This is a genomic window from Pseudomonadota bacterium, assembly GCA_026388315.1.
Lineage (GTDB): Bacteria > Desulfobacterota > Syntrophorhabdia > Syntrophorhabdales > Syntrophorhabdaceae > MWEV01.
The window spans coordinates 1-45,922 of the sequence record JAPLKA010000015.1; the positions used below are offsets into that span (position 1 = coordinate 1).

At 47.1% G+C, this 45,922-nt stretch carries 55 protein-coding genes and 1 pseudogene; 10 read left to right on the forward strand and 46 right to left on the reverse strand.

Going from position 1 to position 45,922, the window contains the following annotated elements; translation table 11 throughout:
* Positions 1 to 93: 93 nt before the first annotated feature.
* The 7 genes from NTX75_00710 to NTX75_00740 form a co-directional block, all read right to left on the reverse strand.
* The gene (locus tag NTX75_00710) at positions 94 to 1,632 is read right to left on the reverse strand and encodes a PAS domain-containing protein (GenBank protein ID MCX5814749.1); all 1,539 of its coding nucleotides are present in this window, start codon (positions 1,630 to 1,632) and stop codon (positions 94 to 96) included.
* A gap of 258 nt (positions 1,633 to 1,890) precedes the next feature.
* Positions 1,891 to 2,175: a hypothetical protein gene (locus NTX75_00715; protein MCX5814750.1), complete on the reverse strand. Its 285-nt coding sequence runs from the start codon at positions 2,173 to 2,175 to the stop codon at positions 1,891 to 1,893.
* Positions 2,176 to 2,400: 225 nt separating this feature from the next.
* Positions 2,401 to 3,027 carry a site-specific integrase gene (locus NTX75_00720; GenBank protein ID MCX5814751.1) on the reverse strand — a complete coding sequence of 209 codons (627 nt, stop codon included), beginning with the start codon at positions 3,025 to 3,027 and terminating at the stop codon, positions 2,401 to 2,403.
* A 43-nt stretch (positions 3,028 to 3,070) separates the two neighbouring features.
* Positions 3,071 to 4,090, reverse strand: a complete 1,020-nt coding sequence (locus NTX75_00725) for a tyrosine-type recombinase/integrase (GenBank protein ID MCX5814752.1) — start codon at positions 4,088 to 4,090, stop codon at positions 3,071 to 3,073.
* Positions 4,087 to 4,983: a tyrosine-type recombinase/integrase gene (locus tag NTX75_00730; protein ID MCX5814753.1), complete on the reverse strand. Its 897-nt coding sequence runs from the start codon at positions 4,981 to 4,983 to the stop codon at positions 4,087 to 4,089. Before NTX75_00730 ends, NTX75_00725 begins: the two co-directional genes overlap by 4 nt.
* Entirely contained in the window at positions 4,977 to 6,170 is a 1,194-nt protein-coding gene (locus NTX75_00735) for a site-specific integrase (protein MCX5814754.1), read from the reverse strand. The genes NTX75_00730 and NTX75_00735 overlap by 7 nt, the downstream gene beginning before the upstream one ends.
* A 104-nt stretch (positions 6,171 to 6,274) precedes the next feature.
* Positions 6,275 to 6,604, reverse strand: a complete 330-nt coding sequence (locus tag NTX75_00740; GenBank protein MCX5814755.1) for a site-specific integrase — start codon at positions 6,602 to 6,604, stop codon at positions 6,275 to 6,277.
* A 144-nt stretch (positions 6,605 to 6,748) separates the two neighbouring features.
* Here NTX75_00740 and NTX75_00745 point away from each other — a divergent pair, with 144 nt between their 5' ends.
* Both NTX75_00745 and NTX75_00750 read left to right on the forward strand, forming a co-directional pair.
* Positions 6,749 to 7,066, forward strand: coding sequence for a type II toxin-antitoxin system MqsR family toxin (locus NTX75_00745; protein MCX5814756.1), 318 nt, complete (start codon positions 6,749 to 6,751; stop codon positions 7,064 to 7,066).
* Positions 7,059 to 7,508: a type II toxin-antitoxin system MqsA family antitoxin gene (locus NTX75_00750; GenBank protein ID MCX5814757.1), complete on the forward strand. Its 450-nt coding sequence runs from the start codon at positions 7,059 to 7,061 to the stop codon at positions 7,506 to 7,508. The genes NTX75_00745 and NTX75_00750 overlap by 8 nt, the downstream gene beginning before the upstream one ends.
* Positions 7,509 to 7,638: 130 nt before the next feature.
* Here NTX75_00750 and NTX75_00755 read toward each other — a convergent pair whose 3' ends face one another.
* The 20 genes and pseudogenes from NTX75_00755 to NTX75_00850 all read right to left on the reverse strand — a co-directional run bounded on the left by NTX75_00755 (position 7,639) and on the right by NTX75_00850 (position 23,659).
* A complete protein-coding gene (locus NTX75_00755) occupies positions 7,639 to 8,244 on the reverse strand; it encodes a hypothetical protein (protein ID MCX5814758.1) in 606 nt (201 codons plus the stop codon).
* Positions 8,245 to 8,306: 62 nt separating this feature from the next.
* A complete protein-coding gene (locus NTX75_00760; protein MCX5814759.1) occupies positions 8,307 to 9,857 on the reverse strand; it encodes a (Fe-S)-binding protein in 1,551 nt (516 codons plus the stop codon).
* Between the two features lie 22 nt (positions 9,858 to 9,879).
* Positions 9,880 to 10,827, reverse strand: coding sequence for a hypothetical protein (locus NTX75_00765; protein MCX5814760.1), 948 nt, complete (start codon positions 10,825 to 10,827; stop codon positions 9,880 to 9,882).
* A gap of 67 nt (positions 10,828 to 10,894) precedes the next feature.
* The gene (locus tag NTX75_00770; protein MCX5814761.1) at positions 10,895 to 11,230 is read right to left on the reverse strand and encodes a TusE/DsrC/DsvC family sulfur relay protein; all 336 of its coding nucleotides are present in this window, start codon (positions 11,228 to 11,230) and stop codon (positions 10,895 to 10,897) included.
* A 248-nt stretch (positions 11,231 to 11,478) separates the two neighbouring features.
* Positions 11,479 to 12,147 (reverse strand): transglutaminase family protein, encoded by a 669-nt coding sequence (locus NTX75_00775; protein ID MCX5814762.1) that lies wholly within the window; start codon positions 12,145 to 12,147, stop codon positions 11,479 to 11,481.
* Position 12,148: 1 nt separating this feature from the next.
* On the reverse strand, positions 12,149 to 12,613 hold the full coding sequence (locus NTX75_00780; protein ID MCX5814763.1) for a (2Fe-2S)-binding protein: 465 nt from the start codon (positions 12,611 to 12,613) through the stop codon (positions 12,149 to 12,151).
* On the reverse strand, positions 12,610 to 13,557 hold the full coding sequence (locus tag NTX75_00785; GenBank protein ID MCX5814764.1) for an FAD binding domain-containing protein: 948 nt from the start codon (positions 13,555 to 13,557) through the stop codon (positions 12,610 to 12,612). The genes NTX75_00780 and NTX75_00785 overlap by 4 nt, the downstream gene beginning before the upstream one ends.
* Entirely contained in the window at positions 13,554 to 15,833 is a 2,280-nt protein-coding gene (locus NTX75_00790; GenBank protein MCX5814765.1) for a xanthine dehydrogenase family protein molybdopterin-binding subunit, read from the reverse strand. The genes NTX75_00785 and NTX75_00790 overlap by 4 nt, the downstream gene beginning before the upstream one ends.
* Before the next feature lie 306 nt (positions 15,834 to 16,139).
* Positions 16,140 to 16,994: a molybdate ABC transporter substrate-binding protein gene (modA, locus tag NTX75_00795; protein ID MCX5814766.1), complete on the reverse strand. Its 855-nt coding sequence runs from the start codon at positions 16,992 to 16,994 to the stop codon at positions 16,140 to 16,142.
* 124 nt (positions 16,995 to 17,118) lie between these two features.
* Complete coding sequence (locus tag NTX75_00800; GenBank protein ID MCX5814767.1) at positions 17,119 to 17,838, reverse strand: ZIP family metal transporter; 720 nt, start codon at positions 17,836 to 17,838, stop codon at positions 17,119 to 17,121.
* Between the two features lie 60 nt (positions 17,839 to 17,898).
* Positions 17,899 to 19,203, reverse strand: a complete 1,305-nt coding sequence (locus NTX75_00805; GenBank protein ID MCX5814768.1) for a cation diffusion facilitator family transporter — start codon at positions 19,201 to 19,203, stop codon at positions 17,899 to 17,901.
* Positions 19,204 to 19,232: 29 nt separating this feature from the next.
* Positions 19,233 to 19,400, reverse strand: a complete 168-nt coding sequence (locus tag NTX75_00810; GenBank protein ID MCX5814769.1) for a hypothetical protein — start codon at positions 19,398 to 19,400, stop codon at positions 19,233 to 19,235.
* A 75-nt stretch (positions 19,401 to 19,475) separates the two neighbouring features.
* Positions 19,476 to 20,186, reverse strand: coding sequence for an MBL fold metallo-hydrolase (locus NTX75_00815; GenBank protein ID MCX5814770.1), 711 nt, complete (start codon positions 20,184 to 20,186; stop codon positions 19,476 to 19,478).
* 21 nt (positions 20,187 to 20,207) lie between these two features.
* Positions 20,208 to 20,963 (reverse strand): radical SAM protein, encoded by a 756-nt coding sequence (locus NTX75_00820; protein ID MCX5814771.1) that lies wholly within the window; start codon positions 20,961 to 20,963, stop codon positions 20,208 to 20,210.
* 71 nt (positions 20,964 to 21,034) lie between these two features.
* The gene (locus tag NTX75_00825) at positions 21,035 to 21,481 is read right to left on the reverse strand and encodes a CGGC domain-containing protein (GenBank protein ID MCX5814772.1); all 447 of its coding nucleotides are present in this window, start codon (positions 21,479 to 21,481) and stop codon (positions 21,035 to 21,037) included.
* Between the two features lie 10 nt (positions 21,482 to 21,491).
* Positions 21,492 to 22,250 carry a DUF364 domain-containing protein gene (locus tag NTX75_00830; protein MCX5814773.1) on the reverse strand — a complete coding sequence of 253 codons (759 nt, stop codon included), beginning with the start codon at positions 22,248 to 22,250 and terminating at the stop codon, positions 21,492 to 21,494.
* A 151-nt stretch (positions 22,251 to 22,401) separates the two neighbouring features.
* Complete coding sequence (locus NTX75_00835; GenBank protein ID MCX5814774.1) at positions 22,402 to 22,776, reverse strand: DUF5320 domain-containing protein; 375 nt, start codon at positions 22,774 to 22,776, stop codon at positions 22,402 to 22,404.
* Between the two features lie 64 nt (positions 22,777 to 22,840).
* The gene (locus NTX75_00840; GenBank protein MCX5814775.1) at positions 22,841 to 23,116 is read right to left on the reverse strand and encodes a hypothetical protein; all 276 of its coding nucleotides are present in this window, start codon (positions 23,114 to 23,116) and stop codon (positions 22,841 to 22,843) included.
* Positions 23,117 to 23,138: 22 nt separating this feature from the next.
* Positions 23,139 to 23,237: pseudogene (locus tag NTX75_00845) on the reverse strand (DUF5320 domain-containing protein).
* Between the two features lie 41 nt (positions 23,238 to 23,278).
* On the reverse strand, positions 23,279 to 23,659 hold the full coding sequence (locus tag NTX75_00850) for a dinitrogenase iron-molybdenum cofactor biosynthesis protein (GenBank protein MCX5814776.1): 381 nt from the start codon (positions 23,657 to 23,659) through the stop codon (positions 23,279 to 23,281).
* 165 nt (positions 23,660 to 23,824) lie between these two features.
* Between NTX75_00850 and NTX75_00855 the strand changes: the two genes are divergently transcribed.
* The 4 genes from NTX75_00855 (at position 23,825) to NTX75_00870 (ending at position 27,238) form a co-directional block, all read left to right on the forward strand.
* Positions 23,825 to 25,207: a sigma 54-interacting transcriptional regulator gene (locus tag NTX75_00855; GenBank protein MCX5814777.1), complete on the forward strand. Its 1,383-nt coding sequence runs from the start codon at positions 23,825 to 23,827 to the stop codon at positions 25,205 to 25,207.
* Positions 25,208 to 25,370: 163 nt separating this feature from the next.
* On the forward strand, positions 25,371 to 26,261 hold the full coding sequence (locus NTX75_00860) for an ARMT1-like domain-containing protein (protein MCX5814778.1): 891 nt from the start codon (positions 25,371 to 25,373) through the stop codon (positions 26,259 to 26,261).
* A 20-nt stretch (positions 26,262 to 26,281) separates the two neighbouring features.
* Complete coding sequence (locus tag NTX75_00865; GenBank protein MCX5814779.1) at positions 26,282 to 26,713, forward strand: iron-sulfur cluster assembly scaffold protein; 432 nt, start codon at positions 26,282 to 26,284, stop codon at positions 26,711 to 26,713.
* Positions 26,714 to 26,803: 90 nt separating this feature from the next.
* Positions 26,804 to 27,238, forward strand: a complete 435-nt coding sequence (locus NTX75_00870; protein MCX5814780.1) for a hypothetical protein — start codon at positions 26,804 to 26,806, stop codon at positions 27,236 to 27,238.
* Between the two features lie 415 nt (positions 27,239 to 27,653).
* Here the strand turns inward: NTX75_00870 and tsaA are convergent, their stop codons facing one another.
* Positions 27,654 to 28,121 carry a tRNA (N6-threonylcarbamoyladenosine(37)-N6)-methyltransferase TrmO gene (gene tsaA / locus NTX75_00875; GenBank protein ID MCX5814781.1) on the reverse strand — a complete coding sequence of 156 codons (468 nt, stop codon included), beginning with the start codon at positions 28,119 to 28,121 and terminating at the stop codon, positions 27,654 to 27,656.
* Between the two features lie 321 nt (positions 28,122 to 28,442).
* Here tsaA and NTX75_00880 point away from each other — a divergent pair, with 321 nt between their 5' ends.
* The 4 genes from NTX75_00880 (at position 28,443) to NTX75_00895 (ending at position 31,170) form a co-directional block, all read left to right on the forward strand.
* Positions 28,443 to 29,168 (forward strand): DUF5714 domain-containing protein, encoded by a 726-nt coding sequence (locus tag NTX75_00880; GenBank protein MCX5814782.1) that lies wholly within the window; start codon positions 28,443 to 28,445, stop codon positions 29,166 to 29,168.
* The gene (locus NTX75_00885; GenBank protein MCX5814783.1) at positions 29,144 to 29,548 is read left to right on the forward strand and encodes a PaaI family thioesterase; all 405 of its coding nucleotides are present in this window, start codon (positions 29,144 to 29,146) and stop codon (positions 29,546 to 29,548) included. The genes NTX75_00880 and NTX75_00885 overlap by 25 nt, the downstream gene beginning before the upstream one ends.
* Positions 29,549 to 29,929: 381 nt before the next feature.
* On the forward strand, positions 29,930 to 30,847 hold the full coding sequence (locus NTX75_00890) for a M14 family zinc carboxypeptidase (GenBank protein MCX5814784.1): 918 nt from the start codon (positions 29,930 to 29,932) through the stop codon (positions 30,845 to 30,847).
* Positions 30,848 to 31,026: 179 nt separating this feature from the next.
* A complete protein-coding gene (locus NTX75_00895) occupies positions 31,027 to 31,170 on the forward strand; it encodes a hypothetical protein (protein MCX5814785.1) in 144 nt (47 codons plus the stop codon).
* A gap of 134 nt (positions 31,171 to 31,304) precedes the next feature.
* On the opposite strand, the gene NTX75_00900 is transcribed toward NTX75_00895, so the two are convergent.
* The 18 genes from NTX75_00900 to NTX75_00985 all read right to left on the reverse strand — a co-directional run bounded on the left by NTX75_00900 (position 31,305) and on the right by NTX75_00985 (position 45,717).
* Positions 31,305 to 31,769 (reverse strand): hypothetical protein, encoded by a 465-nt coding sequence (locus NTX75_00900; GenBank protein MCX5814786.1) that lies wholly within the window; start codon positions 31,767 to 31,769, stop codon positions 31,305 to 31,307.
* Positions 31,770 to 31,932: 163 nt separating this feature from the next.
* Positions 31,933 to 32,640 carry a thioredoxin-dependent peroxiredoxin gene (gene prxU, locus NTX75_00905; protein ID MCX5814787.1) on the reverse strand — a complete coding sequence of 236 codons (708 nt, stop codon included), beginning with the start codon at positions 32,638 to 32,640 and terminating at the stop codon, positions 31,933 to 31,935.
* A gap of 18 nt (positions 32,641 to 32,658) precedes the next feature.
* On the reverse strand, positions 32,659 to 33,006 hold the full coding sequence (locus NTX75_00910) for a cytoplasmic protein (protein MCX5814788.1): 348 nt from the start codon (positions 33,004 to 33,006) through the stop codon (positions 32,659 to 32,661).
* Positions 33,007 to 33,019: 13 nt separating this feature from the next.
* On the reverse strand, positions 33,020 to 34,069 hold the full coding sequence (locus NTX75_00915) for an MBL fold metallo-hydrolase (protein MCX5814789.1): 1,050 nt from the start codon (positions 34,067 to 34,069) through the stop codon (positions 33,020 to 33,022).
* Between the two features lie 39 nt (positions 34,070 to 34,108).
* Positions 34,109 to 35,008 (reverse strand): rhodanese-like domain-containing protein, encoded by a 900-nt coding sequence (locus NTX75_00920; protein ID MCX5814790.1) that lies wholly within the window; start codon positions 35,006 to 35,008, stop codon positions 34,109 to 34,111.
* A 29-nt stretch (positions 35,009 to 35,037) separates the two neighbouring features.
* On the reverse strand, positions 35,038 to 35,298 hold the full coding sequence (locus NTX75_00925) for a hypothetical protein (protein ID MCX5814791.1): 261 nt from the start codon (positions 35,296 to 35,298) through the stop codon (positions 35,038 to 35,040).
* A 149-nt stretch (positions 35,299 to 35,447) separates the two neighbouring features.
* Positions 35,448 to 35,990, reverse strand: coding sequence for a gamma carbonic anhydrase family protein (locus NTX75_00930; protein MCX5814792.1), 543 nt, complete (start codon positions 35,988 to 35,990; stop codon positions 35,448 to 35,450).
* A gap of 54 nt (positions 35,991 to 36,044) precedes the next feature.
* Positions 36,045 to 36,431 carry an iron-sulfur cluster assembly scaffold protein gene (locus NTX75_00935; GenBank protein MCX5814793.1) on the reverse strand — a complete coding sequence of 129 codons (387 nt, stop codon included), beginning with the start codon at positions 36,429 to 36,431 and terminating at the stop codon, positions 36,045 to 36,047.
* Between the two features lie 27 nt (positions 36,432 to 36,458).
* Positions 36,459 to 37,529: an XdhC family protein gene (locus tag NTX75_00940; protein MCX5814794.1), complete on the reverse strand. Its 1,071-nt coding sequence runs from the start codon at positions 37,527 to 37,529 to the stop codon at positions 36,459 to 36,461.
* Between the two features lie 9 nt (positions 37,530 to 37,538).
* Positions 37,539 to 38,330 carry a selenium-dependent molybdenum cofactor biosynthesis protein YqeB gene (gene yqeB / locus NTX75_00945; protein MCX5814795.1) on the reverse strand — a complete coding sequence of 264 codons (792 nt, stop codon included), beginning with the start codon at positions 38,328 to 38,330 and terminating at the stop codon, positions 37,539 to 37,541.
* A 49-nt stretch (positions 38,331 to 38,379) separates the two neighbouring features.
* Positions 38,380 to 39,150 (reverse strand): DUF364 domain-containing protein, encoded by a 771-nt coding sequence (locus NTX75_00950; protein ID MCX5814796.1) that lies wholly within the window; start codon positions 39,148 to 39,150, stop codon positions 38,380 to 38,382.
* A 64-nt stretch (positions 39,151 to 39,214) separates the two neighbouring features.
* Complete coding sequence (locus NTX75_00955; protein ID MCX5814797.1) at positions 39,215 to 40,258, reverse strand: MBL fold metallo-hydrolase; 1,044 nt, start codon at positions 40,256 to 40,258, stop codon at positions 39,215 to 39,217.
* Between the two features lie 6 nt (positions 40,259 to 40,264).
* Positions 40,265 to 41,551: a phosphomethylpyrimidine synthase ThiC gene (gene thiC / locus NTX75_00960; protein MCX5814798.1), complete on the reverse strand. Its 1,287-nt coding sequence runs from the start codon at positions 41,549 to 41,551 to the stop codon at positions 40,265 to 40,267.
* Between the two features lie 127 nt (positions 41,552 to 41,678).
* The gene (locus NTX75_00965) at positions 41,679 to 42,932 is read right to left on the reverse strand and encodes an iron-sulfur cluster carrier protein MrpORP (GenBank protein MCX5814799.1); all 1,254 of its coding nucleotides are present in this window, start codon (positions 42,930 to 42,932) and stop codon (positions 41,679 to 41,681) included.
* Positions 42,929 to 43,813 (reverse strand): ATP-binding protein, encoded by an 885-nt coding sequence (locus tag NTX75_00970; protein MCX5814800.1) that lies wholly within the window; start codon positions 43,811 to 43,813, stop codon positions 42,929 to 42,931. The genes NTX75_00965 and NTX75_00970 overlap by 4 nt, the downstream gene beginning before the upstream one ends.
* A gap of 1 nt (position 43,814) precedes the next feature.
* Positions 43,815 to 44,723 carry an ATP-binding protein gene (locus tag NTX75_00975; GenBank protein MCX5814801.1) on the reverse strand — a complete coding sequence of 303 codons (909 nt, stop codon included), beginning with the start codon at positions 44,721 to 44,723 and terminating at the stop codon, positions 43,815 to 43,817.
* A complete protein-coding gene (locus tag NTX75_00980) occupies positions 44,696 to 44,941 on the reverse strand; it encodes a hypothetical protein (GenBank protein MCX5814802.1) in 246 nt (81 codons plus the stop codon). Before NTX75_00980 ends, NTX75_00975 begins: the two co-directional genes overlap by 28 nt.
* A gap of 17 nt (positions 44,942 to 44,958) precedes the next feature.
* Entirely contained in the window at positions 44,959 to 45,717 is a 759-nt protein-coding gene (locus NTX75_00985) for a DUF134 domain-containing protein (protein ID MCX5814803.1), read from the reverse strand.
* Positions 45,718 to 45,922 lie beyond the last annotated feature (205 nt).

Sequence of the window (45,922 nt, forward strand, 5' to 3'; positions counted from 1 at the left end):
ACAATGAGAAAAATCACTCAATCCATCAGATTTGCCAAATGATGGGCATCTCCAAGCCCACGCTCTATAAATATATTGAAGCTGAACGGGAAGTTACAGCGAAACCGTAAATTTCTGCGCGTTCGCCCCCGCTGGTCCAAATGGAGAAATAACATCATTAAGGTTTGTTTCAATTATATTCAAATAAGTTATATGGTTAGGACTTAATCGGCTTTTCTTTAATTTGTCAATATATGGAAACACCAGCCTGCTGAGGTTTGTTACTATTTTTTCTTCAAGTTTGGCCTTGTCGTCACCTATTTTTTTAAGTAACACGTTAAGGGTAATATTCATTTCTTCAAGATTGTTTGACTTAATCAAAAGTTCCGCTTCCCTGTTCTCCAACACCTCTTCGGCCCTTATCCGTTCGATGATTCGGCCCACTCGCTCGGCAATTGCTTTTAGCAAGTGCTGTTCCTCTATAAGAAACGGCCCTTCATTACTTGCCTCCAACTCTTTCAGATAACATGCCTTCACATCTCCAGCTAACCCTCCATTTACAACAATTTCTTGGGATAGCATCCAGGGCGTTTCCCGGAAACATGCTGTTTGAAAAGTTTGTCCTTCCAGTATAATGCATGCAGCACTGATTTCTGGAAACTGTAAGGAAGGAGGGATAAGCATAGCGGTTCTCTTCAATATCTCCTCCAGAGAAATGCCTGGCAATTCCATCAAGGTTGAAATACCATAAAGACAATTCAGTTCCTTATACCGTTTTTTGAGCGCCTCCTCCGCACGCTTACGCTCGGTAATGTCGTATCCTTGCGCAATAGTTGCAAGGGGGATATTGCTATTGTAGGTAAATATAGTAGCTGAATTCCAGAGGAGTGTTCTGATAGCTCCGTCCACGTTGAGAATATCGATTTCAACTGTTTCCCACCGTTCTCCTGTCAGGGTCTTGCGGATCAATTCCATATATCTTTCGATCCGGTCCGGCGGAAAAAGAATCTCAATAGATTTTCCGAGCACTTCTTCCGCTTTCCTCCCGGTGATTGACTCAAAGGCATGATTGAAACGGGTGATTTTTAGCTGTGGGTCCCAGGTAATAATGGGGGCGTTGGCATAATTGAACAAGTTATTCAGAAATTCATTGGTTTCCTGAAGATCTTCCTTCGATCGCTTACTTTCGGTAATGTCGCGAATAGTTCCTTGAAAACCAATAATCTTTTCGGTGGAGTCTGTCCGTATATTTGATGTGATAAGCGTATAGGCAAGCGTGCCATCTTTCTTCCTTAATGTAACCGGATATTCCCGGGTACCTCCCGTCTCTTTGATGCATTTGATGTGGCGTTCCCGCTCTTCAGGGTCTGCGTAAAGATCGCTTATCTTAACTCTAAAGAGTTCCTCTCTGCTTTCATAACCGAAAAATTCCACGGCTACGTCATTTGCGTCAACGAATGTCCCTTCATTTGTCGTGATGAAAATGCAGTCACGGGATGTGGCAAAGAATCGCCGGTATTTTTCTTCGCTTTCTTTCAGTTGGTCTGCCACCTGCTTGTTTTTTAATTCTGATTGTTCCAGTTCTTTGATTCTCTTTTTTAAGGCAGATATTTCTTTAGCCTCTGCTGGATTTGCCCTGGGTGCGTTTTTCATCTGGTCTCCATATTGATCAAATAGTGCCGAGATGGATCAACGTTAGTATTTCATTATCATTATCACATAACATTCTCATAAGGGTATGAAAAAATCTCCGTTTCTGTTTATTCGTTACCACGTGAAAGGTACTATGGTGTTTAAAATGCTGTCTTTGTAGACTTCAGGAAGGCTTTACTCCTGCCGCCAAATGACTATAATTAAATAAAATTCTGAGAATTGCGATCGGTAATCAAGCATTAAAAAAACTAACCTGAATCAACCTTTGTGTATAAGCGGCTTTTCATCGGTCTTGTTTGTCTTTACTTTTAAAAGCAGCAAGTTTGGATTTTGACAATATTTCTTGAGAATATTTCCGGCCAAGACAGCTTCTTCCCATGTTTTGAAAGACCAGTGATAATCTTTGCGTCCTTGGTATTCTGTAGATTCGTCAAGTTCATACGATTTAGTCTCCAAGAGAATCTGATCCTCAAGTTTTTTGCCAAAGCTATCATATTGTATATGGATTATGACTTCGTAGTCGGGAAGACGCATTTCAATCATGATTATGTATACCCTCGGTTTACATTATGTTCCAATTTCATTTAGATTTCAAGCTAAAATCAGGTATTGATTACGAGATGAAAGCGGGCATATTCATGAGCAACAACACATGCTCTCTTTCAGGGCATAACATATAAAACAACACATCCCGGCAGTCGTAGAATCTGTTTCTGAAGAAAAAGGCGGCTCCCCAAAGACCTTTATGTTTCTACACGTAATCAATGGTTATTTGCCGTGGAGAATATCCATCCAGCGTATCGCTTCATGCTCACTTACCTTGCCCAGGTAGATCTGTGTTGTCTTCAAGTCCTGATGGCGGAGTATCACCTTTGACACGATTTCTAACGGTACTCCATTACGGCTTGCATAGGTTGCCGAGTATCTTCTGAGGTCGTGTGGAGATAGGGTAATCTGTAATTTACTTCCCAGCTTTTTGATGAATGTCCTTGCAGTTGAGTAGCAGATGGAAAATACACGGGTATCAGGGGACAGCCCTTTATGGGTTATATATTCGCTGAGACGCTTTGCCACCTGTTCCGGCATGAAGGCTACCTCCGACTCATTCCCGGACTTCGGGGTCTTGATGGTAAGCCTTCTTTCTGAGATATCGGATGCCTTTAAGCCAAGTAATTCTCCTATCCTTAACCCGCAGCGTGCCATAAGTTCCAGCATTAACCTGTTCCTCTGGTTCTTTGTGTTGTAAATCATCTCATCGACAATTTCTTTTTCAAGGATTGTCTTCGGTGTCTGCCTCGGCATCCTGAATGTCTTGAAAAGCAGAGGGGCATTGCATGGGTTCTTGAGATCTGGCAGACATTTTTCGATGATGAAATTGAAAAATAATGCAGACACTATTGTTATGCGGAGCCCGCTGCTCGCGAGCCCCGCTAATACGTTATTCCGACCTCTTTTTACTCCGTGTAAAAGTGCCGGCCTGCAGTGAGGCAATCAGTTCATCGGTTGCCTTGAAGCGTCCGGATCGCAGTTTCGGGGCGACGATGGACTCTAACGTCTCGAGTTTGACCGAAGGATCGGCACGCGTGTACATTTCGGTTGTTTGCATACTCGCGTGGCCGAGCCAGAGCGAGACTTTTCTCAGATCGTTCGTGGCCTGCAGCACCGTGAGAGCGCAGGTGTGCCTCAGTACGTGGGGCGAAATCCGCTTTGTAGCAAGAGAAGGGCAGCGTTTCGCGGCAGTGCGAGCGTGTTTGTCCAGAATGTATTCGAAGCCGGATCGGGTCATCGGCTGGCCCCTTGCATTGAGAAAGAGTTCGGGCAGCAAAGCCGCACCCCTCACGGCCAACCACGCCTTAAGCGCTGCTGCCGTTTCTTTCCACAAGGGGAGGCACCGCTCTTTCCGCCCCTTGCCGTGAACACGCATACTCGCCTGCCCGTGAAGGGTCAGCTGATCCATGCGCAGCTCGACGAGTTCGGAGACACGCAATCCTCCGGCAAAGCAGAGGTATAGCATGGCGCGGTCCCGGATGCCGTCCCGCGTGGTTGGTTCGGGAGCATCAAGGAGGGCCTTGATCTCCTCGACAGTAAGATGCCGGACAAGGCGGGTATCGGCTCTCTTGGCCGGAATCGCGAGAATGCGCCGTATCTGCTCTAATGCCTCCGGCACACGGTATTCCAAGAAGTGCATGAACGACTTGATGGCAGCGAGCCGGCTATTCCTGGAACCCGGTCCATTGCCCCGCTCCGTTTCCAAGTAATCGAGGAACGCCGTCACGAGCCGTGCATCGAGCTGCTCGAGACAGAGTGCCGACGGGGGAATCTTGAACCTTTTACTCGCATAGACAAAAAGGAGTTTGAAAGCGTACGCATAGGACGCACAGGTGTTGTCGCTCGCGGCCCGCTCCAAGGGCAAGCGTTCCCTGAGGTACGCGGTGATGTGCGGTGCGATCAGGGTCATGGTTGCCCTCCCGTGACGAAGGACTCAACACGCCGAGCGATACCTTCCATGAGCTCCGGCGTTGCTTCCAGATACCAGTAGGTATAAGAGACGCAGCTGTGGCCGAGGTAGGTCGAGAGTGCCACCATATGCTCCGCAATGCGGTCGCGACCATCAGGCGAGGTCTCCAGCGCCCTGACTGCAAAGGTGTGACGCAGTGAGTGCGGCGTGGGGCGAGGCCTCCGCTGTAGGCCGATTCTGTCCGCGGCTGACCTGAACACTTTCTCGACATCACCAATGAGCAGCGGCTTTCCTCGCAGCGACACGAACACGTGGTCATCGAAGGGGGCGTGGGGAAGGCGGTATTCAAGATACCGCTCCAGTCCGGCACGAGCGGTTTGGTGCAAGGGCACGAGGCGACTCTTCCGGAACTTGGAGTTCCAGATGAGCATGCCGTCGGGAGTGACATCCTCGAGGCGCAGGCGGATGGCTTCAGACACGCGCAGTCCCGTGCAGGCGAGCAAGGCGAAGAGCGTGCGGTAGGTCTGCCGCCGGAAAGGATGACTGGACTCGGCCGCCGCCTGGAGGAGCCGGACGATATCGAACGGAGAAAATATGTAGGGCCTGGACCTCGTGTAATGCTCGCTGCCAAAGACCGCCGGCGGTACCTGATGGGATGGATCCTCGGTATGAACATACCGGGCAAAACGAATCACGTGGCTGAGACGGCGTGCACGCTGGTGTACGGAGCGCGCCAATCCCGCCCACGCGATCGCGGTTTGCGAGCACACACAGTGTTTTCCTCTCGCCTCGGAGAAAACTGCAAAACTGCGTAAGAGGTTGCCTTGGGACTTGAGATCGAATCCGCACGCATTGCGTAGGGAGAGATATGACTCCACAGCATGGGTTAACATGGTTGCACCTCCGGCCACGCTTGAGCGATCCGTTTAAGGGCGGTTACATCTACTTTGGCGTAGATCTCTGTCGCCACGATGGAGCGGTGCCGGAGAACGTTCGCAATGTCCTGAAGTGACGCTCCATGCCGGAGCATGGCAGTTGCCGCAGAATGGCGGAGCACATGAGCCGCACCGCCCGAACAAGAGACTCCTGCCCTGTACATCGCCCGAGTAACAATAGTCGAGACGGCAGCGGAGGACGCGAAGGGGTGAAAAGGTGCGCGAAGGCATGGGAACATCACATCGGTGTTGGCTTTAGGACGGCTTGTTTTCAGATAATTCACGATTGCATCGCCAACCTCCTGGGTCAGCGGCAGTTGCGTCTCGCGGCCACCCTTTCCGGACACCCGTACGGCAGCTTCTTTCCAGTCGATATCGGCCAGACGAAGGTGAACGATATCTCCCGCCCGAAGTCCCAGACGGGCGAGGAGAAGCAGAATCGCGCGATCCCGCCTGCCAACGGGCGTAGACCGGTCACAGGAATATATGATCCGTTCCACGTCTTCCGGCGGGAGGTACCGCGGAAGAGAAGAAAGGCGCCAATGGGCCAGGGTGGGAATGGCTGCTTCAAGGCTGGCGGCACATTTTCCTTCAGAGATGAGAAAGCGAAGGAACATGCGAAGAGCCGTTGTGTGCTTCTTTGTTCTCGCCCATCCCGATTGCTGGCTTGTCTCGAGGACAAACTGTCGCAGCCCCTGTGCATCAAACCTGCTCGGATCTTCTCCGAGACGTTTCAGCAACGCCCGAATGCAGGAGCCGTAATGGTACAGGGTATCGTCACAGCTTCCCCGCTGTTGCCTCATCCACCGCAGGAAAGCGACGAGCAGAGGAGGAGCCTGATTTGGTTCAATGGAGGTGGAACCCGTGCTGCGCAGATAGTTTAAAAACAATCGCGCGCCTGCGAACAAGTCCGATTGGAGGGTAGGACCAAAACCCACACATCGGCAACGGTGCTGACCGAAACGCTTAAGAAGATCTTCAGTAAAATCAGAGACCGGTACCCTTTTGCAGTCCATCCAATGAAGCAGATGCTTCGCCGCCCTGAAGCGCCTTCGGATGGTTACTTCGCCATAACCCGCTTGGCAGAGCTCTCTGGCAAACCCTTCAAGCAACGAACCGTGCGGTCCTTCCCGGAGCACTTGCATTCGTTGGCTCTTAAAAAAATGTTCCAGCATGACGTGCCCTCCTTTAATGGTAGATTGAGAGAAATGTCATTATTATGCGGTGTAAACGACCCCGCACGGCAACTTTAACCCTCTGAACCTATTGTACTATGCGGTGTCCTATAACCCTCTCTCCGCATAACAATAGTGTCTGCATTATTCTTCTTATGCAGTTCAGCGCATAAGAAGAACGCCTTCAGTTGGGCATACCTTAATCTTCTGGTGGATTTTGATAATGTTTTTGTCATCTGTTCCAGGAAGTGATAGATCTCGTCCGGTTTTATAGAATCGAGATCACGATCAGAGAAAACAGAGTCGAAATGCTGTAATAAAAACCTGTAGCTGTCCACAGTCCTTTTTCTATGGTTTGACTGCTGGTAAAACCTGAATAATGATATTGCCTCTTTTACGTTCATAACTACCTCCTCGTTTTTGAAGGTCTCTGGGGATAATAGTATATGCCAAAAATATTGATTACGAATATTGAGTTTGGATGCAATACTAAAACGTCCATAGGATCATAGCTTGACTATACACCATAATGGTGTTATTATTACCGTATGGCGGAAAAGAGAAAACCAACCTATGATCTTCAAGCATTCAAGGCTGTGTTTTCAACAGTGCAAAAACTCGCTGTTACAGGCTCGGCGTTAAGAAGTGCTTCTGCTCTCGGGTTTGGACGTTCAGAGATTGTTGAAACAATAAAGACCATGCAGCGTGAGCACTTCTATAAATCAATGACGTCATATGCCGACAGCCAACTATGGCAGGATGTATACCATGTTCCCTCGTCCGTTGGTCTTTTATACGTCAAATTCACCGCCGACGTTTTGACTGAGTTTTTACTTTTATCCTTTAAGGAGAAGAACGATGAATAATCCTGTTTGTCCAAAAACCGGTGCACCGATGCACCGGGGCACACGCACCATGACTCTCACCTATAAAGATGAAAGCATTACATTTGACATGCCCGGGTGGTATTGCGATACATCAGATGAGAGTATCCATACGGGACAGGATATGAAAGTCTCTGATCGAATACTTAACAGTCTTAAGGCACGTGTTGAGGGTTTGCTTGAACCCGAGGAAATACGCCGCATCCGAAAAAAACTTGCCATAAATCAGACAGAAGCTGGACATATGATCGGCGGCGGTCCTCGTGCTTTTCAAAAATATGAATCCGGAGATTTGCTGCCAAGTCGAGCAATCAGCAGCGCCCTCGTGCTCCTTGATCATAATCCCGAGGGTTTAACGGTTCTTCAAAAACGGCAGATCAGAACAACTTATCGTGGAAGAAAGAATTGGCCGCTGGAACGTTAATTAATCTGTATGGTGATGTATGGTTCTGCTTTTGGCAAGCTGTACGTATAGCATCTACAAACAAAGCATAGGGGTTTTTGGCTGTGATCGTCGATTATGGATTGAAATCAACAAATAGCATAAATATGGTTCATTTCTTTTTATAGTATTCAGGATACATTTTTTCTGCACACTCCGGACAGATACCATGGGAGAACTCCGCTTCTGAATGGTCTCTTACATACATTTCCATCTGTTCCCAGCATCCATTATCATTGCGTATTTTCTTACAGGAGGCACAAATGGGTAGTAATCCGCTTAAAAGCTTTACCTTAGAAAGTGCTTCCTTAAGTTCAATTATGAGCCTCTCGCGCTCTTCCTCTGCCTGCTTGCGTCGTATCGATAAAAAAGTGACGACTCCAGCGATAGTGATGAACAGAACTACTCTTATCAGTGCCGGCATGATTATGCCGCTTTCTGATGTAAAAACAAGAATCAACACCATATAGAACACTGTAAGGCACACCGAATAGATAAACCCCCTCATCGTGTAATACATACAGCTCAAAATGATTGGAATATAGAAGAGATTCTGGAACACAATAAACGATCCGGAGAGAAGACAGGAGAGGCTGATAATGATGGCTACAATTGTTGTGGCAGCGATGAGTAGAATATGAAGTCGGTTTCTTGGAGGATCCTTTTCCAGTTTAGTACTGTTCGTCCGCTTGGGTCTCCCGAAAAATTGTTGCTCCATATATACCAAGCTGTTGATATCGGATATTATCCTTACAAAGTCAAGATTTTAATATGGTCCCTTCATGGAAGAAATGGCTCCTTTAAATCGGGCATGGCATTGACAATAAGTTCCGCCAGTCCGATGTAAGCCACGTTGATCTTTTCTTCCACCTTATAGTATTCCAGGAGGTCCCTCAATTGAGCTTTGCAGTTCGAACAAGGGGCACACACGTATTTCTTTGTCTCAGGGTTTCCAGTATCCCGGAAGGTTTCCACAATCTGTTTTATTTTCATCCGTCCTGCTACCGCCATCCTCCAGTCGGGAAAATTGAGAGAATTCATTACGGCAAAACCTCCACCGCCACCACAACAATAATTATCAACGCCGTGGGGCTCCATTTCGACGAACTGCGGGCAGATGCTTCTGAGAATCCTCCTTTGGGGTTGAGATATACCCATCATTCTCACGATATTGCAGGGATCGTGGAGAGTAACGGGAAAGTTGTTTCTCTGTGGATCAAGTTTGAGTTTTCCACTTAGGACAATGTCTTCCAGGACCGGCAGGCAACTGATTCGGGGAATTGCCAGATCGGGTGGCAATAGCCTGTCGGCCAACACGATAGTTGCTTTATGGGCATGGCCACACTCTCCAACCACTATTTTGTTAACCTTCAGGTCCTTGGCTATACTGACGTGTCTCATGGCTATCCGGGCAAGTTGAAAGTCATCATACCAGGCACCATAGTTTACAGCATCATAGCCGGCGAGCTCGCTGGACAGCGTCCAGCTTATCCCGAGGGCATCGAAGAGAATTGCAAATGCTTCGGGATTTTCGGGCCACGACACAAACTCGCCTGCATTGTGTACAAGAAGTATATCAGCCCCTTTTACGTCCACCGGGATGGCTATCTTTTTCCCTGTTTTTTCTTCAATCTCTTCCTCCATGAAACGCCTGATGTCCTCAAATGCCTTTGGACGCATGCCAGTGCTTGAACCGGTATCGAGCTGCCGAACCGTGCCCATTTGATGCAGTTCTTTCGGGGCTATACCCAGTTCCTGACTGAAAACCTTTCGGAATTCATGTGCAATGAGACCATTGTCAATACCGAGGGGGCAGGCTTGGGCGCACCTGCGACAGAGCGTGCAACGGTAGGAAAGCTCTGCCAGCCTGGCAAGAGTTGACCAGTTGAGATCGACCTTCTTTGCGGTGAAGCCAAAGTTAAATAGCCCCTTTTTCTTGAGATATCCTTGAATAATCGCACGCAGGATTTCCGAACGGTAGGTTGGCCTGTATATTTCCTGTTTTCCACTGGCCGTATAGACCGGACAGGCATCGCTACAGGTTTGACAGCTTGCACAGTATTTCAGGGAGAGGGTTAACGGTTTTAAAAAGGTCCAGTTATTCTCCTCCGAAAGCAACTTTTCGATACCTCCGAGAAACTTCCTGACTATCTCCTCTTCTTCCTGTTGACTGCCCGGCTTCAAAATCCCGATAGCCGATATGCCATCCAGGGATGCATCGATCCTCCGGCTTTGCTCATCGGTGAGCAACTTTAGTGGCTGCTGCTCGTTTAAGGGTTGATTCAAAGGAGGAGGAAGCTTGATAAGGTCTTTGATTTCAAGGGTGACCATCTGTGGAGCCGGCTTGCCGATGTCACCTATTTTTGTTGCCTTTTTCACCTGTTGAACCTCCCTGAGAGAAAAGCCTATTTTCAGACGCCACTTCTTCCCAGGTTTTGCCTGTAGAGATATGAGGCGCTGCCCAGCTTATTGTTTTGTGCAGAAGCAAACTTAATTCCCTGTTCTGTCTTGAGTCTTTGGGCAGGTGGTCGGTTGCCCATAATATTTTATGGTATAGAAAATATTTGGTCACAAAATGCATCATACGCGAACAGGGGACATAGATTATGAATAACGATGTCAGCAGTAAGTTGATTACCATGAGGGGGTGTAGATCCGATACAGGCTTAAAAGTGATGAGATTTTTAAGGTACTCTCTATAAACGGTGAAAGCCTTGTCGAACCAGAGCCAGTTCACAAAACCGGTAGATGAGATTGCCAAGGCGAAAAGGAGATTGAAATAGATCACCGGGGTTGTGTAAAGTTTCAGATCTTTATCAACGAGTCTTAAAATTGTCAACCCTGCCGTGGAAAGTACCATCATCAAAAAGCTAAGGCCGCCTACGTAACAGGTTGCGTAAAAAAGAAAGACCACGGCGCATTCCGGCGACTCAGGTGTTATGTTGAACCCCTTCACAAGGGCAAGTGCCCCGGCAAACATAAAAAAAGTCCATAAAATGTAAAGATACAACGAGATGTGCAAGGGATATACAAAATACCAGTAGGATTTTCTCCGTTTGAAGTATGTAAGGAAAAGCAGTATTTCTTTTGCCATGTAAAGCAGTTCCTGCATTAACCGCCCGAAGCGATTTGAATCCCCCTTGCCTTCCCGTCCTTCACCGTTTCTACCGGGAATAGGATAGAGTTCCCATCTCAAGCTGGATGGCAGGCGTGCGATGCTTATAGTCCTACATATAAAAAGGCAAACAAATACCCCTAACGATATGTAATTTATTATTTGCAGCACCAAAAAACCGCTCATATTGATGACTGTTGCCTCCTTCCAGACCTTTACCTGGTAGATCTCGCTCTTCGCAGTCTGCAAGTCTCTATGGATAGAAAAAGCTTGGTCTGATTACGATCTTCGGTATGCCTGCTATTCTGCAAGCACCCCGTGTCAAACCAGAGGGAAAAAGATCACGGATGCGTTTGAAGGAGAGTCCGGTACGCTTAGATAACATTTTTACAGGCGGAACACTGCCGTACTGACAATAGTAATCCCTCAAATAGTCAATAACTTTCCAGTGATCTTCGGTTAGCTCCAGATCTACTTCCGTGTGTACCAGGAGACGGGCAACTTCTCTGTTCCAGAATTCGGGGTTAAGTAAGAAACCTTCTTCATCGAGTTGATCATTAATGCTGATTGGCAGAGGTTCGGAAAACATATTAAATACCTCCTTCTTGTGTTACATTTTATAGCACAATTAACGCACTTATACAAAGCAATCAATGAACCGTAATGGGTTACGATCTCGGATGTTGCAAGTGTTAACTCCAAAAAATGTTATTGTAAAAAAGGTTATTTTCAAGAGGATATATTATACCCCCTTCGATCAATCATGACAATCGCTTAAGATGAAGTTTCTGAGGAGCATCTCCCCGGAAATAGCACAAACCGGGATGAGCTTACCCCTCATCCTTTAAACACATAACCGGAAGGCATAACATGACCGCGCGAGTCTTCGTTTTTCAGCCATGAATGCTTTTCACCCCAGATGGGCAGAAGCTTTCCCCGAAGCCATTCAAAGGGAAGATCAGCCCGGGGTTCATACTTTTCGATATACTCGATATAGGGATTGCCTGCAAGGTCTTGTGGGGCAAGGGGTGCGTCATGAATGCCATCGAATTCGACGACAGGAACACCGCTTTTCTCACACAGATCCCTGTCAAAGGCAGGTGTTACGCTTACCCATCTTTCCCCGAGAAGGAATTGGGTATACCCGTGACTTGGAAACACATCAAGGCCTGTCTGAGCAATCAGTTCCTGCGGCGCCTTGTGGTTTTTTATCCTTGCAAAGATAAGTCTTGAAGGGATGCAGGCTGCCCGACCGAGGGCGGCAAGGAGGACGGCCTTCTGGACACAGTAGCCCATCCCGCGCGTCAGTATCGTGCTGGCCATAAAGTCCTCGAACCTGGTAGAGATCATATAGACGCTGTAGTGGATACTGTCACGGACAAAATTAAAAAGGGACATCGCCTTTTCGCTGTCACTTCCGCAACGAGAGGTTAGCTGCACCGCCTTTTCAATGATTGCCTCATTGCTGGAATCAATGGCCTTTGTCGGTCTGAGGTATATTTCCATCTTACACGCCTGCTGCCTCTTCAACGGCTTCAACTATCTTTTTATAGCCCGTGCATCGGCATATATTGGAAGAAACTGTCCTGATAATCTCCTGTCTCCCCGGTTTATTATTCCTCTCAAGGAGTGCCTTGGCAGTCATAATCATACCTGAGGTGCAGAAACCACACTGAACCGCCCCTTTTTCTATAAAGGCCTTCTGCAGGGGATGGAGTTTTCCCTCCCGCTGGAGTCCTTCAATGGTGGTTACCTCCATACCTTCCACTTCCGGCGTTAAAACAAGACAAGAACGAACGGGAATCTCATTGAGGATGACCGTACAAGAGCCACAGGCTCCAAGACCGCATGCCTCTTTTGCACCGGTCAGAGACAGTCTTTCCCGAATTGTCTCCAGAAGGGTTTCGTATGGTTTTACCTGGAGCGTTACCTTTTCGTTATTAACTGTGAATGTTACCTTGGCAGTTCTCATGATCTTGCCTCCTTTAAAACTTTTGTAACCACCCTTTTCGCAAGAACCTTGGACATCCTCTTTCTGTAAGCTGCAGGGAGGGTTGTATTTGAAACGGGTTTTGAATCAGAGTAAACATGACCTATGAGCTTTTCCACAGTATCCTCGTTCATATTTTCGAGAATGTACACAGAAGGAACAGGACCGACAGCACCTATAGAGAACTTACCCCTTCCCTCCTCAACAGAAATGGCCGCGTTGACCAGCGGATAATCTATGGAGTCCCTTACCCTGATCTTTTCATAGGCCCCCCTTGTCTTCCTGAGAGGAATGAGGATCCTGGTAAGAATCTCGCCTGAGGTAATCCTGAAAGGTGTTCTGCTTTCGCCACTGAAAATCTTCGCAAGGTCTGTCCTTCTTTCACCGCCAGGACCGTTGAGAATCACTTCGGCAGAGAGAGAAAGCAATGAGGGGGCATTGTCACTGCAATAATTTGCAAAGCATGCACGTGCGCCCGGCACGACATTGCAAGTTTTGCCACCCATTTTAAAACAGAAACCTTGTGCTGTTCGCCATTCCAGAGATTTGTTGTAAAAGAGACATCGCGTGTTCTGGAGTATGTTTCCGCCGACGGTACCCCTCATTTGAAGGGTTTCGCACGACGTGGCATCAAGCGATTCGTAGAGGGCCGGGAAGTACTCTTTTATAACAGGATTATTCTTAAGTCCAAACAGCGTTGCATTTGCACCGATGGATAGAGAGCCTTCATGAACGGCTATTTCTTTGAGTTCGCCGATATCTTTAAGATCGATGAGGGCAGTCGGTTTGTGAAGCCTCAGTTTCAACTGGGGCACTATATCTGTGCCGCCTGCAAGATAAAATGCCTTTTCATCATATTTCTGAAATAAACGTATCGCCTCCTGGATACTTTTAGCCCTTTTGTATGCGAATTTTGGTAGAATCATCGCTTTGCCTCCTTTTTATCATCGATTAAACGCAAGACCCTGTCCGGCGTCAGCGGCAACTCTGTAAACAGCGTTCCTGTTGCGTGACCCACTGCACAGGCAACAGCGCTGTATGCATTCATTCTCACGGTCAGCCCGCCTTCCTTGGCGCCAAACGGTCCCTCCGGATCAACGGAACTCACAATCACCGTCTCTATATCGGGCATGTCGCAGGCAAGAGGAACCTTATATTCCAAGAGGTCGGGGTTAAGGAGAAATCCTTCATGCCAGAGATTTTCTTCCATGATAGCTGCAACCCCTGCCTGCTGAACGGAGCCCTCCATCTGTCCCTCTACTGCCATGGGATTGATTGCCCTGCCGCAGTCATGGGCTGCCACGAACCTGGGGATTGCAATCTTTCCTGTCTCAGGGTCAATACATACCTCTGCCACAGAAGTCCCGTAAGAAAATGTACCTGCCATCTGTCCGTATGGTCTTGATACCCATTCACGGTCGAAATCTATGTGCGGGAAATACGACCCTCTCCCCATGACCGGGTTGCCTCTGAAAAAGGCCTCACGGACAACCCAGGAGATAGGCATCTTCTTTTCGGGATCGCTCATCGAAAATGCTATCCCGTCCTTCAGGTCAATATTGTCTTCAGTTGTCCCGAGTTTTTCCGCCGCAACGGTAATCATCTGCTTCCGTGCGTCCTCGCAGGCCGCCTTCACAGCGTTACCACCGACAAATGCTGCTGCCTGTGAATATGCTCCAGGATCAAGGTTCGTTACCTCTGTATCGGCGTTCACGAGGTTGATATCTTCCATGGGAATCCCAAGAACCTCGGACGCAATCTGTACCATCATCGATTCGTTTCCCTGTCCGTTGTCAACAAGACCTGTTACAATTGTTGCCTGCCCATCATCGTTCAGCTTTACATAGCATGATGACCCGGAGCGAAAACCCATGGGAAAACCGCACATGATTGCAACACATCCCATGCCGATACCGCTGCCTTCGGGTGATGTCATCAGTTTTTCCTTAAAACTGGATCTGTCCGATGCCTCCTCTATTGTCTCCCGGAGACCACAGCTTATGATCTTTGAACCTGTCGCCGTTTCTTCTCCCGCCGTTAAACCGTTTTTGAGTCTTATCTCCATAGGACCGATGCCGATTTCAGCGGCGATATGGTCCATCTGAGCCTCATTGCCGGCAAGAAACGCCCTGCCGTGGCAGCCGTACATACCCCTTATCCCTTTGTTTGTGAAAACCCGATACCCGTTATACCGGACATTGGGAAACCGGTAACATTCCTCGTAGACATAAAAAGGTATGGACGTCGCTATGGGACCGGTGCTGCTGTAGGCGCCCCCGTCATAAACGACCTTGAAATCTTTTGCCACAATAGTGCCGTCTTTTTTTACACCCGTTTTTATTGTGGCTATCATATCATGTATCTGCCTGGTGCTTACGGCATTCTCCTCGCGGGTAAGGACAAGCTTCACAGGTCTTCCGGATTTAATAGAGAGGAGAGATGCAATAAAATCTCCGGGAGAAACCTCCGACCTTCCACCAAAGGCACCCCCCGAATTGATATGGCGTATCCGTACTTTGTTGAGTTGTATCTTCAGGAGGTTCGAGAGGGCCTTGGCACGGACATGTGGCCCCGCATTGGGTAACCAGAGGTCAAGGAATCCGTTCTTATATGAGGCAAGCACTGCGTATGGTTCCATCATGGCATATGCTTCGCCTGCTGATTTGAATGTGTCTTCGCGGACAAGATAAGCTTCCGCCATCGCCTTGTCTACCTCACCCACATCGATGTGCACATGTATGTTTATATTATCCGGATGCTCCTTGTGTATCTGCGGCGATCCTTCCTTCATCGATTCCAGCGGATCAAAAACCGCCTCCAGCGGCTCATACTCCACCTTTATATATGCAAGGGCCTCCAGAGCAGTCTCTTCATCAACGGCTGCAACGGCTGCCACGTCCTCTCCAACGTATCGTACCTTATCGGTAGGCATCATGGCATGGTCCTGCGTATATCTGAAAACACCCCATTTGATGCCATACCCGTCGAAACCACTGACAACAGCTTTGACACCGGGCAATCTCAAAGCACGCCTCGTGTCGATGCTTACTATCCGTGCGTGGGGATATGGGCTTCTCAATACCTTTGCTACGAGCATATTGGGCATTTTCATGTCTGCAGTATACATGGCAGCCCCGGTAACCTTTGCAAGCGAGTCGGTCCGTGCAACCCTCTTTCCAATGATATTAGTGTTATATTCCATGGTTACTCCCTTTCCGCATACACAGCGGTTTTAATATTTTGTATACATTATGCCGTAATTAATATTTTATTTAAATCATTCTTGATGCCTAATACAAATATAAAACTGTAACTGTGTTTCGCCACATACTCACACGGTTTATCCTTTTACCCTCTCCAGTTCTCAAGAAGGGAGTGTCTGGCATGCATCTTCAATAATTTCCGATATATCCTTCACCACAATTTTGTCTTCACACTCTTCTGCTTTCACCGCATCTTCGTGGCAAAAATGGGTGATCCCCAATGCGGTATTAATTGCCTCCGTACACTATTTTTTTATCCAGTCGGCTGGAATGCGATACTCCCCGCCTATGGACTTTTTCTCCCCGATCCACTTAAAGGCCTCTTCTGGAGTGCTGAAATAATGGTATTTGTTAAAAATTGCTTTTGCCTCCCTTGAACCCAGAAAATCAAGAAACTTCTTGGCATTATCCTTTGATTGGGAGAAAGAAATAATATCTGCCTGACCGGCACCGATTCTCTGCACTTCCCTGGCATTCAGTTTTACCGTCCCAATCTTATCCGGATACCACCCGTCAAGAAAATGGAAACCGATAACGGCATCAACTTGTTTTAAGGCCACGAACATGGCAAGCTTATTGAAATCCTCGGCGTGAGTTACCACATTCTTTTTAAAAGCAGCTTTTTCCTGCACTGTCAGGTTTTTATCAACAATCTCAGCGGTAAGCATCCCTATATACACAACTTCCGGGTTTGCGATAGCTACCCTTATTCCTTCACGGGTGAGGTCTTTTAATCTCTTGATATTTTTTGGATTCCCCTTCTGTACATTGATACAGGGAACAAAGTAGGCTATGTTCCTCAGTGAGTTGCCGGCAACGAGGCCCTTTTTCCTGGCCTTTTCCATCATATCTTCAGAGGGCGATATAAAAACATCACCCCTTTTTGTAAACTCCATCTGCGCCAGGAGAGTTCCAACACCCCCATAAATAGTACCTATTTTTGATACCGTTGTTTTTTCAAAGAGATAGATTACTTCATCCATGGGGCGTTTGAATGCAGCACCGCAAAACACCATTAGCTGCTCTTCTGCCACAGAATAAACCGGGAAAAGATACAGCAAAAACAGACAGAGAAACCCTACTTTTAAAATCCTATTCAACGGCAACGTCTCCTTTTCTGGATTATTTGTGATAATTCACCTGAATCCGTCTTCCGGATGCCGATACGAGCCTGCACAGCCATTACACATAAATCCTTTGTCTCTATCATAACATTTTCCTCTTTTAGTGTTGTAATACAAAAACGGCTATTGTGCCGATTCCCGATAAAAGCAAAGCCAACTGGATGAGACTGCTCTTAAACTCTATGGTTCGGTGCAGGCCTGGGATTAGATCAGCAAGGGCGATATAAATAAAACTTGCGGCGGATATAGCAAGCACAAAGGGTACCAGTGTCTGGGTTGTCTTCAGATAAAAGTATGCGATTATGGCGCCGAAAACTGCTGTGATTGAAGATAAGAGGTTATACAGGTACGCTTTTCTTTTTGTATAACCACTTTCAAGGAGGATCGCAAAATCTCCCATTTCCTGAGGAATCTCATGGGCAATTACCGCTATCGATGTTATGATGCCAAGATGAATATCCGACAAAAAAGCTGCTGTAATAACAGTTCCGTCAACAAAGTTGTGAAAGGCATCGCCAATAAGGATAAGGGTACCTGCCCTTGTATGGGTTTCACAGTTTTCCGCATGACAGTGCCGCCATATAACAAGCTTTTCGAGAAGGAAAAAGAGGAGAAGACCGGCAAGGATTGTGGCTGAAACGACAAAAGGGGAAGACAGGTGCAGTGCTTTCGGTATCATGCCGAGAAAGGCGGAGCCCAGTAATGTCCCTGTCGCATAACTCACCAAAAAGGAGATCAGTATCCGACGGTACTTTTCATTGAACAGCAAGACGAATGATGCTCCGGTAACTGCACCAATACTGCCGATGATGGTAAACACGAAAATCCATAGGATAAGCGACGTCTTACATACCTCCCCTCACACCGTATCGAACAGGGATCACAGAGAATCCGCCTTCTGCCGTTCAATCTCCGATTCCTCTGCAGGATGGGGTTCTACAATCGGCTCCATCTCACCGTTGTGATATTGTTCTATGATCTTGCGCACTGTTGCTCCCGCCTCTGCCCTGTAAATATCGATAAAATTGTCTTTCAGCATATAAAAAGCTATTTCTCCGATCTTAGGGGTAAACACAATATCCAGGTTATGCTTAATCACAGCCTTAATAACCTTGACCCCTATGTGTATGCGATCCTTTTCCCCGAGGAACTCGTTGTAATAGAAATCTTCTATCTCCGCACCCCCTTTGTCGTCCAGTTTCAGAATAATAAAGTAAGGTGCCCTGCCGAAGTGGCCATGAATTGTTGAATCCAGTCCGTTAATCTCTTTGACCGGGATAATGACGGATAGCGTATCCTGTTTCGCCGGTTCAACATGAACAAAAACTGATTCGATCTGATTATAGTCACTTGCTATAAGGTCCTCGATCTTATCGGCGAGTTCATGTGCTTTATATACAGAGACCGAGGGACCCGTGGCGATGTCACACTCTACCATTTTAAACGGTCCGGATTGGCGTATCTTCACGTCCCTAACTCCCTTAACGCCGTTAACAGAGGATATCTTCTCCTCTATCTCTGACTGCAGCTCTGGATCAAGGTTCGCATCCATTAGGATCAGAAGCGGTGTCCAAATGTTTTTTGCTCCCAGCCTGATGATAAGCAGCGCAATAAGCATCACAATAGAACCCTCAATATAGGGAATCTTTGCATGGGCTAAAAGAATACCTGTGAGCACAACCAATGAGGTACCAATGTCGAGAAAGGCCTCGGACGCATTAGCCTGAAGGGCTCCGGAATTGATGAAAACACCTGTTTCTTTTTCCATCCTTGCTACAAAATACGATACGAAGACTGATATACCACTTACCAAAACAGGTAACGTCGGAAATGCATGGTGAGGAGCCGGAAGAAAAAGCTTCCCGTATCCCGCAACAAAGTTTTCAAAACCGGCCCATACGACAAGAACGCCAACAAGAAGGGTAACAAATGTCTCAGCCTTATATAGTCCATAGGGAAATCTCGTGCTCTCCTTTCGGGAGGCAAGCCAAAGACCAAACCACGAAGCAAAGATAGCGAGTACGTCAACGCCGCTGTGAAAGGCGTCTGCAATGAGAATTCTGGAGTCAAAGAGATAACCGGTGAAAAACTTAGCAACTGCAAGAAGGAATATGGCGATAGTTGCGGTTAGGGCTACCCTTTGACCCCGTTTTAGAGACTCCATGTGACTATTCGTGTTTTCCACGGCTCACCATGTAGACTGCTATTCGATCTTCAAAAATTGACGGGCCATAAAAGAACCGCACTGCGGACATTTTCTCTGAAAACAGGGGATACCGGGCTCACGGGGAACAACGATGCCGCACTGCGGACATATGCAGTTGGTAGGGGAACCGCCGCGCCTACAGCCGCCCGTTTCTCTGCCTCGTCCAACCCTGCCACATTTTTCCCCTCCTCCTGAGCCTTTTTTTCCTGCAAAACCGAATGGCACTCATTGCCTCCGCTTAATTATTTATGTTAAACCTCTATGGTCCGCCCTACCCTAATATCAATGAAGTTTTCCCTGTATGACTCCTTAAAGATTTTTATAGCGTCTTCCCCCGTACAGTGAGCAGGGCCCACACAATATACGCCCAGCGCCTTAAGTTCTTTATTAACCCGTTTGATTTTTTCAACAGATTCATCCAGAAGATGAAAACCGCCCATTACGAGATGAATATCTTTTTTTGCGTTTTCCTTCACACGTTCCACTATGTTTATTATGCCGGAATGGGCACAACCCGTTACTATTGTAAGCCCTTTATCTGTATCCAGCACCAACGACTGTTCAGCGATGTAATCAAAGCCGCACGTCGCTTCTATTTGACCCGTTGTGTGGATATTATCGGCAATTTGCGTAAAGGAATCAACTTCTATCAAGTTGCACTCGTATGATTTTATTTTATCTTTAAACCCCCGGCTGAAACCGGGGCATATATATACATCGAGTCCCGGCTTTGCCTGGAGGACGTCCCACAGTCCACCTGTATGGTCAAAGTGGTCGTGGGAAATAACAATCGTCTCTATATCGTTTATTTTTACACCCATGTGATCCATGTTGTTGAAAAGGCAGCCCGAATCCTCACCTGTGTCAAAAAGGATTCTATTTTCAATAAGATAAGAAACCCCCCAGCCCATTAGAAACCTATTGCTCAGTCTCTTACTGTCAAAAAGTATCTTAATCTCCATTTTATACTTTTCCTCTTCTTTTCAATGTGTCCTTGTCGCTGATAGGCTTGACGATTTTTTTCGGCTCTCATAGACGGAAATGGCATTGAGACCGCCAAAAAGGTCTTTTATTTCCGACAATTCCTCCCTCTTGAGCGGTTCAACGCCACAGGGCCTCAATGGAGTATTGATTTGTATCTCATCAGGGTGAATCTCTTTTGCTATCTCAGCAATATCTCCGGCATATTGTACGTTTTCTTTTATGAACATAATCTGCAGCGCAAGCTTTCCCTGGAAATGTCTTTTAAATTCCTTTAAACCTTGAACAATAACGTCAAATTCTGTCCCCTGAAATGGCTGGTTTACAGCCATGAAAGACCCCTGTGAGCAAGCATCCAGTTTAGCGATAACAAAATCAGCGGAAGACAATTCCTTCTGCACATCCTGCCGGTTTATCAAAGATGAATTCGTGATGACAGCGATGGCTTCCTTCCTGATGCCTTTTAACGCTTTGATCATATTGCCCAGGTTTATTGCCAGAGTGGGTTCGCCCCTTCCTGATAAGGTAATGTAATCTATGGAGATATCAGCAGGTAACATTTCTAATTCTCTTAGAATCGTGTCCTCTGAAACATAGAACTGCCGTGTCGAGGTAAGGAATTTTGTTCTTCCCAACTGGCAGTACAAGCAGTCATAACTGCATATCTTTTCTTCCTGGGACAGCAGGTCTATCCCCAGGGAGCTTCCCACTCTCCACGAGGGAACAGGCCCATAAATGTATTTAAATTTATTCCCCATTAAATCTACCTCCTGACAAAAAAACGTCTGTGAAAATTGACACGCTCATTAAGTGGTTTCGGTGATTGTGTTTAATCGTAACTTGCACAAATTGCGTCATCACACATAATCGGTTCGACAATCGGCTTCCATGCGGAGTCCTCCCATGTCCCGAGGTACGTATGCATATCGAGATACTTTTTTGGTATGGGGTGGGTGCCTACAACGACTTTCACATCATAACGTTTTTCAAGAAAGGCTTTGAATGTGTCGATATGCGGACAAGGAGGATAACCGACAATGAGGCCGGTAGCTAAATGAATGGCCTCTGCACCATTCTTCACCATTTCTTCGCCCGCATATTCCATGTTACCGCCAGGACAACCATCGCAAGTTGTAAAACCAACTAACTCAACCTCAGTGTTCACATATATGCTGAAAGCCCCTTCCTTGTTCCTCATCGCTCGGAAACACTTCCCGCCCGCGCAACGGCGGTAGCGGTCGCAAATAATTATTCCAATTTTTGTCTTTGAATTCATTTCAACTCTCTTAGATTCCTAATTTTTGTTCAATCCTTTCGTTTACCATTGTAAGAAGACGGATCGCCCCCGTCCTCTTTAACTGTCTGAAATTTGCGCCCTCCCGTATGGATTTCAACGCCAAATCTTTATCCAATACCCTGCTCCCCGATATAATGTCGATTCCATATTGGAAAAACACTTCTGAAAAAGGTGTTGTAGGACCGAGGAGCATCTTGATGCTTTCTTTCGGGCAAAACTTGAGGAGGCTATTCAGCGTATGGTTTATGAGGGTTGTACTCGAAATGGCTATAATGTCTGAGATGGGGAGATATTGTTCTGCATCTCCTTCCGGGCAATCCCCGGGCCTCTGCCACTTTTCAATTACCCAGAGTGTCTTTGCAACTTTTCGCAGATCATCTGTGAAAGGGAAGTGTCCCACAACGGACACATTCATGCCTTTTCCATGCTCGATGAGAAACTCCGAGGCATTCATTTCGACACATCGTGAATAATCAGGCTCGATGAGGGAATTGACAGCGGCAAGGCCAACAGATGCCCTGGCAATATCGGGCACAAGGGAATAGCGGGCTAATTCCAGTGCGGTCATCTCTGAGTAAGGTTTTTCGTGAAACGTCTCTCCATTTTCATCGGAAGCGCAATCTCTTATCATGGTAGACGATAGACCGCAGAACCTGCTTATAACTGCTGTCCAATAGATGCCCTTTGTCACTTCTTCGACGGGGGCGTCACTTGTAATACTATTAATTAGGTCCCTTAATATTTCCATATTTGATAGCCTTAATCTCCTCTCCGCAGTAAAAATACATTTCCGCATTCACCATAACATGGCTGCACTCGAAATACCCGGAGCTGCCGAACCTGCCTGTCCGTTGCCCCGGGTATTTTAACAGACGGATTTATGCTGTGGTCATGACCTGTTACTTTGTTGTCTCCAGTTCTTCAATCCTTTTGCGTAAATTCTCCAGGGTCTCCTCAAGATACCCCGCCTGATCCTTAAGTGCACCCAATTCCTGCTCCCTGTTCATGGCCGATGCTGGGGGAGCGCCATAGGTCATACCGGGCGCGCAAGGGTTACCCCATGCGGGCCAGTTACCAGCACCTCTTTGCCATCCGGTCAAACTGGTGGCGTAAAACTGGTTCCTGAAACCACGTCCACCGCCACGACCCCAACCACAGAAACCTCTTCCATAACCGGGATTCACAAAACCCGGCGCATACCCTGCGCAGTAACCTGCTGCGCGTCCAGTCATAGGGCCCATTCCTGCAGGACCTGTTCTATCTCCTCTTGGCATGACACATACCTCCTTTTATTAATTCTATTTCTTTAATCACTAACCTGACAGTCAACGGTTGGGCTCAGCATTGCTTGAGGGCCGCGAATTCCTTCTCGATACCGTACTCTTCGACGTTTCGTATGCACTGGGCACCGACATCTATCTTTTCTGGCATCCCGAAGGTCTTGCCGGGTTCATCCGGGGTCTCTGCTTTTTTCAATTCCAGAACTCTCTCGGGATCGAAAGAGCTGCCCCTGTACGCAGCAGAATAACAGAGGTAATAGTGCCGACCACGATAGACCGCACATTCTTTACAGGCCGTTCCGGAAAATGGACACATTATTTTATGCTTGGCCATACTGACACCTTCCTGTGGAAAAGTTTGCGAACCCTGGAACACCAAATCCCGCACAATAACCTGCTGCGCGTCCAGTCATTGGTCCTGTTCCAGTGGGTCCTGTTCCGTCTCTTCTTGGCATAATCGTACCTCCTTTTATTGTTGTTTTTGCCCGTGATGCATTTATCGCTTTCCGTGGTGACTGCGAAAGCGACGTCTACATTGTTCACCATAACATCCGGGCATGAAGAAGCTGCTACCTGTCAATTGTCCGCAAAGGAAAGCCGATACAACGTTATCCAGATCACCACACAGGAATCCTGCAACCCGGACACCCGCAATGATAAGGGCCATCTCCAGAGTACGAGAAACTGCTCCACAGATAAGTACATCTGCGTCAAGCCCTGAAACTTCTCTTGCACGATTGAAAGGATCACGGCTTGTCAGGATTCTGTTTTCCCGCTTCACTTCCTTGCCGTCTTCAATATCGATAAGACAGAGCCTGTCAGAAACATCGAAAACGGGTGATATGCGGTCTTGCCAGTATGCAATCGCTATCTTCATATTATCTAAAAGATGCAAGGTCCATGCCAGCTCTTTATCAGTTGGAATAACTATTAATAACTGTGTGTTGGAGATATATCAGAAGCTTCCCATTGACAATATGATTGTATAATGCAATGTTATATTGTTATAGAATTGCAATTAGCACGATTAAGGAAACACGGAATGCATAGCAAATCAATAAATACAGAGAATGAAGCAAGACAAAATGAGCGGGATGTCATCCTTGATTCGATTAATGAGGGAGTCTTTACGATCGGAACAGACTGGCGGATAACCTCTTTCAATCGGGCAGCCGAGGTCATAACCGGCATACCGCGAGATGAGGCCACAGGACGATCCTGTTCGGATGTATTCCACGCAAACATCTGTGAAAAAGAGTGTGCCCTCAGGAGGACATTTGAAAACGGCAGGCCGGTTATCAACACAACGGCATATATCGTTAACAACAGGGGTTACAGGGTGCCAATACGCATTTCGACGGCTATTTTGAGGGATGATGTCGGGAATGTTATCGGCGGTGTAGAAACATTCCAGGACTTAAGTCAGGTGGAACGATTACAGAAAGAGCTGCAAAATCGCCATACCTTTGAAGATATCGTCGGGAGAAGCCCTGCAATGATGCGCCTATTCGATATTCTTCCCCGGATTGCGGAAAGCAACAGTACGGTGCTCATTGAAGGTCCGAGCGGTACAGGAAAGGAACTCGTCGCAAGGGCCATTCATAATCTTTCATCACGGAGAAAAAAACACCTTGTAGCGGTAAACTGCGCAGCATTGCCAGACACCCTTCTCGAAAGTGAATTCTTCGGTCACAAGGCAGGGGCCTTTACAGACGCCAGGCGGGACAAGGCAGGCCGTTTTGCCTTGGCTGACGGGGGGACGATATTCCTTGACGAGATAGGTGATATTTCACCGGCACTTCAGGTGCGTCTGCTTCGGGTACTTCAGGAACGCATAATAGAGCCGTTGGGAGCCACCGAACCCGTAAAGGTGGATGTCCGTGTGGTGTGTGCTACCAATAAAGTCCTTGCAAAGCTCGTTGAAGAAGGAAGATTCCGGGAGGACCTCTATTACCGGATCCGCGTGATTCATCTTTCACTGCCGGCACTCAAAGACCGGAGGGAGGATATACCGTTACTGATAGATCACATCATCGGAAAATATAACCGCCTTCAGGGGAAAACCATTGCCGGTATTTCTGTTGAGGCGATGACGCGGCTCATGGAATATGATTATCCCGGCAATGTACGGGAGCTTGAAAATATTATTGAACAGGCATTCGTGCTATGCCGGGGGGAAATTATCGAGTTACACCACCTTCCCCCTGAACTGCGGCCGGCCGCACCCTCTTCAAAGGACGGTATGGGAGCGATGAGTCTTGTAACCATGGAAAGGAACCTTATCGCCGAGACGCTGCGACGCTATACCGGCAACAGGAAACTTGCTGCCCGTGACCTGGGCATTGATACCAGTACGCTATACAGGAAGATATTGGAGCTGAAAATTGAGGTACCTGCAAGCGATGGGCGTGGGCACCGCAGATAGTATTGCATTTTGCAACGATGTAACATGGGAAAGTGCATATGAAAGTACCCAATGTCGCCTTTATTAAAATGCAATGCCCATTTAAGTCAAGGAGTTACCTTGTTCGTTCTTTTATTCCAGGGTTCTGGCACGTGAATTGCTTCTTCAGGAGACAGGTAAAGATATGAAGACTTCTATAGATTGCATTCCCTGCTTTATACGACAGACAATAGAGGCTACGCACTATGTCTCAGCCGATCCGTCTGTCCACGAAGGTGTTCTTCGCGAGATACTCCGTGCTCTGGCAGGGATTGATCTCGACCAGTCACCCCCCGTTGCAGTCCAATGGATACATCGCAAAATCCGTGAATTAACAGGGAAACATGATCCTTACAGGCAAGCCAAAGACCGTTTCAATCGCCTTGCTCTCGAGTTGTTACCCGAGCTTAAAGCAAAGGTGCGCAGCAGCCCTGATCCTTTGAAAACGTCAGTCCGTCTTGCGATCACGGGAAACGTTGTTGATCTCGGGGCAAAGAGCGGCCTTACGGAAGATGAGGTACGGCTGATCATTGCCCAAACTCTTTCCGAGCCATTCCATATCGATATTGAAAGCCTGCGCGGAGAAATCGATAGGGCATCGAGCATCCTCTATCTGGCTGATAACGCGGGAGAGATTTTTTTTGATCGCCTTCTCATTGAAGAACTTCCCGTAGAGCGGGTCACACTTGCCGTCCGTGGAGGGCCGGTCATTAACGATGCTACCATGGATGATGCTAACGTGGCAGGACTGCATAAAATCGTAAAAGTAATTGATAATGGCTCTGACGCACCTGGAACCATACTCAGTGACTGCAATCCGGAATTCCGAAGGTGTTTCAAAGATGCCGACCTGATAATCGCAAAAGGACAGGGCAACTACGAAACCTTAAGCGATGAAAAGGCGAATATCTTTTTCCTCTTCAGGATCAAATGCGTGGTAGTGGCGTCACTTGCAGGGCTGAAACAGGGAACAAATATGCTGATCAGAACTTCGAAGACAGAAAAACCCATAAAAAGGACAGAAAAGCCCCGTTAACAGAAAAAGGAGAAACGATAATGTCCGATAAGCTTGACGATTTTCTGAAAGAACTACAGGACAAAATTTACAATGATACGATAAAGGATTATGGGCAAAAAGCATTTGAGAGATGGCGCAGCCCATCGCACATGCGTCCAATGGAAAACCCCGATGGCTATGGCCGTATCGCCGGGACCTGCGGCGATACGATGGAGATTTTCCTAAGATTCAAAGAGATAAGGGTTGTGGAGGCATCTTTCTGGACGGACGGTTGCGGGCCGAGCATGATCTGCGGCTCCCTTGCCGCTGAACTTGCCCACGGCAAAGACCCGGACGAACTCGCGGAAATCACGGAAGATACTATCGTTGAAGCTGTAGGTGGTCTTCCCGATGATGATCGCCATTGCGCATTGCTTGCTGCGAACACACTTTGGGAAGCCGTTGATTATTACATGAAGCGAAATATTTAAGAGGGATTTTAGTACGAATAACAAAAAAAAGACGATATGATTAAAGGAAAGCGGACCATAAAACCGTTTAGCAATTAAGGAGAAAAAGCAATGACACACGAAGATGCAGGACATTATGCGGAAAAGAGGCGCGGCGAGAAACTAAATGAAGTGATTGCCGCAAAGATAAAAGAGAAGGTATCTGAAAATACAATATCCTGTGCTGAAGCACACAGCGTTGCAGCGCAACTGAATGTAGACCCGGCTGATGTGGGCATCACAATTGACCTGCTTGAGGTTCGCGTAATTAAATGTCAGCTCGGCCTTTTCGGATACGGGAAGCAAAAAAATATTCCTGTTTTGTCTGAAAAGATAAATCCGGAGGTTGAATCGGCAATTACATCATCCCTCGTGGACGGACATCTTGCATGCTCTGCCGCATGGCAAATTTCAAAAAGGTTTAATATGTCCAAACCCATGGTCGCGGCAATATGTGAAACAATGAAGATTAAAATATACCAGTGCCAACTTGGAGCATTCGGCTAATCTGCGAAGGACAAATCATACAAGAAAAAGGCGGGTCAGATACAACCATAAATAAAGTAAATAATTCAGCAGAAAGCAAAGGGTAATAGAGTCAACTCGTGACAACCAACGTTCTCTTTGAAAACAAACGTGTGTCCATTGACACCGCAACCGAGAGAGATAGGATAGATACTTTTCAAAAAACCGTTAAAGGACGGAAGCATTATGGTAGAAAAGGCGTTTCAAGACCTTTGCATAATTCCAGCCGCATCCTCTTCTTCTTTTGAAGTGTTCTTTACAGTTCCCACTCAGTTTATTCTATCATTGTTGCTGCCTTTTTCAGGTTAAACGCCGTTGCATTGAGGAGAAACTCCATATTGCCCTTCTTAATGCCCGTATATCTGTCTCGTAAAAAAGGCTATAATCTTACTGCAATTTATTCTCTGCCTGCAGGTTTCTGCCTTTCTACCTTTCCGGCAAACCAGCCTTCCAGGGCATCAGGGTAAGAGTCGAACCGTGGAATGTACGGTTTAATATCGATGAGCGGCGTTTCATCGAGAACGTCTATGCCGTTGACTGTGAGCCTGTTTCCTTCACGCTTTAGAAACCGCACGACAGTAAGGCCGATCCCATTGGGTCTGCATGGATGACGGGACGCGAGAATTCCATGCGGCGAATCGTCCAGTAGCGTCGGGCGGACAAGTTCCACCGGTCCTGCCCTGTCAAACAGGTAGATAAGAAAGATATGCGAAAACATATCAATATCTTTCAGGCCTTCGACATAGTCAGGGAATATCTCAATCCATGCCTCGACCTGAGGTCTGAAAAACCCCTGGATCGGTGTCTCTTCCTTTGTCAGATACGGGGAATGAATAATTCCAATAGGCATGAGCTCGTGTATCATAGTTACACCATCCAAACAACGCAAATAGAGTATTATGCACTATAAAAAAATACAACATATTTTGCCCCGGTCCGGTGATATTTTGCTCAAGTCGGGAAACTGATTTCTATTCATAAACCTCAGCGCCTGTGGTACATTACAGTGTATAATGCTGTTTATCCGGACAGGAGAAAAGGTTAAACAGCATATTGCGAAAATTGATAAACCGAAGGTAAGAATACGAAAGTTGCAGATGATTTAAAGAAGATTACCTTTCTGATTATTGACATGATGCCCGGGGTTGTCGACAAGGAGTCACCTTGCCTTTCGTCAATAGAAAAGATGCTAAAAGAAACGATAATAAGCAAAGAACCCTACCGGTCCGGTTGCATGGTCTGTGGTGCAGAACTGAAATATTTTGAGACGGATGAGGATGAGTCGTGTCATTACTGTGGTAAAGTTATGCCGGCCAATGCCGGGTGTAAGAACGGCCATTTTGTATGTGATGATTGCCATAGGGCGGATGCAGTCGGGATCATCAAAAATATCTGCTTGCACAGTCGGGAAATCGATTCTGTTGTCCTTATGCAGACTATACGTTCTCACCCGTGTTTTCGAATACACGGGCCGGAGCATCATTCGCTGGTTCCTGCGGTTATTCTGACAGCATTGAGGAATAGTGGAAATTCCGTGTCGGAAGATCAGGTCACAACGGCCATAAAGCGTGGACAAACCATTGCCGGCGGTTCCTGTGCTTTCCTCGGCGCTTGCGGTGCGGCAATCGGCGTGGGAATTGCAGTTTCGATCCTGTTGGGGGCAAATCCATACGACGGCAACAAGAGACAGGCAGCTCAGCAAACAACACAAAGAGTGCTTACAAGAATAGCATCCTTCAATGCACCCCGATGCTGCCAAAGGGATTCCTGGCTGGCGCTTAAAGAAGCCTCTACGATACTACAGGAATTAAACGGGACATCATTGAAGACGGATCGTTTGATCGTTTGCGAACAATTCTTGGAGAACAAAGAGTGTATCCACGATCAATGTCCTCTGTGGCCGTCCAGATAACAGAGATAGAGGAATCGGTTGTCCGGCTTACGCCGAAACCCTACCATATGGCAGCGCCGGGTTTTGTATATGGCGGGTTAATTGCGTCTCTCATCGACTGCCATGGTACGGGAACTGCGGCAGCGGCAACGTACCGTTTTGAGGGAAAGGCTATGGATACAGAGCCGAATCTCCGCTTTGTTACTGCTTCATTGAAGGGGGGCTATGTCCGCCCTACCCCCATGGGTGTGGAACTTGAGGCACGGGGAAAGGTCAAGAGTACCGGTAAGCGGAAGATGGTTGTTGCAATTAAAGTCTCTGCAGCAGGGATGGTCTGTGCCCGTGGAAAGGTGATTGCCGTCCGGATGCCCGGCTCGATGAAACTTAAGGGGAACGAATAAAGAAACGTTGTGCAATTCAGAAGATACCGGTGCAGCAAGACTATTAAATGGAGGGTGCTGTCGCCCTGAATAATCTGCTCACAACATACAAAATAATCAAACCAAAAGCAGTAAGATGTTGGAAAATAGGAGCAGAGTATATTAATTTTAAACTTGCGTATCCGGCAAATCTTGTTTCATGTTACCGGTCCAATCCCTGTAGCTAAAAAAACTACACGCTCGTGCACGAAAACGCTACAAAATAATTGTTAAAATGCTTGAAATATGTATGCCAATCGAATAATATATCTTGCTTCAAATGTGCAAACTCCAAGAGACTAAAATACTGGATCGGGTGGATATTTCCCTAAGCTCATAGTAACGGACATGCGGTACACTGTTATGAAAAGGTCGGCATCGAATAGTGTAATCATTAATGGACTGTTTTTCGGTTTCCTTCTTGTTCTGCTGTTTGGAGGTTCTCCGTGGGCGGCTGAGCCACCTCAGAAAAGAGAACTAAAGACCTTCCTAAACAACCTGCAGAGACGGGGCGTTGAATACGGCTGGACAGACGTCAAACCCGGAGCAGTGGAATGGCAGTCTCACAGGACAAGCCAGCTCAATCGGCCCATGGTATTTGCTCAGTTCGGCAGTCCAACGGGGCCCTGTACTCTCTTGCTCGGAGGTGTTCACAGAGATGAGCTGCCTACCGTATATATTATGCTGCGGCTGGCCCAATATATGAAATATAATCCGGCGATCTTCAAGGAGAAGTGTGTTGTTATCGCTCCATTGGTGAACCCTGACGGTTTCTTTTCAAAACCCCCCCCCAAGCGTGTCAACGCACGGGGCGTAGATATTAACCGGAATTTTCCCACCAGGGAGTGGTCCACCAATGCCCTACGCGACTGGGAAAAGAAGTATAATAAAAACAAACGCTATTATCCGGGAAAAAAGGGCGGCTCCGAGCAGGAAACCATGTTCCAGATCGCCCTTATCAAACGGTTCAAGCCTCAAAAGATTCTCTCCGCTCATTCTCCCCTGAATGGGTACGACTTTGACGGACCATCATCGGACCTTGATTCATTTTCCCAATGGCTGGAAACGGTCAGTCGGGAGACCAGCCACCCCATTAAGAAATTCGGCTGCTTTCCTGGATCCCTCGGGAATTATGCGGGTCAGGAGAGGGGTATTTTCACCCTCACACTGGAACTCCCCACCTCCGATCCCGGCAAAGGTGATCGGTATTACCAACAATTTGAGCCTGCTATCATAAAGTTTCTTGATTTGCCCATCTCCTCTTCATCCCCTCTTCAGTGAGTTGAATCGACAATTCTGCCTATCAATGCCAAATAAGACCTTTGCATAATCCCTGATTTCCTTACCATCTTTATTTTCTGACATTTTTCACACCTTAAGCTTTGCACGGTATTTTCCCATGAAATAACTTGTAACTATATGATATATTAAATTATATCTTGCCCCAAGGAGACCTCCTCATGACAGATAAATTCATCACAAAAGGATTTGCCGATTACATTATAGAGAGCAGGGGGTATCATAACACCTTTCTGGAAAAGATTGACCGGTTAATTGATTGGCAAATCACGACGGCATTCAGTTCTTTATGTCTTGATTTGTAGTATCGGTTGCACGCTTGAGAATTGCATGTGCATCTTGCGCTTCAACTGCACCCCGCCCGACGGATCGGGCAAGCATTTGCGTGTTTCCAGATTGAGAATAATATACTATAAGTATATTAGCCATATCCAATAACCTATGATAGATCGAAACGGAGTGTTACCTGACCTTCGAAGCATAGGGTGAAACCAATAAGCGCTACTGCTGCCGAAGTCACCATAATCTTCTTATTCATTGAGGTATAATTTATGCCGAAAAGTATAAAAATACAGGTACCGAAGGCAAGACAGAAAGGGCAATAAACATCTTTCAAAACCTGAAAGCCGATGAGATAGAATTCCACACCCACAGCCATGGAGATCAGGATGGTCCTGAAGTAAATAATCTTTTCCCTGAAGACCCCCTGTACAGTAAATGTACTTGCAAATAGTATGGCCATATAGATTATCCCCACCCATTTCAAATCAACACCCAGAAAGGCCCCTTTTATGGAGGAGCAAGAAGTAATGCAAAACTCATAAACAATCATAAGGGCAGCACCGATCAGCGGCAGGATGATGTTAAGAATTTTTACAAATGTGTTGTTGCCTGCAATTGTCATGTTCCAATGTCTCCTCGTTCTTTCTGTTCCTTCACAAAATATGTTTGTAGCATTGGACTGTTAAACGCAAGAAGAGCTACCTTCTTCATATTTTGCCTCTATACGAATATGGTTTCGTCATGGTAGACCGGGTCCCCGGAGTGTTTCCAGGGACCCCTTTCATCTAAAATGCCATTTCGGGCTTCCAGACTTTCCAGACATTTCCTGCGAGTTCAGCGCTCGGTTTGAGTGTTACCCTGCCGGGCTGCCAGCCGGATGGGGTTGCTTCCCCGGTGGCGCGTACATGCTGGAATGCCTTTACCTGCCTGATGAACTCAGCGATATTCCGACCGACAGGAGGCGTGAGAACCTCCATTGCCTGTATTATGCCGTCGGGGTCTATGATAAAGCGGCCCCGAATATCCACACCTGCTTCATCATCATATATGCCGTAGACCCTTCCTATCAACCCGCCTGCATCGGAAAGCATAGGAAATGGAACCCCTCCCGGCACCATCTTCGAGAGTTCATTCTCCTGCCATATCTTATGAACGAAACGGCTGTCCGTACTCATTGCGAGTATCTGTACCCCGAGTGATTTTATCTCGTCGTATTTGTAGGCGACCGCCGACAATTCGGTCGGTCAGACAAAGGTGAAATCACCCGGATAGAAACAGAGCACAACCCACTGCCCCTTGAATTCTGATAGTGTGATGTTTTTGAATCCGCCATCCACAAACGCGCTTGCCTCAAAATCCGGTGCCGGTTTCCCTACCTTTGCGATCATGATCTCCTCCTTCTGGATTGTCTGTGACGCTTCCCCTGACTCTGCCTTCGGGATACCGATAGGACCCCGCGAAGGCTTCACGCATGATTCCTGTTGCTCTGCCATAATAACCCTCCTGTTTTGTTAAAAAGTGATCACGTCGTACCCTGCATCCATGTAGTGCGCTATGCCTGGATGCCCTGACATATCGTCCAGCAAATTAAGACCAATTCCTTCTGCGTCTTTAATTGTGTCCATTTTTACAGAACAGGCCCGGCATGTCCCTTCGATAATGCCTTTCTCACGAGCCTTCTGGAACAACCCATAAAGAGGACCACCGGGAAGGTTCATTTCGGGAATCAGCTTTGTCGCCGCCCCTTCGATAACGATTTTCACATCGTATCCGTTTGTCTTCATATCCAAACCATTTAAAAGCACATGGACAAAACACATCGCCTCACCGTTAAATGCAAACAGTACAACTTTCTTCAAATTATCACCTCCTTTATCCGAATATGATTTCGTCGCCATTGCCAAGGTAGAGGTTGCTCGTCGATCCGTAACGGGCAGTGCCTTTTACGACAGGATATCCGAGTTCGATCATCTTCTGTACGGCGCTTACCCCTGTACAATGGTTACATGCGACCTTCTTGAAGTTGTATTTTGCCATCCCTTTTACCATCTGCTCACCTTCCGCGTTTAACGGGCCTATCGGGGCAATATGGAGACCTCCGTACAGGGCATACAGATTATCGCCGGCGGCAAGTTTCTTCTGTGCAAAATCCACATAGGTCAGGACATTCTGATGGCAGCATCCTGTAACACATACAAGGCCTTTATCCTTGACATTGAAATAGAGAGACTGTTCCCCTCTGACGCGGACAACGATGGGGAGATCGAAGGTAACGGACGCGCAGCCGGGATAGAGTTTATACACTTTTCCCGGTTCCTGTTTCACGAGCTCACCTTTATGGGGTATCCTGTTGCGTGCCTTTGCCTTCATGAATTCAGCGCCCTCGAGGAAATGGTAACCCTCATCATAGAATGTGCTTGGTATGATGATTTTAATATCGGGATTATACTTGAGGGTTGTCTCAAGGCCGAAGAAGTGGTCAAAATGCTCATGGGTAACGTAAAGAAACTCAATCTCTTTATTCGAGAGCATCTTGTCTATTCCTTCCCGTTTAAAGACGGTTTCCATATACTCGTTGTTCCATCCTGTATCAACAAGAAATTTGTGCTTCTTCCCGTCGAGCGTTTCAACCTCTATGAGGTTACAACACCCGCCGCTGTTTGCAGGATCCCAATTCACGCGCCACTGGTTTGCCTTTGGCCCTCCGGACGCACCCATGTCTTTAAGGAGTTTTTGTCCATCGATCCAGCCGACTTCTGAAATGCATCTGATCTTTACACTTTTGCACTGGCCGAAGTCCTCCCTCCCCGGTGTTTCAGCAAATGCCATTGTTTTAGATACATGCGAACCTGCTGCAAGAACAACACTGCCAACCCCCGCCACCTTCAAGAAATCCCTCCTGCTCAGTCCATTGCTTCTCATAATAGTTTCCTCCCTTGTGTATTGTTAGATCTTGCCTGCTTACTTACCTTCAACAAGCGGGGCATCTTTGTCGCCGCACCATTCCTCCATTGAACCGTCATAGATTTTGGTATTTCCGTACCCGAGCATTTCGCTTAACGCAAACCACCATGAAGAGGCAAACTGGCCATTACAGCAGAGCAGAATAATCTCTTTTTCCCTCTTGTCGCCCACAACTGTGGATGCTAAAAACTTAAGCTTTTTTGTGTCCTCAAATGTACCGTCCTTTTTAAACACAAGGTAATAGGGAAGATTTACCGCTCCCGGGATGTGTCCCTTTCTTTTCAGCAAAGGATCCGAAATCTCCCCTTTGAACAGTTGTTCAGATCTTACATCAACGATGACCGTATCCTTTAAATGGGATTTGACATACCTTTTTGTTGTAACAATGTTTTCGTTAAATTTGCACTTGTAGTTACTTTTCGGACGTTTCACCCAGTCCTTTGCCACAGGATAGTTTTTGCTGAGCCATGTTTTGTGCCCGCCGTCAAGTATGGCGGGGCGTTTTACCCCGGCGTACTTCAACGTCCATGCCACACGGGTGGCGTTAATGCGCTGCCGTTCTGTATCCGTATTTCCCACGATTACCACATACGTATCGGCATGAATACCGGAGGAGCAGATTGTATCCGTGAGTTCATCCTTATGGGGAAGCTGGCAGTCCAGGTTGTTTTCCATTGTTCGCCATGCCGCATAGGTAAGGCTGAGCGCCCCGGGAATATGACCTTCCTTATAATCCTCTACCTTCCTGATGTCGAGAATCATCATACCCGGATCGTTCAATTTACCAGAAAGCCATTCTGCTGACACGATGGGCTGCAGGGTTTCAGAGCCGTAACAAACCGGAATACCGAACATTATTGTAATCACTATACAGAGAATAAAAATATGTCTTTTCATAATCTCCTCCCGTTATTTTAGAGACCTCTCTATTCAGCATGACCTTCTTCGTTATAGATTTGTATTACAAAGGGATTTCTGCATTCAAGCTCATTGCATGGATTACCTTCCGGAGAGCTCAAATGACTATCTGGCTGTCCTGATACGTGAGGCAGGTAAAGCTGTCCCGTCCTTTTTATATGATTGTCTTTTATTGATACTACAGGTGCGATAGCGTCATCCATACAGGCAGCCGTAGATTCTGTGATTATAAATGCAATAATAAAAAACCAGATAATGTATCTTTTCATGCCACCCCCTTTTTACAGGGAAAAAACAGGAACAATATTTAATTCCGCTTCAAGCTCATACGACGTCATACCGTAAAAGATTTTATTTAATGTTTTACGGCAACTATTGAGAGAGCTATTAATATGTGATACGAATCCTGTGAACTTTATCATTGCAATACTTGTAGTGTTTCAATCCTTTCCATGCCAATCGTGCAGTACTTATGCGCCAGATCTACATAAAGCCTTCTTGACCAGTCCCAGAAATCTTTTTCTTTCTTCGACATCTCTCGAATCTTTCTTGCGGGATTGCCAGCCACTATTACCGATTCCGGTATCTTCTGCTCGCGTTTTACCACGCAGCCTTCCGCTACAGTAGAACCGCTGGAAACCTCGGATCGAATGCTTAAGATAGCGCCCATGCCTATTCCCGCAAAATCGCCTATTCGCTTTGCGTGTATGATGGCGCCATGTCCGATAATTACCCCCTGGCCTATAGAACACAAGTCATCGGGTGGAGCATGAATAATAGCACCTTCCTCAATGGCTGTTTCGTTCCCTATCTCGATAGCACCATAGTCACCGCGCAAGATGGCGCCATGCCCTATATAACAATCGTTTCCTATCTTTACATCACCTATTACCAGAGCGGTTTCACTCACATATGTACCAATCCCTACAACCGGCTGCTTTCCATCGAATCTATAAAACATTATTCACATCCTTTCGTGTCATGGCTTCTAAACCTGTACCGGGAGAATTCCAATTCATTCTCTATGATCCCAGCTTACAAACTTCTCGAAATAATTCATGATGGCCTTTTGAAGTCCTGTTGCCCCGAGGGCTGAGCAGTGAATTTTAAATTCCGGCAGACCATCAAGCTCTTTGACAATATCATCATCGGTAATCATCATCACATCATCAAGGTTTCTGCCCCTGGCAAGTTCCGTCATGGCGCTTGCACACGCAATAGATGCAGGACACCCCCTGATCTGATACTTTACATCGGTAACGATATCGCCCTCAACCTTGATGTAGACCTTCATGAAATCACCGCAGTCAGGATCTCCGATCTCGCCTACGCCGTTTGCATCATCGATAACTCCTGCGTTTCTGGGGTTGCTGAAGTGTTCCAGAACTTTTTTACTATATATGCCCATATTGCTTCTTATCTCCTTTGCTTATAGTGTTTTGCTTCTTATCATGGTTACACATTCTACGGAACCTGCCTTTTTAATCTTGTCTGGAAGGGTATCTTTTGCATTTCTCACTGATACGAGCTCTGCAGCAATACTGATGGCTATCTCTTCGGGTGTTTCGGCATTAATTGAAATCCCTATAGGCGAATGAATTCTTTCAAGGACCTCACTGCTGAACCCTTTCTCTCTCATATGGTCGAGGATGATTTTTACCTTCCTGCGGCTTCCGATCATCCCTATGTATTTAGCCGTTTCTTTGAGGCACTCCCCGAGGACCTCTGCATCGTACTCGTGGCTTCTTGTAAGGATCACCACGTATTCGTTCCCGGTAAAATCGAGGCATTTAAATGCATCATGAAAGTCTCCGACAATAATTGTATCGGCGTCGGGGAATCTTTCGCTGTTGGCAAATTCTTCTCTGTCGTCAATTACCGTAATGTGAAAGTCTGCAATTTTGGCAATTTTTGAAAGAAACTGTGCTACATGCCCGGCGCCAAAAATATAAAGGGGAAACGATAACTGTATCGGATCAGCCAATACCCCGTCCGTAAGCATAGCCTGCTTCTCATGGAAAAGCCCTTTACACTGATTAATGGTTTCACTGCCCAGTACATCCCCGGTAACGTTTAAATTCTCATCAATCAAGGCTTTAGCAAAGGTATTGCCGCTGAACCTGGTTACTACGACGCCTCTCTTCCTGTTTTCCAGGCAGTTCTCAATCTGCTGGTACACGGCAAGATGTCTTGCCGTTACCGGCTCAAGAAGCACATCAACATTACCACCACAGAGCATATCCTTTTCTTCGACCCTTTGGGCATTCATTATCATGCTGAATACCTTCGTGAGCCCTTTATTCATTATCTTGATGGCCTCTCTGTATGTATCTGATTCAAGGCGGCCGCCCCCGACAGTGCCGAAAGTTTTACCGTCTTCTCCGATAAACATCTTTGCGCCCACATCCCGCGGAGCAGATCCGGTTCTTTTGATAACAGTAGCGAGTATCCCGCCTTTTCCTTGTTCCAGATGCTCCGTAATCACCTCGTATATATTCATCCCCGCGCCTCAATTGGAAAAATGCATGATTGCTTCAAGGACACCTCCACCTATTGCTCTTGCCTTTTCTGTGATAGTGTAACAGTATTCCTTTATCCCTCGCGGGTCGATATCACCGATCTTTTCGTTGGCCTTAATGTCAATTTCGCGAATAAGACCTCTAAGTATGCCATCAATAGAAGCAAACACGAGGGTTTTGTCTACATAAAGAACAAGTTCACCTTTTTTAACTTCATCTCCGATATGTTTGACATGCTTTATTGTGCCTTCGTGCGGCGCACGCAACACCCGTTCTTTGGTGTAACCCATAGTGGAGCCGGGTATGCCTGTGTGGGCCTCTGCAAAACCACTATATATTACTTTCCCGAGGTTATGTCCCCTGTTGCTTTCCACAACTGCATGCACATCAGATGGCGCACAAAATCCAGGCCCCACACCAATGGCTATCGGGGCTTCATCCTTTTTTGTCCCTATATTTCGTTTTGCCATGATTGCGTCCACTACCGCATCTGGTTTTAGCTCCCTCACAATACCCCATTCAGGGTCAACCATGACGGCTATATTTTGCCTCTTCCAGATATCAAAAACCTCTCTTAAATTTCTCGCATATTCTGCCGTTACACCTTCGACCTCTTTTTTTCCTTCATAAACAACTTCGGAAAAGGCTACAGTTCTCCGAACACTAATAGGCTTCGGGATCTCTGTCATAACTATAGTTTTGAAATTAGCCATAAAGAGCCGGTGTGCAATGCCGGTTGCCATTTCTCCGGCTCCCTTTATCACTATTTTAAAATCCTTCATGAATGTTCAATCCTCTCCATCATTCTTTTGATCTTCCTTCTTTGTTTGCTTAGCCCCTTCCATATGGACATATTCTTTTCAACCCTGTCAGTTCACAGATACCGGCGGAAGTTACGCCGTATATGAGGTAGTTTTTCTTGTATTGCCGGATGGTCTCCCATATACCATCGAATGTGCCGTTTACAAGGGTGGTTCCCGTAAGGAGAACAACATGGGCTTCCCGAACAAGGCGTTCTGTCATGGTGTTACCATCCCAGACGTTTACCCCGTACCTTATAGTCCAGACATTCTGCCTGTTCAGGTCCGTTACCCTAACATTTTTCGACCCAAAGACAGCGCTCAATGCCTCCAGAATGGCAGGATTTAGCCCGACAAGTCCGACTATTTCCGGTCCAAATGTCTCTTTGGTATAGGCGGCAATCTCTTCGGCGCACTTTTCCGGCTCTTCGTCTTTGCAGTGGAGTGTTGTCTCAATAATATTGAGGTGCTTCAATACCGCGTTCATCGTTGCGATGAAGATTGCCCTGCCTCCATTGGTGACAAGAGGTATGGCAATCACCTCTTCAAGCTTGCCGATAAATTCTTTCGGTGAATCGGTAAAGGCATGTGCCTTTGCCTCGTGAAACTTTGCTTCGACAACCCTCTCTTTGCCGGTGACAATTGGAAAATCTCTCCTTCCCGGCGTCCCTATCGCCTCTTCGGGGGATAAAGTTTTCACAGTTATGGAAACATCTGAATTGCCGAGGTTGTTTTCTATGACTATTTTTTCAAATTTTACCCTTGATTCATCGAACGGGGAAGTACTACCACCTTTATTCACAGGTCCTCCATCCATTTATTGAATATAATGCATGAAGCGGCTGTATCCGCCTATACATTATATTTTATGAGGTCATAACATATTTCGTTCCCGCGGTATTCAATATGAACTGCTCCGGCATTTCCTGAGCAAACAGCGTAACAGCTTCGAATCCTGTACAATGCGCAGGAACTATATAATCCGGCCCTATTGCCTTTATGTCAGCAACGGTTCTCTGAATTATCTCAGGTTTTACGTTAACAAGATGGAAACCGCCTATCACCGCATGAACCTTTTTGATCCCTGTGACCTTCTGTGCATGTTTCACTGTGTTGACAATCCCCGCGTGGGCACAGCCTGAAAGAATCACCAATCCCTTATCCTTCAGGCTGAACACAGCTGCCTGTTCGCCCTTGAAAAGATCATGCTCGAGTTCTCCGTTACGTTCTATCAGCAGGCCCGGCGGGACTTTCTCATAATCCGTAACCCTTTCGATGCTGCCCGTATAATAGCATCCCGGGATCACTTCAACGGGATCTCTGACCTCAACAATGTTTACAGTGCCAAAGTCCTCAACCTCTTCCCTCCTGAGCCGACCAATGTCATGAGGCTCATGTGTTCCGGGACGAAGGGAAAATCTATGTGCAAACGTTTCTTCTCCAACATAGAGGGGTGTGCCTTTGCGCATTTTAGACCGGTTTTGCCTGAGAATTCCAGCGAGACCTCCCCAATGGTCAAAATGGCCGTGGCTCAGCCCAAGTGCATCTACCCTGCTCAAGTCAACATCAAGCAGCCCCATGTTATTGATTACACCATGGGGATCCAGGCCGTAATCAAACATGAAGGCGCTTGATTTTCCATTTACTGCCGTTTCAATGAAATAGGAAAGACCGTGCTCGGCGTGGATCGATGCACCAGGCACCGCGCGGAATCTTTGCCCTATCGATGGCTGAGGTCTCGCCGGATCGTAGTAGTTGTCAGTAATAACAACGACCGTCAGTTTCTCGACCTCCTGAATCTTTAAAGGTACATAGGCTCTTAAAGAGTCTTTTGCAAAATCCCCGGTCGCTTTTGTTTTTTTTGTCACTGTTATATTCAGGGCATCCCTCCCGCTCAATTCGTTCGACATGGTTCCCTACTTTTCGGCAAAGTAATTCTCCACAAGCTTCATTGAGCAGTAGTCGCCGCACATGCTGCATACATCATTGTGAAGTTTTCTCCCTTCCCTGAAATCCATAATCTTTTTCGGGTCAATGGCACAGTGAAGCTGGCCTTCCCAGTCAAGCGCTTTTCTATAGGTTGACATCATTCTGTCGAGGTCGAGGGCTTTTCTGTTTCCCCTGGCAAGATCGGCCGCATGAGCGGCAATCTTTGCCACGATCACTCCGTCCCTCACTTCATTCGGGGTGGGTAGCCCGAGATGTTCTGATGGGGTAACGTAGCAGAGAAAATCTGCCCCGTGATAGCCCGCAAGAGCTCCGCCGATAGCAGCGGTGACATGATCATAACCTGGTGCTATATCCGTAACAATAGGACCGAGGACATAGAAGGGGACATCATCGCACAGTCTCTTCTGGAGGACAATATTGGCCTCTATCTGGTTCATGGGCATATGACCAGGGCCCTCTATCATGACCTGTACTCCTTGCGCAAGAGCCCTTTTACATAGTTCCCCGAGAATAATGAGTTCCTCTATCTGCCCCCTGTCTGTGGCATCGGCTATGCAGCCCGGTCTTAATCCATCTCCTAAGCTCAGGGTCATATCGTACATCTTCGCAATGGCGATGAGCCTGTCGTAATCTTCGAAGAGAGGGTTCTCTCTGTTATTAACGATCATCCACTCGGCGAGGAAGGCACCTCCCCTGCTCACAATGCCGGTAACCCTTCCCTGGCGCTTCAGTCTCTCCAGGGAGCGCATGGTTACCCCGCAGTGGACGGTTATGAAATCGACCCCATCCCTGCCGTGCTGGTCAATGACCTCAAAAATGTCTTCGGGGTCTAACTTGGTGATGGCTTTCCTCCTTTTCACCGCCTCTGTCACTGCCTGATAAATAGGAACTGTTCCTACGGGGATACCCGCCTCTTCTATAATGATCTTACGTATTTCGTGCAAGTTGCCGCCGGTACTCAAGTCCATTATTGTATCAACCCCGGCGTCCCTTGCCACTTTAAGTTTCTCTAATTCTTCCTTGATGTCTGCTCTCTCGGGGGAAGTGCCGATATTTGCATTTACCTTCACGCTGAGGCCTTTCCCCACTCCTTTGGGGGTTACACCCCTATGCCTGTTGCTGGCAAGGATTGCAACCTTTCCTTCTGCGATATAAGAAGAAAGAATCTCCGGGCTGATCCCTTCACTGTCGGCCACATGAGCTACGGCTTTAGTGATCTTTCCGTTGCGTGCTGCGATCAGTTGGTTCTTCATCTGTACCGTTCCATAATGGTATTTTCCGCCTTTTCCTCCAGGTGTAATCTATTCCGTATTCGGGGCCTGTCTCATTTCAAGCAACCTGCCCCGATAAGAATATACTTCCCCCAGCTACATTAAAGGTCTAATGGTCACAGGTATTTGCGCCTGTCTGCAATGTTCCTTTCAGGTATTGCTCCACCGCTTCTCTGGGGGTTTCACTCTGTGCGCCGGTAACCACCTGGACGCCTTGCTGGGCAAAAAGCTGCTGCGCACGGCTGCCCATACCTCCGGCTATGATGCAGTTGACGCCCTGCTGAGAAAGCCATGGGGGCAAAAGTCCCGGTTCGTGCGGCGGCGGGGTAACATAGGTCTCGTTTACAATTGTGCCGTCCTTATTGGCGTCAATAAGTGCAAATGCCTCACAGTGGCCGAAGTGGGCACACAACTTTCCCTCATTTGTTGGTACTGCAAATTTCATGGAATCCTCCTTTTTTGATATAGTGTTTCCTTCCCCGTCCTTTTTGTTCTGAGAGGAGGAAACTACAGGTATTTCTTTTTCAGTGTCTGCATTGGGTAAGGTTTGTCCGCTTTTTTTAAAATGAACGATTTGCTCGACAATCTCATCGAATTTTTTCGCGGTCTTTGTTTCGGAATAAAAGTGCATATACGGTTGCTCTTCATCTCCGCTCTTTACGATATCAGGATCAAGAGGGATACTGCCCAGAAATGGTATTCCATAGCTTTTCGCCAATCTCTCGCCGCCTCCGGAAGAGAATATGTTTATCTCCTTACCGCAGTCGGGGCAAACAAACCCGCTCATGTTTTCAATAATCCCCGCGATGGGAAGGTTGAGCTGCCCGCAGAAGGTGATGCATTTCTCCACATCAATTGTTGCCATCTGCTGAGGCGTGGTGACAATGATTGCGCTTCCTTTTGCGGCCAAAAACTGCGCGATGGAGAGAGGTTCGTCACCCGTTCCGGGAGGACAGTCCACTACAAGGGCATCAAGGTCTCCCCATGCAACATTCTGGAGAAACTGCCGGATTATATTTGCCTTCATCGGTCCTCTCCAGATAACGGCCTGTTCGTTTCCGCCAAGCAGTAATCCCATTGAGACAACTTTAATCTGACCGTATACCTCAATAGGGACAATCTCTTCATTTGCAACACCTGCCCGTATCCCGGAGAGACCGAGCAATTTCGGCACACTCGGACCGTGGATATCCACATCGAGTATACCGGTCCTTAAGCCCCTCAGAGAAAGACTAAGGGCAAGATTAACCGCAACCGTACTTTTTCCCACACCGCCCTTTCCCGAGAGAACGATAAAGACGCGGGCGATTCTGTCAAGCTTCGTTTTCATTGCTAATTCATCAACTGCTTCTTCACAACTCATGCTTCCTCCAATATATCGTGTAGTTTTGTATAGATTTCCCGTATTGCCCCGCTTGCTGCACATTCAGGGGCAAAATCAAGGATTGTCTTCGCTTCTTTTTGTGCCTTTGTAATGGCTGTTTCATAGGGTATCTGTCCGAGAAAAATGAGATCATTTTCAGCACAGTATTGCTTCATTTCTCTTGTGTATCCGGGGTGTATGTCCCATTTGTTTACCACCAGAGCGGTTTTAACCTGAAAATGATGCGTCAGCTCGACAATGCGCTTCAGATCGTGGATGCCTGACGGGGTTGGCTCTGTCACCACAACCGCCAGATGTGTTCCTGTAATTGATGAAATCACAGGGCATCCAATTCCCGGAGGGCCATCGATAAGGATAAAATTTACACCGGTCTTTACAGCTTCTTCACGGGCCTCGTTTCTCACCGCAGCGACAAGCTTTCCTGAATTGTCTTCGCCGGGCAGCAGTTCTGCAAAGACGAAGCGCCCATTGCCGGAGATGCTGCAGATATAATAATGTCCTGCGAGTCGAGGGGAAAAATCTACCGCCTTTGCGGGGCAGAGAAAATAACAGGCACCGCAGCCTTCACAGGAAAACGGATCAATCACAAAATTTTCAGATATAGCGTCATAACGACATGCCTCTTTGCAGGCGCCACACTTCGTGCAGCGTTCCGGGTCGATCTTTGCTTTTTTCCCTCCTGTGAATTCTTTTGTCTGGAGCACCTCCTCCGGTTGCAGGATTAAATGGAGATTGGCGGCATCTACATCACAATCTGCTATTATCCTATCCTGAAATAGAGAGGAAAGCGCTCCCGCAAGTGAAGTTTTTCCTGTTCCGCCTTTTCCGCTTATGATTACCATTTCTTTTATGTTTGTCATCTCACCTCCCGCCCTTTTTCTTTCCCAATAATCTTCCGATGTTTACAGCAAGTTCCATAAACTGGTCTATGTAGAGAGGAAGGGTCTTGATAATCAGTTCTCCCCGGGAATAGCAGCGGGCGATCTCTATATCTTCAGGCAGCACCATAAGCACAGGCAGGCTGTTGTTTAATAGATATGTTACGAGCGGGGGAAATTCACCGTTCTGCCGGTTAATCACAACGCCGATCGGTTTTCCCAGATTCTGAGCCACGGAAACTGCGATTTGCAGGTCATGCAGCCCGAAAGGTGTTGGTTCTGTCACCATTACGACTACATCCGCATCGTGAATCGTTTTTACCACCGGGCATGAGGTGCCCGGAGGGGCATCGATGACCCGGATATGCTCTTTTCTGTATTGGTGTTTTACCTCCTGAATGACAGGACCAGCCATAGGCTCGCCTACGTTGAGAATACCATGGACAAAATCAATGTCCTGAATTGCCTTTCCCTTCTCGATGAATCCTATTTCCCGTTTACCTTCACTGATTGCCTCTTCCGGGCAGATGCTGACACAGAGTCCACAGCCGTGACAGAGCTCAGGGAAAAGGAGTACATTCGACGGGAGGGTTACAAGGGCGTTGAACTGGCATTTTTCACTGCATTCGCCGCAATGGGTACATTTATCCTGGTCAATGACAGGCACCATCACCATTGCCGGGGTTCTTGTATGAACCTCAGGCTTTAAGAATATGTGGCCGTTAGGTTCTTCAACATCACAGTCCAGGTATTGTACCTGCTGCCGGGAATAGGCGAGAAAAAAGGCGAGGTTTACCGCTACGGTAGTCTTTCCTGTTCCTCCCTTGCCGCTTGCGAAGGCTATGTTCATATCTTTCATCACCTTCATGCCCTCGTCATGGGTGTATTGCACTTCGGACACTTCTGCTCGTAACAGGGTAGCCCCCGCTGATGGGGCGCCTTTTCTCCGCACTGAGGACATACACACTCGCCATCCGGTCCTAATCCTTTTCCGCCCATCCTGCCCCTGCCTCCTCCGCTGCCGGCTCCACCACCTGCTCCCCGGCCTGTTCCTTTGCCCCCTGTCATTGGTCCTGTTCCAGTGGGTCCCGTTCCATCTCCTCTTGGCATAATAAATACCTCCTTTTTTACCAGTGTCCGCTCACATCGGGTCCGGTCATTTTAGCGAGTTTCCCCTGCTCGTACGCTTGAATTGCCTGGGCTGCAGTCATGCTGGACGCAGTGTACACATCAACACCGGCTGTCTGGAGCACACGAAATGCATTGGGTCCCAGGTGACCGCTGATGACAGTACCTGCGCCGGAATTAACAACATTTTGCGCACTCTGAATGCCGGCCCCCTGCGGAGAATTCATGTTTTTCTCATTGTCAATGACTTCATGGTTTTTAGTCTCACTATCATAGATAATAAGCTTTTTGCTTCTCCCGAAACGTTCATCCACTATCCCGTCCAGGGTTCCGTCAACGCTTGTTATTGCGACTTTCATTATTCCTCCTTGTTCGTTTGAACGTGTATTGTCTTTCTGAAGAACAGATTTTTCTTTCCACCCGTGCTTGCACATGTGACGCCAGCCGCATGGCGGGGTGAACCTTTCATCGATCGTGACATTTCCTCCTTCAATCCTCAATGCCTTGCCGTTGACAACAACGTGGGCCATCTTTTCATGGGCCGACAAGAGCAGGCGGTGGAAGGTAGGCTGCGAGACATTCATCTGTTTTGCTGCATCTTCCTGTGGGATACCGAGGAGATCTTTCAGCCTTATTGCTTCCAGCTCATCGTGGCGGAGGACAACATCTTCGATCTCTCCCAGCTTTACCCCGGCAGGTTTGAAGTATGTTACCTGAGGGAAAAAACCAATATTTCTTACGCATCTTGGACGTGGCATATATTATTCCTATTTAATTAAATTATATATAATAGCATGTTACAATTTCTTATATGAATATATATTCAAATTAGAATTTTGTCAAGAGCAATTTTTCTGCATTCGTAAAAAAATTAAAAAAACGTTGTTACTAACCCTACTTAGCGGATTCGACCCTCAGAATCGTTAATATTATTTTTCAGGTCACGTAATTCCAATAGGTTGC

Excerpts from the sequence above, each read along its gene's own strand:
- NTX75_00835 (MCX5814774.1), bottom strand. The coding sequence starts at position 22,776 with ATGCCAAGAGGAGATAGAACAGGTCCTGCAGGAATGGGCCCTATGACT.
- NTX75_00955 (MCX5814797.1), bottom strand. The coding sequence starts at position 40,258 with ATGTCGAACGAATTGAGCGGGAGGGATGCCCTGAATATAACAGTGACA.
- NTX75_00940 (MCX5814794.1), bottom strand. The coding sequence starts at position 37,529 with ATGAATATATACGAGGTGATTACGGAGCATCTGGAACAAGGAAAAGGC.
- NTX75_00895 (MCX5814785.1), top strand. The coding sequence starts at position 31,027 with ATGACAGATAAATTCATCACAAAAGGATTTGCCGATTACATTATAGAG.
- NTX75_00740 (MCX5814755.1), bottom strand. The coding sequence starts at position 6,604 with ATGAACGTAAAAGAGGCAATATCATTATTCAGGTTTTACCAGCAGTCA.
- NTX75_00890 (MCX5814784.1), top strand. The coding sequence starts at position 29,930 with ATGAAAAGGTCGGCATCGAATAGTGTAATCATTAATGGACTGTTTTTC.
- NTX75_00780 (MCX5814763.1), bottom strand. The coding sequence starts at position 12,613 with ATGAGAACTGCCAAGGTAACATTCACAGTTAATAACGAAAAGGTAACG.
- NTX75_00735 (MCX5814754.1), bottom strand. The coding sequence starts at position 6,170 with ATGCAAGTGCTCCGGGAAGGACCGCACGGTTCGTTGCTTGAAGGGTTT.
- NTX75_00980 (MCX5814802.1), bottom strand. The coding sequence starts at position 44,941 with ATGCCAAGAGGAGATGGAACGGGACCCACTGGAACAGGACCAATGACA.
- NTX75_00710 (MCX5814749.1), bottom strand. The coding sequence starts at position 1,632 with ATGAAAAACGCACCCAGGGCAAATCCAGCAGAGGCTAAAGAAATATCT.
- NTX75_00970 (MCX5814800.1), bottom strand. The coding sequence starts at position 43,813 with ATGACAAACATAAAAGAAATGGTAATCATAAGCGGAAAAGGCGGAACA.
- NTX75_00985 (MCX5814803.1), bottom strand. The coding sequence starts at position 45,717 with ATGCCACGTCCAAGATGCGTAAGAAATATTGGTTTTTTCCCTCAGGTA.
- NTX75_00865 (MCX5814779.1), top strand. The coding sequence starts at position 26,282 with ATGTCCGATAAGCTTGACGATTTTCTGAAAGAACTACAGGACAAAATT.
- NTX75_00965 (MCX5814799.1), bottom strand. The coding sequence starts at position 42,932 with ATGAGTTGTGAAGAAGCAGTTGATGAATTAGCAATGAAAACGAAGCTT.
- NTX75_00815 (MCX5814770.1), bottom strand. The coding sequence starts at position 20,186 with ATGGAGATTAAGATACTTTTTGACAGTAAGAGACTGAGCAATAGGTTT.
- NTX75_00725 (MCX5814752.1), bottom strand. The coding sequence starts at position 4,090 with ATGACCCTGATCGCACCGCACATCACCGCGTACCTCAGGGAACGCTTG.
- NTX75_00860 (MCX5814778.1), top strand. The coding sequence starts at position 25,371 with ATGAAGACTTCTATAGATTGCATTCCCTGCTTTATACGACAGACAATA.
- NTX75_00850 (MCX5814776.1), bottom strand. The coding sequence starts at position 23,659 with ATGAAGATAGCGATTGCATACTGGCAAGACCGCATATCACCCGTTTTC.
- NTX75_00855 (MCX5814777.1), top strand. The coding sequence starts at position 23,825 with ATGCATAGCAAATCAATAAATACAGAGAATGAAGCAAGACAAAATGAG.
- NTX75_00825 (MCX5814772.1), bottom strand. The coding sequence starts at position 21,481 with ATGAATTCAAAGACAAAAATTGGAATAATTATTTGCGACCGCTACCGC.
- yqeB (MCX5814795.1), bottom strand. The coding sequence starts at position 38,330 with ATGAAGGATTTTAAAATAGTGATAAAGGGAGCCGGAGAAATGGCAACC.
- NTX75_00885 (MCX5814783.1), top strand. The coding sequence starts at position 29,144 with ATGTCCTCTGTGGCCGTCCAGATAACAGAGATAGAGGAATCGGTTGTC.
- NTX75_00840 (MCX5814775.1), bottom strand. The coding sequence starts at position 23,116 with ATGGCCAAGCATAAAATAATGTGTCCATTTTCCGGAACGGCCTGTAAA.
- NTX75_00930 (MCX5814792.1), bottom strand. The coding sequence starts at position 35,990 with ATGTTTTATAGATTCGATGGAAAGCAGCCGGTTGTAGGGATTGGTACA.
- NTX75_00745 (MCX5814756.1), top strand. The coding sequence starts at position 6,749 with ATGGCGGAAAAGAGAAAACCAACCTATGATCTTCAAGCATTCAAGGCT.
- tsaA (MCX5814781.1), bottom strand. The coding sequence starts at position 28,121 with ATGATACACGAGCTCATGCCTATTGGAATTATTCATTCCCCGTATCTG.
- NTX75_00790 (MCX5814765.1), bottom strand. The coding sequence starts at position 15,833 with ATGGAATATAACACTAATATCATTGGAAAGAGGGTTGCACGGACCGAC.
- NTX75_00820 (MCX5814771.1), bottom strand. The coding sequence starts at position 20,963 with ATGGGGAATAAATTTAAATACATTTATGGGCCTGTTCCCTCGTGGAGA.
- NTX75_00920 (MCX5814790.1), bottom strand. The coding sequence starts at position 35,008 with ATGAAAAGACATATTTTTATTCTCTGTATAGTGATTACAATAATGTTC.
- NTX75_00715 (MCX5814750.1), bottom strand. The coding sequence starts at position 2,175 with ATGATTGAAATGCGTCTTCCCGACTACGAAGTCATAATCCATATACAA.
- NTX75_00880 (MCX5814782.1), top strand. The coding sequence starts at position 28,443 with ATGCTAAAAGAAACGATAATAAGCAAAGAACCCTACCGGTCCGGTTGC.
- NTX75_00730 (MCX5814753.1), bottom strand. The coding sequence starts at position 4,983 with ATGTTAACCCATGCTGTGGAGTCATATCTCTCCCTACGCAATGCGTGC.
- NTX75_00900 (MCX5814786.1), bottom strand. The coding sequence starts at position 31,769 with ATGACAATTGCAGGCAACAACACATTTGTAAAAATTCTTAACATCATC.
- thiC (MCX5814798.1), bottom strand. The coding sequence starts at position 41,551 with ATGAAGAACCAACTGATCGCAGCACGCAACGGAAAGATCACTAAAGCC.
- NTX75_00755 (MCX5814758.1), bottom strand. The coding sequence starts at position 8,244 with ATGGAGCAACAATTTTTCGGGAGACCCAAGCGGACGAACAGTACTAAA.
- NTX75_00750 (MCX5814757.1), top strand. The coding sequence starts at position 7,059 with ATGAATAATCCTGTTTGTCCAAAAACCGGTGCACCGATGCACCGGGGC.
- NTX75_00870 (MCX5814780.1), top strand. The coding sequence starts at position 26,804 with ATGACACACGAAGATGCAGGACATTATGCGGAAAAGAGGCGCGGCGAG.
- NTX75_00925 (MCX5814791.1), bottom strand. The coding sequence starts at position 35,298 with ATGAAAAGATACATTATCTGGTTTTTTATTATTGCATTTATAATCACA.
- NTX75_00915 (MCX5814789.1), bottom strand. The coding sequence starts at position 34,069 with ATGAGAAGCAATGGACTGAGCAGGAGGGATTTCTTGAAGGTGGCGGGG.
- NTX75_00770 (MCX5814761.1), bottom strand. The coding sequence starts at position 11,230 with ATGTTTTCCGAACCTCTGCCAATCAGCATTAATGATCAACTCGATGAA.
- NTX75_00775 (MCX5814762.1), bottom strand. The coding sequence starts at position 12,147 with ATGGAAATATACCTCAGACCGACAAAGGCCATTGATTCCAGCAATGAG.
- NTX75_00785 (MCX5814764.1), bottom strand. The coding sequence starts at position 13,557 with ATGATTCTACCAAAATTCGCATACAAAAGGGCTAAAAGTATCCAGGAG.
- NTX75_00765 (MCX5814760.1), bottom strand. The coding sequence starts at position 10,827 with ATGAGCGGTTTTTTGGTGCTGCAAATAATAAATTACATATCGTTAGGG.
- NTX75_00760 (MCX5814759.1), bottom strand. The coding sequence starts at position 9,857 with ATGGTCACCCTTGAAATCAAAGACCTTATCAAGCTTCCTCCTCCTTTG.
- NTX75_00830 (MCX5814773.1), bottom strand. The coding sequence starts at position 22,250 with ATGGAAATATTAAGGGACCTAATTAATAGTATTACAAGTGACGCCCCC.